The sequence below is a fragment of the Chromohalobacter canadensis genome (assembly GCF_029544075.1).
Taxonomy (GTDB): Bacteria; Pseudomonadota; Gammaproteobacteria; order Pseudomonadales; family Halomonadaceae; genus Chromohalobacter; species Chromohalobacter canadensis_A.
This window is the reverse complement of record NZ_JAJQJH010000008.1, coordinates 1-56989: the sequence shown is the minus strand read 5'-3', so window position 1 is coordinate 56989 and position 56989 is coordinate 1. Positions and strand designations below refer to the sequence as shown.

The 56989-nt window shown below is 61.5% G+C and carries 51 protein-coding genes; 36 read left to right on the top strand and 15 right to left on the bottom strand.

The genetic code is table 11. From position 1 onward, the window contains the following. Positions 1-16: 16 nt before the first annotated feature. Together LUN51_RS11250 and LUN51_RS11245 are read left to right on the top strand one after the other, a co-directional pair. Positions 17-787: a MipA/OmpV family protein gene (locus LUN51_RS11250; RefSeq protein ID WP_277811324.1), complete on the top strand. Its 771-nt coding sequence runs from the start codon at positions 17-19 to the stop codon at positions 785-787. Positions 788-879: 92 nt separating this feature from the next. Then, positions 880-1008 (top strand): hypothetical protein, encoded by a 129-nt coding sequence (locus LUN51_RS11245; RefSeq protein ID WP_277811323.1) that lies wholly within the window; start codon positions 880-882, stop codon positions 1006-1008. Positions 1009-1145: 137 nt separating this feature from the next. On the opposite strand, the gene LUN51_RS11240 is transcribed toward LUN51_RS11245, so the two are convergent. The 5 genes from LUN51_RS11240 to LUN51_RS11220 all read right to left on the bottom strand — a co-directional run bounded on the left by LUN51_RS11240 (position 1146) and on the right by LUN51_RS11220 (position 7492). Then, positions 1146-2525 carry an NAD-dependent succinate-semialdehyde dehydrogenase gene (locus LUN51_RS11240; protein ID WP_277811322.1) on the bottom strand — a complete coding sequence of 460 codons (1380 nt, stop codon included), beginning with the start codon at positions 2523-2525 and terminating at the stop codon, positions 1146-1148. A gap of 220 nt (positions 2526-2745) precedes the next feature. Then, positions 2746-4737 (bottom strand): transketolase, encoded by a 1992-nt coding sequence (tkt, locus tag LUN51_RS11235; RefSeq protein WP_277811321.1) that lies wholly within the window; start codon positions 4735-4737, stop codon positions 2746-2748. Between the two features lie 25 nt (positions 4738-4762). After that, on the bottom strand, positions 4763-5719 hold the full coding sequence (tal, locus tag LUN51_RS11230; RefSeq protein ID WP_277811320.1) for a transaldolase: 957 nt from the start codon (positions 5717-5719) through the stop codon (positions 4763-4765). A 99-nt stretch (positions 5720-5818) separates the two neighbouring features. Then, positions 5819-6472: a dihydroxyacetone kinase subunit DhaL gene (gene dhaL / locus LUN51_RS11225; protein ID WP_277811319.1), complete on the bottom strand. Its 654-nt coding sequence runs from the start codon at positions 6470-6472 to the stop codon at positions 5819-5821. A gap of 27 nt (positions 6473-6499) precedes the next feature. Further along, on the bottom strand, positions 6500-7492 hold the full coding sequence (locus tag LUN51_RS11220; protein WP_277811318.1) for a dihydroxyacetone kinase subunit DhaK: 993 nt from the start codon (positions 7490-7492) through the stop codon (positions 6500-6502). A 372-nt stretch (positions 7493-7864) separates the two neighbouring features. Between LUN51_RS11220 and LUN51_RS11215 the strand changes: the two genes are divergently transcribed. The 7 genes from LUN51_RS11215 to LUN51_RS11185 all read left to right on the top strand — a co-directional run bounded on the left by LUN51_RS11215 (position 7865) and on the right by LUN51_RS11185 (position 15276). Beyond that, the gene (locus LUN51_RS11215; protein ID WP_277811317.1) at positions 7865-8359 is read left to right on the top strand and encodes an RpiB/LacA/LacB family sugar-phosphate isomerase; all 495 of its coding nucleotides are present in this window, start codon (positions 7865-7867) and stop codon (positions 8357-8359) included. A gap of 91 nt (positions 8360-8450) precedes the next feature. Beyond that, positions 8451-9431 (top strand): sugar-binding transcriptional regulator, encoded by a 981-nt coding sequence (locus LUN51_RS11210; RefSeq protein WP_277811316.1) that lies wholly within the window; start codon positions 8451-8453, stop codon positions 9429-9431. 286 nt (positions 9432-9717) lie between these two features. After that, positions 9718-10818 (top strand): MDR/zinc-dependent alcohol dehydrogenase-like family protein, encoded by a 1101-nt coding sequence (locus LUN51_RS11205; protein WP_277811315.1) that lies wholly within the window; start codon positions 9718-9720, stop codon positions 10816-10818. Positions 10819-10825: 7 nt separating this feature from the next. Then, complete coding sequence (locus LUN51_RS11200) at positions 10826-11557, top strand: DUF2291 family protein (protein WP_277811314.1); 732 nt, start codon at positions 10826-10828, stop codon at positions 11555-11557. Between the two features lie 17 nt (positions 11558-11574). Beyond that, entirely contained in the window at positions 11575-13122 is a 1548-nt protein-coding gene (locus LUN51_RS11195; protein WP_277811313.1) for a sugar ABC transporter ATP-binding protein, read from the top strand. A 27-nt stretch (positions 13123-13149) separates the two neighbouring features. Beyond that, the gene (locus LUN51_RS11190) at positions 13150-14301 is read left to right on the top strand and encodes an ABC transporter permease (protein WP_277811312.1); all 1152 of its coding nucleotides are present in this window, start codon (positions 13150-13152) and stop codon (positions 14299-14301) included. Between the two features lie 24 nt (positions 14302-14325). Further along, positions 14326-15276 carry a D-ribose ABC transporter substrate-binding protein gene (locus tag LUN51_RS11185; protein ID WP_277811311.1) on the top strand — a complete coding sequence of 317 codons (951 nt, stop codon included), beginning with the start codon at positions 14326-14328 and terminating at the stop codon, positions 15274-15276. Positions 15277-15345: 69 nt separating this feature from the next. On the opposite strand, the gene fba is transcribed toward LUN51_RS11185, so the two are convergent. The 5 genes from fba to LUN51_RS11160 all read right to left on the bottom strand — a co-directional run bounded on the left by fba (position 15346) and on the right by LUN51_RS11160 (position 20039). Continuing rightward, positions 15346-16410 carry a class II fructose-bisphosphate aldolase gene (fba, locus tag LUN51_RS11180; RefSeq protein WP_277811310.1) on the bottom strand — a complete coding sequence of 355 codons (1065 nt, stop codon included), beginning with the start codon at positions 16408-16410 and terminating at the stop codon, positions 15346-15348. A 136-nt stretch (positions 16411-16546) separates the two neighbouring features. After that, entirely contained in the window at positions 16547-17710 is a 1164-nt protein-coding gene (locus LUN51_RS11175) for a phosphoglycerate kinase (protein ID WP_277811309.1), read from the bottom strand. Positions 17711-17721: 11 nt separating this feature from the next. Then, on the bottom strand, positions 17722-18813 hold the full coding sequence (locus tag LUN51_RS11170) for a type I glyceraldehyde-3-phosphate dehydrogenase (RefSeq protein WP_277811308.1): 1092 nt from the start codon (positions 18811-18813) through the stop codon (positions 17722-17724). A gap of 139 nt (positions 18814-18952) precedes the next feature. Then, the gene (locus LUN51_RS11165) at positions 18953-19681 is read right to left on the bottom strand and encodes an LrgB family protein (RefSeq protein WP_277811307.1); all 729 of its coding nucleotides are present in this window, start codon (positions 19679-19681) and stop codon (positions 18953-18955) included. After that, entirely contained in the window at positions 19674-20039 is a 366-nt protein-coding gene (locus LUN51_RS11160) for a CidA/LrgA family protein (RefSeq protein ID WP_277811306.1), read from the bottom strand. The genes LUN51_RS11165 and LUN51_RS11160 overlap by 8 nt, the downstream gene beginning before the upstream one ends. 196 nt (positions 20040-20235) lie before the next feature. Between LUN51_RS11160 and LUN51_RS11155 the strand changes: the two genes are divergently transcribed. The 8 genes from LUN51_RS11155 (at position 20236) to LUN51_RS11120 (ending at position 29140) form a co-directional block, all read left to right on the top strand. Further along, a complete protein-coding gene (locus LUN51_RS11155; RefSeq protein ID WP_246923675.1) occupies positions 20236-21288 on the top strand; it encodes a class I fructose-bisphosphate aldolase in 1053 nt (350 codons plus the stop codon). A gap of 171 nt (positions 21289-21459) precedes the next feature. After that, positions 21460-22692, top strand: a complete 1233-nt coding sequence (gene ubiM, locus LUN51_RS11150) for a 5-demethoxyubiquinol-8 5-hydroxylase UbiM (RefSeq protein WP_277811305.1) — start codon at positions 21460-21462, stop codon at positions 22690-22692. A gap of 219 nt (positions 22693-22911) precedes the next feature. Beyond that, a complete protein-coding gene (nrdH, locus tag LUN51_RS11145; RefSeq protein WP_040240876.1) occupies positions 22912-23136 on the top strand; it encodes a glutaredoxin-like protein NrdH in 225 nt (74 codons plus the stop codon). Between the two features lie 16 nt (positions 23137-23152). Then, positions 23153-23557 (top strand): class Ib ribonucleoside-diphosphate reductase assembly flavoprotein NrdI, encoded by a 405-nt coding sequence (nrdI, locus tag LUN51_RS11140; protein ID WP_097021768.1) that lies wholly within the window; start codon positions 23153-23155, stop codon positions 23555-23557. Continuing rightward, positions 23547-25736, top strand: coding sequence for a class 1b ribonucleoside-diphosphate reductase subunit alpha (gene nrdE, locus LUN51_RS11135; RefSeq protein ID WP_277811304.1), 2190 nt, complete (start codon positions 23547-23549; stop codon positions 25734-25736). Before nrdI ends, nrdE begins: the two co-directional genes overlap by 11 nt. A gap of 84 nt (positions 25737-25820) precedes the next feature. Continuing rightward, entirely contained in the window at positions 25821-26801 is a 981-nt protein-coding gene (nrdF, locus tag LUN51_RS11130; protein ID WP_277811303.1) for a class 1b ribonucleoside-diphosphate reductase subunit beta, read from the top strand. Between the two features lie 222 nt (positions 26802-27023). Then, complete coding sequence (locus tag LUN51_RS11125) at positions 27024-28022, top strand: aldo/keto reductase (RefSeq protein ID WP_277811302.1); 999 nt, start codon at positions 27024-27026, stop codon at positions 28020-28022. Positions 28023-28084: 62 nt separating this feature from the next. Beyond that, positions 28085-29140, top strand: coding sequence for an aldo/keto reductase (locus LUN51_RS11120; protein ID WP_277811301.1), 1056 nt, complete (start codon positions 28085-28087; stop codon positions 29138-29140). 139 nt (positions 29141-29279) lie between these two features. Here LUN51_RS11120 and tkt (LUN51_RS11115) read toward each other — a convergent pair whose 3' ends face one another. Continuing rightward, positions 29280-31271 carry a transketolase gene (gene tkt / locus LUN51_RS11115; protein ID WP_277811300.1) on the bottom strand — a complete coding sequence of 664 codons (1992 nt, stop codon included), beginning with the start codon at positions 31269-31271 and terminating at the stop codon, positions 29280-29282. 375 nt (positions 31272-31646) lie between these two features. Between tkt (LUN51_RS11115) and metK the strand changes: the two genes are divergently transcribed. The 9 genes from metK to LUN51_RS11070 all read left to right on the top strand — a co-directional run bounded on the left by metK (position 31647) and on the right by LUN51_RS11070 (position 40896). Beyond that, the gene (gene metK / locus LUN51_RS11110) at positions 31647-32867 is read left to right on the top strand and encodes a methionine adenosyltransferase (RefSeq protein ID WP_246894794.1); all 1221 of its coding nucleotides are present in this window, start codon (positions 31647-31649) and stop codon (positions 32865-32867) included. 223 nt (positions 32868-33090) lie between these two features. After that, positions 33091-34338, top strand: a complete 1248-nt coding sequence (locus LUN51_RS11105; RefSeq protein ID WP_277811299.1) for a cation:proton antiporter — start codon at positions 33091-33093, stop codon at positions 34336-34338. Positions 34339-34462: 124 nt separating this feature from the next. Beyond that, positions 34463-35713: a TAXI family TRAP transporter solute-binding subunit gene (locus tag LUN51_RS11100; RefSeq protein ID WP_277811298.1), complete on the top strand. Its 1251-nt coding sequence runs from the start codon at positions 34463-34465 to the stop codon at positions 35711-35713. A 44-nt stretch (positions 35714-35757) separates the two neighbouring features. Continuing rightward, the gene (locus tag LUN51_RS11095; RefSeq protein WP_277811297.1) at positions 35758-36249 is read left to right on the top strand and encodes a DUF1850 domain-containing protein; all 492 of its coding nucleotides are present in this window, start codon (positions 35758-35760) and stop codon (positions 36247-36249) included. 29 nt (positions 36250-36278) lie between these two features. Further along, positions 36279-38450 (top strand): TRAP transporter permease, encoded by a 2172-nt coding sequence (locus LUN51_RS11090; RefSeq protein ID WP_277811296.1) that lies wholly within the window; start codon positions 36279-36281, stop codon positions 38448-38450. Positions 38451-38574: 124 nt separating this feature from the next. Continuing rightward, complete coding sequence (locus LUN51_RS11085; protein ID WP_178998274.1) at positions 38575-39108, top strand: helix-turn-helix domain-containing protein; 534 nt, start codon at positions 38575-38577, stop codon at positions 39106-39108. Then, on the top strand, positions 39108-39836 hold the full coding sequence (locus LUN51_RS11080; RefSeq protein ID WP_277811295.1) for an AzlC family ABC transporter permease: 729 nt from the start codon (positions 39108-39110) through the stop codon (positions 39834-39836). The genes LUN51_RS11085 and LUN51_RS11080 overlap by 1 nt, the downstream gene beginning before the upstream one ends. Further along, complete coding sequence (locus tag LUN51_RS11075) at positions 39833-40159, top strand: AzlD domain-containing protein (RefSeq protein WP_277811294.1); 327 nt, start codon at positions 39833-39835, stop codon at positions 40157-40159. Before LUN51_RS11080 ends, LUN51_RS11075 begins: the two co-directional genes overlap by 4 nt. 14 nt (positions 40160-40173) lie before the next feature. Then, positions 40174-40896 (top strand): helix-turn-helix transcriptional regulator, encoded by a 723-nt coding sequence (locus LUN51_RS11070; protein ID WP_277811293.1) that lies wholly within the window; start codon positions 40174-40176, stop codon positions 40894-40896. Positions 40897-40910: 14 nt separating this feature from the next. Here the strand turns inward: LUN51_RS11070 and LUN51_RS11065 are convergent, their stop codons facing one another. Further along, complete coding sequence (locus LUN51_RS11065) at positions 40911-41840, bottom strand: AEC family transporter (RefSeq protein WP_277811292.1); 930 nt, start codon at positions 41838-41840, stop codon at positions 40911-40913. A 138-nt stretch (positions 41841-41978) separates the two neighbouring features. Here LUN51_RS11065 and yddG point away from each other — a divergent pair, with 138 nt between their 5' ends. The 4 genes from yddG (at position 41979) to sodC (ending at position 45554) form a co-directional block, all read left to right on the top strand. Then, entirely contained in the window at positions 41979-42875 is an 897-nt protein-coding gene (yddG, locus tag LUN51_RS11060; RefSeq protein ID WP_277811291.1) for an aromatic amino acid exporter YddG, read from the top strand. A gap of 57 nt (positions 42876-42932) precedes the next feature. After that, on the top strand, positions 42933-43949 hold the full coding sequence (locus LUN51_RS11055) for a cation diffusion facilitator family transporter (RefSeq protein ID WP_277811290.1): 1017 nt from the start codon (positions 42933-42935) through the stop codon (positions 43947-43949). Positions 43950-44102: 153 nt separating this feature from the next. Continuing rightward, a complete protein-coding gene (metF, locus tag LUN51_RS11050; RefSeq protein ID WP_277811289.1) occupies positions 44103-44951 on the top strand; it encodes a methylenetetrahydrofolate reductase [NAD(P)H] in 849 nt (282 codons plus the stop codon). Between the two features lie 72 nt (positions 44952-45023). Next, on the top strand, positions 45024-45554 hold the full coding sequence (gene sodC, locus LUN51_RS11045; RefSeq protein WP_277811288.1) for a superoxide dismutase [Cu-Zn] SodC: 531 nt from the start codon (positions 45024-45026) through the stop codon (positions 45552-45554). 103 nt (positions 45555-45657) lie between these two features. Here sodC and LUN51_RS11040 read toward each other — a convergent pair whose 3' ends face one another. Further along, the gene (locus tag LUN51_RS11040; protein WP_277811287.1) at positions 45658-45918 is read right to left on the bottom strand and encodes a YheV family putative zinc ribbon protein; all 261 of its coding nucleotides are present in this window, start codon (positions 45916-45918) and stop codon (positions 45658-45660) included. A gap of 81 nt (positions 45919-45999) precedes the next feature. After that, positions 46000-48051, bottom strand: coding sequence for an oligopeptidase A (prlC, locus tag LUN51_RS11035; protein WP_277811286.1), 2052 nt, complete (start codon positions 48049-48051; stop codon positions 46000-46002). 154 nt (positions 48052-48205) lie between these two features. Here prlC and LUN51_RS11030 point away from each other — a divergent pair, with 154 nt between their 5' ends. The 3 genes from LUN51_RS11030 to LUN51_RS11020 all read left to right on the top strand — a co-directional run bounded on the left by LUN51_RS11030 (position 48206) and on the right by LUN51_RS11020 (position 50939). Further along, positions 48206-49546: a sodium-dependent transporter gene (locus LUN51_RS11030; RefSeq protein ID WP_277811285.1), complete on the top strand. Its 1341-nt coding sequence runs from the start codon at positions 48206-48208 to the stop codon at positions 49544-49546. Positions 49547-49600: 54 nt separating this feature from the next. After that, positions 49601-50140, top strand: coding sequence for a gamma carbonic anhydrase family protein (locus LUN51_RS11025; protein WP_040240919.1), 540 nt, complete (start codon positions 49601-49603; stop codon positions 50138-50140). A gap of 127 nt (positions 50141-50267) precedes the next feature. Then, the gene (locus tag LUN51_RS11020; RefSeq protein WP_277811284.1) at positions 50268-50939 is read left to right on the top strand and encodes a metal-dependent hydrolase; all 672 of its coding nucleotides are present in this window, start codon (positions 50268-50270) and stop codon (positions 50937-50939) included. 33 nt (positions 50940-50972) lie between these two features. On the opposite strand, the gene LUN51_RS11015 is transcribed toward LUN51_RS11020, so the two are convergent. Beyond that, positions 50973-51749 carry a GntR family transcriptional regulator gene (locus tag LUN51_RS11015; protein ID WP_277811283.1) on the bottom strand — a complete coding sequence of 259 codons (777 nt, stop codon included), beginning with the start codon at positions 51747-51749 and terminating at the stop codon, positions 50973-50975. A 389-nt stretch (positions 51750-52138) separates the two neighbouring features. Between LUN51_RS11015 and lldD the strand changes: the two genes are divergently transcribed. The 3 genes from lldD to LUN51_RS11000 all read left to right on the top strand — a co-directional run bounded on the left by lldD (position 52139) and on the right by LUN51_RS11000 (position 56886). Next, positions 52139-53320, top strand: a complete 1182-nt coding sequence (lldD, locus tag LUN51_RS11010) for an FMN-dependent L-lactate dehydrogenase LldD (RefSeq protein WP_277811282.1) — start codon at positions 52139-52141, stop codon at positions 53318-53320. A 78-nt stretch (positions 53321-53398) separates the two neighbouring features. Continuing rightward, on the top strand, positions 53399-54034 hold the full coding sequence (locus LUN51_RS11005) for an HAD family hydrolase (protein WP_246941617.1): 636 nt from the start codon (positions 53399-53401) through the stop codon (positions 54032-54034). Continuing rightward, positions 54031-56886 (top strand): FAD-binding and (Fe-S)-binding domain-containing protein, encoded by a 2856-nt coding sequence (locus LUN51_RS11000; RefSeq protein ID WP_277811281.1) that lies wholly within the window; start codon positions 54031-54033, stop codon positions 56884-56886. Before LUN51_RS11005 ends, LUN51_RS11000 begins: the two co-directional genes overlap by 4 nt. The last annotated feature ends 103 nt before the right edge of the window (positions 56887-56989 follow it).

Below are 56989 nucleotides of genomic sequence, written 5' to 3'. Positions count from 1 at the left end.
CAGGGAGTCAGGCGACATGCAGGTAGGATATCGATACGTGGCGTTGGCCGTGACGCTACCGATGCTGGCGGTGGCAGTGCCCAGCCAGGCACAGGACAGCGGCTGGCAGGGGAGTCTGGGTGCGGGGGCGATTTACTCTCCCGATTACCTGGGGAGCGACGATTACGAAACCTCCGTGTGGCCGTCGGTCGACCTGACCTATGGCGATAGCGTGTATATCAACGCGCGCGATGGCGTGGGCTGGAACGTCATCAACCGGGATGGCTGGCGGGTGTCGCCGTTTCTTGGCTACACATTCGGACGCGACAACGACGATGACCTGCATCGTCTCGATGAAGTCGACGGCGGGGTCACGGCGGGCTTGCGGGCCGAATACACCGAGGGCCATTGGCAGTACAGCGCGGCCGTGGAAACGCCGCTGAGCGGTGACGTGGATGGCTACCATGTCAGCGCCAAGGCGCACTGGCGCTCGCGCTTGACCCAGCGGCTTTCCGTTTCGCTGGGCCCGAACGTCGCCTATGGAAGCGATGCCTGGACCGAGGACATGTTCGGCATCTCGGCGCGTGAAAGCCAGCGTTCGGGGTTGAACGCGTATTCACCGAACGAGGGCTATTTCAAAGTGGGTGTCGATGCCAGTGCCAGTTATTATCTCACGCGGACGTGGTCCGTCACGGGCCTGGTCGGTGTGTCGCGCCTGACCGGCGACGCCAAGGATAGTCCCATCGTCGACGAGGTCGGTGATGCGACCCAGGCCTACGTGGGCGGGTTCATCAACTACAACTTCTAACTTGGGCGTTGGTCGTGCGGACCGCTAATTAGACCAAAGTATAAAGACTAAGGTATAATGCTTGTGTATCCACCGACACAGGCACGTTATCCATGACGATTTCGACTGCGCGACCGACTCTGCTCAAGCGTTTTGGCAAGCATGCAGGCCGTGTGCTGGGAATGATGACCGAAAGCGCCTACCGCGGCTTTCAGGCACGCACGTCCAGCTCTTATATCTGAGGGATCCCGGCCAGGGGATTCCCCTGTCGCGCCATGGCCGGCCTTGCCCATGACGTGACATCGCGGACGCCGAACGAAAAAGCGCCCCGCCCAATTATTTGGGCGGGGCGCTTGCGTTGGGTGCGTTCAAGGCATGCTTACTCGGCGATGTAGACCGTGCGCACGTTGAGGAACGCGCCAAAGCCGTATTCGCTCTGCTCGCGACCGTAACCGCTTTCCTTGACGCCACCGAATGGCAGCTCGGCGAAGGGCGTGGTGGGCTGATTGACGAAGCTCATGCCGACCTCGAGACGACGTGCGACTTGTTCAGCACGTTTCACGTCCTGGCCGACCACGGTTCCGCCCAGGCCATAGCGGCAGTTGTTGGCCAGCTCGATGGCGTGCTCGGCGTCGTCGGCGACGATAACCGAGGCCACGGGGCCGAACAATTCCTCGTCGAAAGCCGGATTGCCAGGCGCGACATTGGTTAGCACGGTTGGGGCATACCAGGCGCCGGGACGGTCGAGGACTTCACCACCGGTCTCGAGTTGCGCCCCTTGCTGGATCGCCCGCTGAACTTGGTCATGGAGATCGTCACGCAGGTCCTTGCGCGACATGGGGGCGATCTCGGTATCGCCGTCCATGGGATCGCCGATGGTCAGCTTCTGCACACGATCGATGAGGCGCTCGGTAAAGCGCTCCAGCACTGGGCGTTCAACGATGAGGCGCTTGGACGCCGCGCAGCTTTGACCGGTGTTGTCGAAGCGACCGTTCACGGCCAGTTCTACCGCCTTGTCGACATCGGCGTCGTCGAGCACGACCAATGGGTCGATGCCGCCGAGCTCAAGCACGCTGGGTTTGATGGCATCGCCGGCGATCTTGGCAACGCTGCGCCCAGCTTCATAGCTACCGGTGAGCGTGACACCGCAGACGAGCGGATCGTGAATGATGCCTTCGACCTTGTCGGAACCGATCGGCAGCCAGGTGAAGGTACCTTCCTTGAAGCCGGCATCATGAAACAGCTTGGTGATGTATTTGGCACAGCCCGGCACGTTGGAGGCGTGCTTGAGTAGGCAGACGTTACCGCCTGCCAGGTTGGGTGCGGCGAAGCGCACTACCTGATAAAGCGGATAGTTCCATGGCATCACGCCGAGCACGGCGCCCATCGGGTCGTGGACGATTTCGGCCTTCTGTGCGCCTGCTACCTGACGCGGCTGAGGCTTGAGCAGAGTGTCCAAATTGTCGGCGTAGAAGCGAACGATGGCCGATGAAATCTGCGTTTCGTCGATTCCCTGGTGAAAGGGCTTGCCCATCTCATGGGCAATAATCTCGGCAATTTCACGTTGATGCTGGTCGATCAAGTCGGCCAGTGCGGTGAGCCGTTGGCGACGATCGGCTAACGGCAGGTGGCGGAATTCGGCATAGCCCTCGCGGGCTTGGTCGAGCTTTTCAGCCAACTGGTCATCGTCGAGCATCTCATGCTCGCCGAGTACTTGGTCGTTGGCGGGATTGACGGCGGTGAGGGTCTTGCGGCTCATATCATCCTCCTTAACGGGATCGTCGGCGACGAGTCTTCCCGAGGCAGCCTTCCTGCTTGCCTCACTACTCGTTCTGGCGATGCTGAAGGAGAGAATCAAGGGGTATTTCCATGGCGCCTTCATACTCATCGAGCCATGGTGTTTCGAAGCGGCCGCCGATCAGGACGATCGGATCCGGGCAAATGGCGACACGACCTTGGCGGCCATGTCGCCAGGCGGGTCAGTCGAGCAAGGCGCGGGCCTTGTCGATCACGTTTTCGACGGTGAAGCCGAAGTGCCGGAACAGGTCCTCGGCCTTGCCCGATTCGCCATAGCCGGTCATGCCGATCACGTTGCCGCGAGGGCCGACGTACTTACGCCAATAGTCGGGATGCGAAGCTTCGATGGCGAGCCGGCGTGTCACCGTGGGTGGTAGCACTGCCTCCTGGTAATCGGCGTCTTGGGCATCGAATTCGCTGGCGCAGGGCATCGAGACGACGCGGACCTGCCGTCCCTGATCGTTGAGCTGGGCAGCCGCTTCCATGGCCAGACCGACTTCCGAGCCGGTGGCGATGAGGATCAACTCGGGCGTGCCCTCGCAATCGTCGAGCACGTAACCGCCGCGTTCGATAGCGGCGAGCTGGGCGACATCGCGTGCTTGCCCGGGAAGCCCTTGGCGAGAGAACACCAAAGCCGTGGGGCCGTCCTGGCGCTTGAGCGCCGCCAGCCAGGCCACGCTGGTTTCGGTGGCGTCGCAGGGGCGCCACGTTGCCAAGTTGGGCGTGATGCGCAGCGCATTGAGCTGTTCGATGGGCTGGTGAGTCGGGCCGTCTTCGCCAAGGCCAATGGAGTCGTGGGTGTAAACGAAGATCACCTGGCGCCGCGCAATGGCGGCCATGCGCACGGCGTTGTGCATGTATTCCATGAACGTCAGGAAGGTGGCTCCATAGGGAATGAAGCCGCCGTGCATGCTGATGCCGTTCATGATGGCGCCCATGGCGAATTCACGGACACCGTAATGCAGGTAGTTGCCGTCGGGCGCCTGGGCCGAGATGGCGCGTGCGCCCTCCCAGATCGTCAGATTCGATGGCGCGAGGTCGGCGCTACCACCCAGCAGTTCCGGCAGGCGTGGTCCCAGGTGGTTGAGCACACCGAGTGAGGCCTTGCGCGAGGCCAGCGTATCGCAGGCTTGCTGGGCGTCTTCGATCAGGGCGCTGCCGCCCAGATCGCCCGGCAGCTCGCCACGCCAGCGGCGCTCGAGCTCTGCGGCAAGCTCGGGATACGCCTCGGCGTAGCGCGCGAAGCGTTGGCGCCACTCGTCCTCGGCTTGCTGGCCGGCCGCGTCGGCGTTCCAGCCCGCGTAAACCTCGTCGGGGACGTGGAACGGCGGGTGTGACCATTCGAGGCGCTGGCGCGCGGCGGCGACTTCATCCTCGCCCAGGGCGGCACCATGACAGGCGCCGGTGCCCTGTTTGTTGGGCGCGCCGAAGCCGATGACCGTCTTGCAGATGATCAAGGTCGGGCGCTGGTCGTCTTGCGTGGCGGCGTTGATGGCGTCTTCGATGGCGGCGGGGTCATGCCCATCGACGTCGGCGATGACCTGCCAGTTATAGGCCTCGAAGCGCTTGGCGGTGTCATCGGTGAACCAGCCCGCGACCTCGCCGTCGATGGAGATGCCGTTGTCGTCGTAAATGACGGTCAGCTTGCCGAGCCCCTGCGTTCCTGCCAGCGAGCAGGCTTCGTGGCTGATGCCCTCCATCAGGCAACCATCGCCGACGAAGCACCAGGTGCGGTGATCGACGATGTCATGCCCTGGGCGATTGTACTGCGCGGCCAGGGTACGTTCGGCCAGCGCCAAGCCCACGGCGTTGGCCAGCCCCTGACCCAGCGGGCCGGTGGTGGTCTCGACCCCAGGCGTGTAGCCGAGCTCGGGATGACCCGGCGTGCGTGAATGGAGCTGGCGAAACTGCTTGATGTCGTCGATGGCCAGGTCGTAGCCGCTGAGATGCAATAGCGAGTACAAGAGCATCGAACCATGCCCGTTGGAGAGCACGAAACGGTCGCGGTCGGGCCAGGTCGGGTTGCCGGGGTTGTGTTTTAGATGGTCGTTCCACAGCACTTCTGCGATATCGGCCATACCCATCGGCGCGCCGGGATGGCCGGAATTGGCTGCCTGCACGGCATCCATCGACAGGGCGCGAATGGCATTGGCTAGCGTGAAGCGAGAGGGCATCGGTATCTCCTCCGTGAGCGATGATTCAGTTAGCGAGCCGGTCGGCGATCAAGTCCTCGAGACAGGCCTGGTCGTCGGCGAAGCGACGAATGCCTTCGGCCAGCTTGTCGATGGCCATGGGGTCTTGGTTATGCTGCCAGCGAAAGGCGTTTTCCTCTAGGGGAGGGGCAGGCTGCGCCTCGGGATGCGTGAAGCGGACCTTGGCGTCGACATCACCTTCGCGTGCCTCGAGCGTTTCCAGCAAGGCGGGGGAGATCGTCAGTCGATGACAGCCGGCGAGGGCGAGGACTTGCTCCGGCGTGCGGAAGCTGGCCCCCATGACGACGGTGTCGTAGCCACCCTGGTCGGCGCGCTCGCAGACCTGGCGCACGAACCGTACGCCGGGATCGTCCTCCGGGGAGAACGTTTGACCGGTTTCCTTCTGATACCAGTCGGTGACGCGCCCCACGAAAGGCGAAATCAGGAACACGCCGGCATCGAAGCAGGCCTGCGCCTGAGCGTCGCTGAACAGGAGCGTGAGGTTGCACTGGATGCCCTCGCGCTCGAGCACCTCGGCGGCGCGGATGCCCTCCCAGGTCGAGGCGAGCTTGATCAAGATACGCTCGCGGCCGATACCCAGTGCCTCGTAACGCGCCACCAACTCATGGGCCTTGCGGATACTGGCCTGGGTATCGAACGAGAGCTTGGCGGCGACCTCGGTGGAGACGCGTCCCGGAATGAGTTGGGCGACCTCGCTGCCTATGCCTACCGAGAGTCGATCGACGATGCGCTCCAATTGGTCGGTGTCATGTGGCTTCTCGTCACGCGCCTCTTCCAGGATCCGCTCGATCAGTGGCTGATAGCCGGGCAGCTCGAATGCCTTGAGGATCAAGGAAGGGTTGGTGGTGGCATCGACGGGCCGATAACGTTCGATGGCGGCTGGGTCCCCGGTATCGGCGACCACTTGCGACAGTGCCTTGAGTGAGTCGAGCTGTGAAACCATGTTGTGCTCCGCCGCAGTATGCGGGCGTGAAGGCCCACGACGTGCCAGGTAGCGTCGGGGCGAGAAAATGGAAGGGACCGAGCGAGCGGCCGCCAGTACTCAGGCGGCGGCTTTTTCCAGGCGGCGTTCGGTGCTGTCGGCCAAGCGGGTCAGCAGCAGGCAGCATGACACTGCGCCGGCATCCAGATGGCCACACGAGCGTTCGCCGAGGCGTGCCGCGCGCCCGATCTTGGCTTCCAGGTCGAGCGTCGAATCGCGTCCCTGCTGGGCGCCGTTGCGCAATGCCTGCAGTGCGTGAGGAAAGTCGTCTCCGGCTTCGACGGCGTCGCGGTAACGTTTGATGGCCGGTATCAGAGTATCGAGCAGGCACTTGTCGCCGACTTTGGCATCGCTGATTTGCTCGAGCGCTTCGCGCCCGTCGGCCAGCATGTCGCCGAAATCCTTGGCGTCGAGGACGTTCTTGTCCTTGACCGATTTGGCCATGCCCATGAAGAGGCTGCCATAAAGCGGCCCCATCGAACCGCCGATCGAGCCCATCAAGGTCGTGGCGAGCGTGCCCAGCGCCTTGGAAAGCGACAGCGATTGGCCGGCGACCGATTCCCCGCAAAGCCGAAACCCCTTGGCCATGTTAATGCCGTGATCGCCGTCGCCGATCGCGCCGTCGACGTCGCTCAGGTATTGGCGGTTGTCGACGATGACCTCGACCAGCTCCTCGAGAATGTCCCTGCCTTGAGTCGCGTCCAGAACTTGCATGATGAGTCTCCGTGGTAGCGGTTCCGATCAGCGTTGCGTGATGGCCAGCGAGCGTGCCGGGGCGTCCAGTAGCGGTTTGAGCTCGTCGTCGAGCTTCATCAGCGTGAGCGTGGCGCCCATCATCTCCAGCGAGGTGAAGTAATTGCCGATGTCCGTACGATGCACGCGAATATCGGCGCCTTCGAGCCGTTCGGCGATGTGCGCGTAGAGGATATTGAGTTCCATCACCGGCGTGGCGCCAAGCCCGGAGATCAACACCGCCACCTCGCTGCCGGCGAAGTCTTGGTCGGCGAGAACGGGGTCGCACATGGCCGTGGCAATGGCCTCGGCACTGGTCAGCGGCGCGACTTCTATTCCCGGTTCGCCGTGGTGGCCGATGCCGAGCTCCATGTGGCCGGGCTCGATCGAAAAGTTGGGCTTGCCATTGGCGGGGATGGTGCAGCTACTCAGCCCGACGCCGATGCTCGAACACGCATCGACGGCTTTTTGCGCCAAGCGAATGACCTCGTCGAGACTGTCGCCACGGGCCGCTGCCGCGCCGCCGATTTTCCACATCATCACCTCGCCGGCCACGCCACGCCGCTTGTCGCGTTCCGCTGCCGGTGCCGAGGCCACATCGTCGCGTGCAATCACCGTCTTGACCTCGATGTCTTCCATCTCGGCCATCTGCTTGGCCATCTTCACGTTCATGTTATCGCCCGCGTAGTTGCCGTAGAGGCAGGCGACACCCTGCTCATGGGGGGCGGCACGAAAGGCTTCGAGGAATGCATCGGCGGTGGGCGACGAGAATATCTCGCCGATGGCTACCGCATCACACATTCCTTCACCGATATATCCCAGGAAGGCGGGTTCGTGGCCGGAACCGCCACCGGTGACGATGCCGACCTTGTCGCTGGGGCTGTCCGGGTACTTGAGAACGCGCGGGTGGTCGGTGGCGACAAACAAGCTCGGCGAGGCGCGCAAGTAACCTTTGATGGCATCGTCTACGACGTTGTCGGGGTCATTGATGATGCGTTGCATGGCGTATTCCTCTTGTTCGTTGTGGCCGACGGCGTGGCGATCCGACACCTGGGATGGTGGCTTATATAATGATCTTTCACTGAACAGATGTTTAGGCTTGGGGCCCAAGGCTGTCAAGGCATGGTCGGTGTCGACGTCTGAGACTTTGGTCGTGGGTAAGAGTGTCGAAGTGATGGTTTACGTATAAATATTTGAAATAAATGAGTTTTATTTATTTATCGGAAAATCGGTTAATAGGGTGACGCAAATCCGTGGCTGACTTTTCGTGATCGAGAATTTTACAAATGTTCGGTTAGTGATATTTTGAACATAGCCGCGAGTGGTAACAGTATGCCGGTCGCAAGCGGGAGGAATCATCACGGGAGGCTACACATGTCAGACTCAACAGGCCGCGCGGCGGCAATGCGCATCGCAGTGGGTGGCGACGAGGCCGCGTTCGAGCTCAAGGCTTTGCTGATCGAGCACATTCGTGCTCTGGGTTACGAGCCTGTCGATTACGGCACCTATAACGCTGAGCCGGTGCTTTATCCCGATGTGGCGGTCAAGGTGGCGCGTGCCATCGACGCGGGAGAAGTGGCGCGGGGAGTGCTGGTCTGTGGGACCGGCATCGGTGTGGCGATTTCGGCCAACAAAGTGCGCGGGATTCGCGCGGCGCAGGCGCATGACACCTATTCGGCCGCCAAGGCGCGTTCGAGCAACGATGCGCAAATCGTGACGCTCGGCGCCCGTGTGGTCGGCCCGGAGCTGGCCAAGGCCGTAGTGACAACCTTCCTGGAAACCGAGTTCGGCGGTGGCGGCTCGCGCGCCAAAATAGCGCGCATTGAGGAATATGAGAGAGAGGCTTTCCGCGACTCCCCGGGCGTCTGAACGTTAAGAGCACGTCTGTTCGCTGTGGTATCTTGTGCGCGTCGCCTGAAGTAGACCGGAACCGGGAAGCGGATCGTATGAGGCTAGTGCCATGAGTGAACGTGCCGAGAGCGCCGAGGTCGCGCTGATGACTGAAATCGCCTCTCTGTATTATGTGGAGGGCGAAACCCAGGAGGCGATCGCCAACCGGCTGGGAATTTCCCGGGTCAAGGCGGGACGGCTTTTAAAACGTGCGCATGCTGAAGGGATCGTCGATGTGCGGGTGCGCCAGCACCCGGCGGTGAGTGCCGAGATCGAACAGGCACTGATACGACGCTTCGGTATCAAGCGCGCCTTGATTGCGCTCGACCACACCGAACCCGACGTTCAACGTTCCGGTGTGGCCAGCCTAGTGGCCGATCATCTGTCGCGCGAGCTGCACGATGGTTCGATCGTGGCGGTGGGGATGGGGCGCAACGTGGGTTCGGTGGCCGATAATGTCTTTGAACAAGGCGAGCGCAAATGCTCGTTCGTGTGTGCCATTGGCGGTTCGCTGCGTGCCGGCGAGTACATGAACCCCGACCATATCTGTCGTCGCCTGGCGGTGAAGTATGGCGGTGAAAGCGAAACGCTTTATGCCCCGGCGCTGGTGCAGAATCCGGCATTGCGCGATTCGATGTATGAAAACCCCACCGTGCGCCAAACGTTGGACAGGGCGCGGCGTGCGGATATCGCGATGATCGGCGTCGGCGATCTCAGTGAGGACAGCAACATGGTACGCATGGGCTGGTTCACGCCGCAGGAAATCGCCGAGGCGCGCCTTTCGGGTACCGTTGGGGACATGATGGGGTACGACTTCATCGACATGCATGGTCGGCCATCGGAAACGCCCATGCAGGGTCGGGTCATTGGCTTGACCATCACGGATCTGGCGCGGATTCCCGATGTGGTGGCGATCGCCAGCGAAAACACCAAGGCGGCGGGGATCCTGGGGGCACTGCGTACAGGTGTCATCGATACCTTGGCTACCAGTGTGACCAACGCCCATACCATCTTGCGCTTGGATGAGGCGACCACCTCAACGGCGAGCTGAGTCAAAGTATCGCCGATTACCGTGCAGAGCCGTTCATATGAACACTAGAGTGTTTATGTGAACGGCTTTTTTGTGCAGGCTTTCTTTTTCTCCTTACACTCTGCGGGCATTAGCTTTCGCAGAGATCTCTAAAAAATTTATTCTTTTCAGAAACTTACAAAGCAATCCTAAAGTATAAGGCGAAAAGGTCGCCGACTGCATTGACCTGGCTATACTGAAAAGCGTTAATTCATTTGAGCAACAAAAGATCAAATGATAAATAAGCGCCAGCTCAATGGAGGCCGTCATGAACGATACGCTCACCCCATCCCCCGACATCCCCGACACGATGCGTGCCATCGTAGCCTACGCACCGGAAGACTATCGACTGGAAAACGTTGCGGTCCCTGATGTCGGTGAGAAGGAAATTCTGGTCAAGGTCGAGGCCTGTGGTATCTGTGCCGGTGACCTCAAGGCTTATGAAGGCGCGCCGAGTTTCTGGGGCGACGAGGATCAACCTGCCTATATCAAAGCACCGATGATTCCTGGGCACGAGTTCATCGGGCATGTCGTCAAGATGGGGCCCGGCGCGACAGGTTTCGAGATCGGCGATCGGGTCATTTCCGAGCAGATCGTACCGTGCTGGGACTGCCGCTTCTGTCATCGCGGCCAGTACTGGATGTGCGAGAAGCATGACGTGTATGGCTTCCAGAATAACGTCAACGGCGGCATGGCCGAGTACATGAAGTTCCCCAAGGAGGCCATCAACCACAAGCTGCCGGAGGGTGTGCCGGTGGAGAACATCGTGCTCACCGAGCCGTTTTCCTGCTCGATGCACGCGGTGGAGCGAGCGCAAATCCAGCTGGGAGATATAGTGGTGCTCTCCGGCGCAGGAACGCTGGGGTTGGGGATGATCGGCCCCGCCAAGAAATCCGGTCCCGCCAAGCTGGTAGTGCTCGACCTGCACGGCGAGCGCCTGGAGCTGGCCAAGAAATTCGGCGCCGACATGGTACTCAACCCGAGTGAGGAAGACGTCGTCCAGATCGTCAAGGACATGACCGACGGCTATGGCTGTGACATCTACATCGAGGCGACCGGTGCGCCCAAGTCGGTGGAGCAGGGATTGGCGATGTTGCGCAAGCTGGGACGCTTCGTGGAGTTCAGCGTGTTCAAGGATCCGGTGACGGTCGATTGGAGCATCATCAGTGACCGCAAGGAGCTTGACGTGCTGGGGTCGCATCTGGGGCCTTACTGCTACCCACACGTGATCGAGGGTATCGAGAGCGGTGACTTCCCCACCGAGGGTGTGGTGACCCACAAGCTACCACTGGCGGATTTCCACAAGGGTATCGAACTGATGAGACACGACAGCAGCGCACTCAAGATCATTCTCATGCCCGGGGCGTGATGTCGCGATGTCCTGCGTGACGACCACAATCGTCATCCGACGCGGGACTTTATCACCACTCATCAGCGATGCCAGGGGGCGCTTCATCATGACTTCAAATACGGCCGCCATGCCTACGAAACGATGGCGAAAAGGGCGCGGTAGGGCGGTGATGATCGGCGTTGCGGTCGTCCTGCTTGCCGTCATGGCCTGGGATACCACGGTGGTGCCGATCGGCGCGGAAGAGGAGCAGGAAGGCGCGAAAATGGCACGCTTCGCCGAAGAAGAATTTCCCAAGATTCGCGACGATGTCGAGGCGCGTGCCGTCGATATCGAGCAGCTTTCCAGTGCAATTGCCGACGACCAGAGCGCGGCGGGGGAAAAATACGGCGTGCCAGGCGGCGTCGGGCCGATCATGCCCGTCACCTTTACCGGTGTGGTGGGAGACGGCACGTCCGGGACATATGAGGTCAAGGCTGACGGGGCGCCCGATGACCTCGTGGTACGGGTTCAGACCGGTCCGGCCATCAATGGTACCGACCTGCGGGATGCCACTGGAGAAATCGAGTTCGGTCAATTCAAGAATCAGATCGAATATCAGAATGCGGGCGCCGCTCTGAACGATGCCATGAAGGCCCAGGTGCTATCGGATATCGATACACAAGGCCTGCAAGGCAAGACCGTGACGGTGACGGGTGTGTTCCAGTTGATCAATCCGAATAACTGGCTCGTGACGCCGGTCGACTTTAGCGTGGAATGAGCCGGAGGCTTGATGCGATGAACGAACATGCAACCAGTCAAGAAGGGACGCTAGGAAAGGTGATCCTGTCGGCGCGTAATATCGCCAAGTCATTCGGTAATGTTCATGCGTTGAAGGCCGTGAATTTCGATGTTCACTACGGGCAAGTGACGACGCTTTTCGGCGAGAATGGCGCGGGCAAATCGACGTTAATGAAAATTCTCTCGGGTGTCATGCAGCCATCATCGGGGGAAATTATTCTCGAGGGCGAGCCGGTTCGCTTCTCTTCGACCACGGAGGCGCAGCGTCAGGGGATATCGATCATCCACCAGGAGCTTAGCCTTGCGCCCAATTTGAGCGTCCGCGATAACGTCTTCATGGGCCGTGAAATCGTCGGCAAGGGCGGCGTCGATTATGCGGAGGAGTCGCGCCAGACGCGCCAACTCATGGAAGAGCTGGATGAACCCATCGATCCACTCACGCCTGTGGAAGATCTGCGTCTCGGGCAGCAGCAGATCGTCGAGATTGCCCGTGCGTTATCCGTCAATTCGCGCATTCTCATCATGGATGAGCCAACCTCGGCACTGAGTGCCTCGGAAGTCGAGGTGCTGTTTCGCGTGATTCGTGACCTGAAAAGCCGTGGCGTCTCACTCGTATATATTTCCCACCATCTCGAGGAAGCCCTGACCATTACCGACCATGCCGTGGTATTGCGCGATGGTCGGATGACGGCCTATGCCGCGCGTCAGGAGATCGATCTCGAGTGGATCGTACGCAACATGGTGGGGGAGAACTTCGACCTTGGTTCTCCGCCGGATGGATACGCGATGGGGGACGCCGTTCTGTCGATCGAGGGCATCACCATACCCGATGTTTCAGTGCCCGGGCGCGCCGTAGTCGATGACGTGTCGTTGAGCGTGCGTGCCGGCGAGATCGTCTGCATCTATGGGTTGATGGGAGCGGGCCGGACCGAACTGCTCGAAAGCGTGGCGGGGCGCGGGAATATGGCCGCAGGCCGAGTCTTGCTGCATGGCGAGGATATCTCGCGGCTGAGTATCGCGGAGCGTATCGAAAAAGGCCTAGTGCTGGTGCCGGAAGACCGTCAGCGCGATGGCCTGGTACAGACGATGTCGGTGGGCGAAAACCTTTCGCTTGCCAGTATCGGTGCCTTTACCAAAGGGCTACTGACATCGCGTGGGCGTGAGCGTCACGTGGTGCGGGAATCGATCAGCAATGTCCACATTAAGACTGACGGCTCTGCGGCCTCCATCGGGTCGTTATCCGGGGGCAACCAGCAGAAAGTCGTGATCGGCAAGATGATGGCGACGCATCCCCGGGTCGTGCTGCTTGATGAACCCAGCCGAGGTATCGATATCGGTGCCAAGGCCGAGGTCTTCAGACTGCTCAGTGAGGGGGCGGCGCAACAGGGCCTGGCCGTGGTGTTCTCGACCTCGGAAGTCGGCGAATGCCTGAGTATTGCCCATCGTATCGTCGTCATGAGCCGTGGCCGGATTGCGGCCGAATTCGGTGCCGATGCCAACAAAGAAGAGATTATGGCTGCCTCGGGCGAGGCCGTGGTCGCTTGATCCACTTGTAAAGCGGAGATAATCCCAATGTCTGATGTCAGCCAAGATAACGACAATGAGCGAGGCAAGCTATTCGGCGGCGATTTCGATATAAAGCGTGTGCTTCTGGAGGGGCGTGCGTTCTTCGCCCTGATCGCGATCATTGTCATTTTCTCGATTCTTTCCCCTGTCTATTTCTCGACCAGTAATTTCCTGACCATGTCGTCTCACGTCGCCATCTTTGGGTTGCTATCGCTCGGGATGCTGTTGGTCATCCTGACGGGCGGCATCGATCTTTCCGTCGGCTCGACGCTTGGCCTGGCAGGTGTCTTCGCAGGCTTTCTGATGCAAGGCGTGTCTTTCGAAATACTGGGTGTCGTGTTCTATCCCCCCGTGTGGGTCGTGGTCATTCTGACGTGTGGATTGGGCGCCCTGGTCGGGGCGATCAACGGTGTTCTCATCGCATATTTCAAGGTGCCCGCCTTCGTGGCGACCCTGGGGCTCTTGTACGTGGCCAGAGGCGTCGCCCTACTGATGACCGACGGCCTGACCTATAACAATCTGGGCGGTAGTCCGGAGCTGGGTAACACCGGATTCGACTGGTTGGGCTTCAATCGGTTGTTCGGGGTCCCGGTCGGTGTCCTGATTCTGGCGGTCGTGGCAATCGCCTGCATCCTGCTGCTGGCGCGCACGCCGTTTGGGCGTTGGGTGTATTCCACCGGCGGTAATGCCCGTGCCGCAGAGCTTTCGGGCGTACCGGTCAAACGCGTGCAGGTGCTGGTGTATGTGCTATCAGGTATTTGCGCGGCCATCGCCGGGCTGGTGCTGTCATCCCAGCTGACGTCGGCAGGACCGACCGCCGGGACGACCTATGAATTGACCGCGATTGCTGGTGTTGTCATCGGCGGTGCGGCACTCACCGGTGGCCGCGGCAATGTGCGTGGCACTTTGCTGGGGGCCTTCGTGATCGGGTTCCTCTCCGATGGCTTGGTCATCATCGGGGTGTCTTCCTACTGGCAGACCGTGTTTACCGGGGCCGTCATCATTCTCGCGGTCTTGCTCAACAGCATTCAATACAGCGGTCGGAAGAAGCAGCAAGCCTCTTCCGATGGCAAGACGACTTCGCCGCAACCGGAGAGCGCCGCTGAGCGTTCGCCGGCATCGGGAAGTACTGCCGGTAAAGCCGGTACACAATCATAAGAGTAAAGGTGGTCGATTATGTTCATGAAAGGAAAACGCCTGCTGATAGCTGCACTGGCCGTGAGCACGCCGCTCTTCGCGGGTGGGGTCGCGGCTCAGGACGAAGGACGTATCTCCATTATCGTCAACGACACCTCCAACCCCTACTGGTTCACGGAAGGCAAGATCGCCGAGGAAACCGCTGAAGAACTGGGCTATCGCGCCGAGGTGAGCTCTCACAAGGGGGACACCAACAAGGAAAGCAACCAGATCGATACGGCTATCACCAATGGTGTCGAGGCGATCATCCTCGATCCGGCCAACGCCGATGGTTCTATCGGTGCGGTGCGCAAGGCCGTTGAAGCGGATATCCCGGTGTTTATCATCAATGCCGAAATCAACGAGCAGGGGCTGGCCCAGGCACAGCTTGTCTCGAATAATGCTCAAGGGGCGGCGCTGGGCGCCCAGCAGTGGATCAAGAGCGTCGGCGATTCGGCAAGCTACGTGGAGCTCAAGGGCGCGCCTTCGGACAATAATGCCGCCACTCGTTCCAACGGTTACGAAACCGTGCTCAGCCAATATCCCGGTCTCGAGCGGGTAGGCGTCGATGTCGCCAACTGGGATAGAACTCAAGGCTTCAACAAGACGCAGAGCCTGTTGCAGGCCAACCCTGACATCGATGGCGTGATCAGCGGTAACGACGAGATGGCGCTGGGCGCGATCTCGGCCTTGAAAGAAGCCGGTAAGCTCGATGACGTGGTTGTGGGGGGCTTCGACGGCTCTCCCGACGCGGTCGAGGCGGTCAAAGCCGGTGAGATGGCGTATACCGTGCTGCAGCCGGTGGCCATCTTCTCTGAAATGGCGGTGCGCATGGCGGATAAATATATCAAGGATGGTGATACCGGCATCGACGGCGAGAAGAAGCTTTTCGATTGCTTCCTCATCACCGCGGACAACGCCGATCAATACACCGACCCGTTCGTGCTTAAGCAGTAATCCTCCCCTGAATCGCTTGAGAGCGCCGGGCGGCGCTCTCAAGCCTACTACCGTTACACCGATGAGGCCTTACGACACCTTTGGCTTTAGCTCACCGCTCGCGTAACGCTCGAACATGCGTTCGAGGTTGAGCGGGGCGATCTTGCTGGCTTGGCCGGCGGTGCCGAAAGCTTCGAAGCGCTGGATGCACACGTCGCGCATGGCGGTGACGCTTGCCTTGAGAAACTTGCGCGGGTCGAATTCGCTGGGGTTTTCGGCCAAAAAGCGACGCACTGCGCCGGTGGAGGCCAGGCGCAGGTCGGTGTCGATATTGACCTTGCGCACCCCGTGCTTGATGCCTTCGACGATTTCTTCCACCGGCACGCCGTAGGTCTCGGGAATCTCGCCACCATGGGCGTTGATGGTCTCCAGCCATTCCTGCGGCACCGAGCTGGAGCCGTGCATCACCAGATGGGTGTCGGGGATGCGCGCGTGAATTTCCTTGATGCGTTGGATGGAGAGAATATCGCCTGTTGGCGGCCGCGTGAACTTGTAGGCGCCGTGGCTGGTGCCGATGGCGATGGCCAGGGCGTCGACCTGGGTGGCGGCGACGAACTGGGCGGCTTCCTCGGGGTCGGTCAATAGCTGGCTGTGATCTAGCGTGCCTTCGGCGCCGACGCCGTCTTCCTCGCCGGCCTGGCCGGTTTCCAGCGAGCCCAGGCAACCCAGCTCGCCTTCCACCGAGACGCCACAGGCGTGCGCCATTTCCACCGCGCGACGGGTGACGTCGACGTTATAGGCGTAGTCGGCAGGGGTCTTGCCGTCTTCCTTGAGCGAGCCGTCCATCATCACCGACGAGAAGCCGAGCTGGATGGAGCGCTGGCACACGCCGGGGCTGGTGCCATGGTCTTGGTGCATGACCACCGGGATATGCGAAAATTCTTCCACGGCGGCTTGGATCAAGTGACGCAGGAAGGGCGCGCCGGCGTATTTGCGAGCGCCCGCGGAGGCCTGCACGATCACCGGTGAGTCGGTGCGGTCGGCGGCTTCCATGATGGCGCGCATCTGTTCCAGGTTGTTGACGTTGAACGCGGGAACGCCGTAAGCGTGTTCGGCGGCGTGGTCGAGCAGTTGACGCAGGCTGATCAGAGCCATGGGGAGTGTGATTCCTCTAGAAGTACAAGGCGGCCCGCAGGCCGCCGATCGTGACGTAGTGGTTTGAGTGGTCGTTTTAAGTAGTGGCTTGAGTAGTAGTTGTAAGTAGTTGTAAGTCGTGGCGTAGTGAGCCGGGTTACCGAGAGGCGGCTTCGAGAGCCGCTACGGCAGGCAGCTGCTTGCCTTCCACATATTCGAGGAAGGCGCCGCCGCCGGTGGAGATGTAGGAGACGTCGTCGGCGACGCCGTACTTGTCGATGGCCGCCAGGGTATCGCCACCACCGGCGATGGAGAACGCCGAGCTGGCGGCGATGGCGCGCGAGAGCGTCTCGGTGCCTTTACCGAACTGGTCGATCTCGAACACGCCGACGGGGCCATTCCACAGGATGGTGCCGGCGTTTTCGAGCAGTTCGGCGAAGTGCTGGGCGGTATCCGGGCCGATGTCGAGAATCATCTCGTCGTCACCGACCTGGTCGACCGGTTTCACCGTGGCTTCGGCCTGCTCTGAGAACTCGGTGGCGACCACCACGTCGGAAGGCAGCGGAATCTCGACCTTGGCCATGAAGGCCTTGGCCTGATCGATCAGGTCCGCTTCATGCAACGACTTGCCGACGTTGTAGCCCGCCGCGGCGATGAAGGTGTTGGCGATGCCGCCGCCGACGATGAGCTGATCGCACTTCTCGGAGAGTGCGGTGAGCACGTCGAGCTTGGTGGACACCTTGGAGCCGCCGACGATGGCCAGCATCGGGCGTGCCGGCGTGGCCAGGGCTTTTTCCAGCGCGTCGAGCTCACCCGCCAGCAAGGGACCCGCGCAGGCGGTGGGTGCGTACCGCGCCACGCCGTGGGTCGAGGCCTGGGCGCGATGGGCGGTGCCGAAGGCATCCATCACATAGACGTCGCAGAGTGCGGCGTAGGTCTTGGCCAACGCCTCGTCGTCCTTCTTCTCGCCCTTGTTGTAGCGCACGTTTTCGAGCAGCACGATCTCGCCGTCGGCGATCTCGACGCTGCCGTCGAGATAGTCCTTTTCCAGGCGGACCTCACGGTTCAGCAGCTTGCCGAGGTGTGTCGCCACCGGGCCGAGCGAGAACTCGTCGGCGGGCTCGCCTTCGGTGGGACGGCCCAGGTGGCTCATCAGCATCACCCGAGCGCCGGCGTCGAGCGCGGCCTGGATGGTTGGCAGGCAGGCGCGCAGGCGCGCGTCGCTGGTGACTTGGTCGCCCTTGATGGGGACGTTGAGGTCTTCACGAATCAGTACACGTTTTCCGGCGAGATCCAGATCGGTCATCTTGCGCACGTTCATGGGCGTGTTCCTCACTTGGGTGAAGGGATGTCAGACGACAACGACGATGTCGAGGGTGCGGCGCGCGTCGGTGTGGCGGGAGCGGGCTGGGCGGCAAGCGCCAGCCAGTGCGTTGCCACGTCGAGCATGCGGTTGGCGAAGCCCCACTCGTTGTCGAACCAGCACAGCATCTTGATCAGATGGCTGCCGGCCACGCGGGTCTGGGTGGCGTCCACGATACCCGAGCGCGGATCGTGGTTGAAGTCGACCGACGTCACCGGCTCTTGGGTATAGCCGAGCAAACCGTAGAGCCTTTCTTGGCAGGCGGCTTGCAACAGCGCGTTGACCTGCTCGGCCGTGGTGGCCTCGCGCACCGAAAGCGCCATGTCCATGGCCGAGACGTTGATGGTCGGCACCCGCACGTGCAGGCACTCGAAGCGCCCGGCCAGATGCGGCATGAGGCGCTCGATGCCGCGTGCCAGCCCGGTATCCACGGGGATGATCGAATGCATGGCCGAGCGCGTCAGGCGCAGGTCGGTCTTGTGATAGGCGTCGATCACCGGTTGGTCGTTCATCGCCGAATGAATGGTCGTGGTCACGCCATGCTCCAGCCCCAGCGCCTCGTCGATAACCGTCAACAGCGGCACCAGACAGTTGGTGGTGCAGGACGCGGCTGAGACGACGCGCATCTCGGGGCGCAGCTCGGCGTCGTTGATGCCATGCACGATGGTGGCGTCGACATCGGCTTCTGCGGGCTGCGAGAACAGTAGCCGTTGAGCGCCGGCGGCGATATGTCGCTCGGCGGTGGCGCGGTCCTTGAAGCTGCCCGAGCATTCGAGCACCAGGTCGATGCCCAGCTCATCCCAGGGCAGGCGCGAGGGGTCGGACTCGGAGAGCACGCGAATGGCATGACCGTCGATGACCAGCGCGCCGTCGCGGGTTTCCACCTGGCCGGGAAAGCGACCATGGGTGGTGTCGTAGCGCGTCAGGTAGGCGATGGTATCGAGATCGGAAAGCTCGTTGATGGCCACGACGACCAAGTCAGTAGCATGGCGCTCGATGAGGGCTCGCAGGACACATTGGCCGATACGGCCGTAACCATTGATGGCGATGCGATAGGACATGGACAGACGCTCGGGAGCCCCGCTTCGACAGTGAAGCGCCGATGTTAGCGCAGTTACGCCCCGCTTGCCCAAGACCGCGTGACGTCGGCATGACATGACACGATTCAGCGAGGTGATCCATGCCACCGCAGGCGAGAGCCTACCCCACGAAATGCCACATCAACGGCAGCCATAGCGCAGTGAATACGCCGGTCAGGCTCATGCCCAGCGAGGCGAAGGCGCCGGCGGTGGGGCCGATGTCGAAGGCACGCACGGTGCCGATGGCATGGCCGTTGACGCCCAACGCGAAGCCGATGACGCGCGGGTCATGGATGTTCCCCCAGCGCGCCAGCAGGGTGATGCTGAGCGTGGCCATCACCCCGGTGATCAGCAAGGCGCCCATTAACAGCGGGACCGAGCCTTGCAACTCCTCGACGATGCCCATGGCGATGGGAGCGGTCACCGACTTGGGCGCCAGCGAGGCCAGCACCGTCGGCGTTGCATCCAGTAGCCAAGCGATGCCCACCGCGTAACCGGCCGCGAGCATGGCGGCGGGTGGCAAGGTCAGCACGATGGGCTTCCACAGTGTTCGAATGTGATGCACCTGCTGGTAGAGCGGTACGCCCAGCGCCACGGTAGCGGGGCCAAGCAGCCAGGTCAGCCAGCCGACGCCACGGCGGTACTCGGTGTAGCCGAGCGGCAAAAGTGCCAGCAAGCCGGCCAGCAGGCAGGCGGCGAGCAGAATGGGGGGACACCAGGCGGGCGAGCGCAGCCAGCTAAAAAGTCTCAGGCCTGCGAAATAGGCCGCCAGGGTGAGCACGATGGCGGTTTCGGGGTGTTGCGGGAGCGTGTGGGCCAGGCTTTCCAGGCGGAGTAAAAGCTCACTCATGCGGTCGCTCCCGGGGCGAGGCAACCAGACGTTGCATCAGCCACAGCGTGGTTAACGAGCTGAGCAGCGTGCCCAGGATCAGAGCGATGAAGATGGTTAGCCATTGGCCGCTGAATTCGTCGGCTTGGAAGAAGATGCCGACGACACCCGGCATGATGAGCAGGGCCAGCATGCCGATCAACGGCTGGCTGGCGGCGGCCAGGTCGCGGCTCAAGCGACGGCGCAGCAGCAGCCAGAAGGTGAGCAATAACATACCGGCTACTCCGCTGGAGAGCGGAAGTGTGAACAGCTCGACGGTAATGTCGCCAAGCATCAAAAACGCCGTCAGGAGCAGAAAACCCCGTAGGATGGACAGCATGCGGATGGTCCTTGCATGAACGTGCCGGAGATTGACGCGTATCATACCAGAGCATGCGGCGGATGCCGGACGCGACATTGACGCTTACGTGGCGGGCGTGAATTGCTATGCTCCACAAGCATGTGCCAGCCTGACGTTCGACGTCGGCTGGCACGCCGTGCGTATAGCCAGGCTTGGATGACAGGGAGGAAGCTACATGACCGATATCGCAAGGCTCTTGGGGGCTGAGGCGGAAACACTGCTGGAGCACCAATGCCAGACGTTCCGCAAGGAAGATTTATACCTGCCGGGGCCGGATTTCATCGATCGGGTGATGTCGGAAAACGACCGCAGCCCGCATGTGCTGCGCAATATGCAGACGCTTTACAATCATGGCCGCTTGGCGGGGACCGGTTATTTGAGTTTCCTGCCGGTCGACCAGGGGATCGAGCACTCCGCCGGGGCGTCGTTCGCGCCCAATCCGCTTTACTTCGACCCCAAGAACATCGTCGAGTTGGCCATTGAAGGGGGCTGCAACGGTGTGGCCTCGACACTGGGCGTGCTGTCCTCGGTGGCGCGCCGTTATGCGCACAAGATCCCCTTCATGCTCAAGCTCAATCACAACGAGACGCTGACCTATCCGGCGATCTACGACCAGACGCTGTTCGCGCAGGTCGAGCAGGCGCATGACATGGGCTGCGTGGCGGTGGGGGCAACCATCTACTTCGGCTCGCCCGAGAGCCGGCGCCAGATTCAGGAAATCAGCGAGGCCTTCGAGCGCGCGCATGAACTGGGCATGGTCACCGTGTTGTGGTCCTATCTGCGCAATCCGGCGTTCAAGCACGAGGGTACGGACTACCACGTCGCCTCGGATTTGACCGGCCAGGCGATCCACATGGCGGCGACCCTCAAGGCAGATATCGTCAAACAGAAACTGCCGGAGAACAACGGCGGTTATCGTGCCGTCGGTTTCGGGCATACCCATGACAAGGTCTACGACGAGCTGACCAGCGACAATCCCGTGGACCTGGCCCGCTACCAGGTGGCGAACTGCTTCATGGGGCGCGCCGGGCTGATCAATTCCGGCGGCGGCTCCAAGGGCCATTCCGATCTCGGCGAGGCCGTGCGCACGGCGGTGATCAATAAGCGCGCCGGCGGCATGGGGCTGATTTCCGGACGTAAGGCGTTCCAGAAGCCGATGAACGAAGGCGTCGAACTGCTCAATGCCATTCAGGACGTCTACCTCTCCCCCGAGGTTACCCTCGCCTGACGCACGACCAACGACACGTGACGACGACCCGGTCTTGCCGGGTCGTCTTGCCGACTTTTCGTACATAGCCTAAGGTCGCGACCCATTGTCACGTTTGTGCCGCGCGAGCGTCGTGCCGATTATGATGGTGGCGTGCCTAGTCTGGGGACGCTCATTTGACGCGGAGGGCGCATGCCGCAACCTGCCAGAGATGTCGCTCTTAAGGATGTTGCTATCAAAGATGTCGCGATCGTCGGCGCGGGGCCGATCGGGCTGTGCTTGGCATTGGAGCTGGCGGCGCTGGACTTGTCGGTAACGTTGATCGATGCCGCGCCGTACACGGCGTTGGCCTCGCCCGATGACGACGGACGTGAGATCGCCCTGACCCATGCCTCGCGCGAGCAACTGGCGGCGGCGGGCATCGATATCCCCGCAAGACAGATGGCACCGATTCGCGAGGCGCGTCTCTACAACGGAGCCAGCCAGCGGGGCATGACCCTGGCCAGTGCACGAGGAGAGGGCCACGGGCGAGAGGGCCAAGACAGTATTGGCCAACTCGTCGCCAATCATGTCATCCGGCGTGCCGCGTTCGAGGCGGTGCAGGGCGTCGAGCATATCGAGCTCGTCACCGGACGCCGGGTAAGCGCATTGGGCGCTGGTCCTGGCTGGCGTAGTGTATTGCTCGACGATCAGGCGCAAATTCCCGCGCGTCTGGTGGTGGCCGCCGATGGTCGTATGTCGGCGACGCGCCGCCTGGCGGGGCTCTCCGCGCAGATTCACGACACCGGCCAGCGTTTACTGGTGCGGCGCATGGCGCATTCGCGCCCCCATCGGGAAGTGACCTGGTCGTGGTTCAGCGGTGAACGTGGCTTGGCATTGCTGCCGCTGGCGGGCGATACCGCGTCGCTGGTGATGACGCTCCCGCCACACGACGCCGAATGGCTCAAGGCGTTGTCGTCGGAAGCATTCGCGGCGGAGGTGACGCGTCTTTACCAGGGCAGCGTGGGCGAGATGAGCTGCCGTGGCACGTTGCACGATTATCCGCTCTCGGTCAGTCGTGCCGAGCATCTGGTCGCCGATCGCGTGGCGTTGGTGGGCGATGCAGCGGTGGGGTTGCACCCGGTCACGGCGCATGGTTTCAACGTCGGGTTGGCCAGTGTGCGTCGGTTGGTCGATGCGCTGAGACATCACGACAAGGCGGTGGAGGATGTCGGGGCGCCGGCGCAGTTAGCGGTGTATGCGCGGCACCATCAGCGTGCGATCTTGCCGCTGTGGCATGCCTCGCGAGCGCTGGTGGCGTTGTACGGCGATACGCGACCCCCGGCGCGTCTTGTGCGCCATTTGGCCTTGGGAGCCGCGCGCCGGGCCGGGCCGCTGCAATGGCTGATGGAAGGCTATCTAGCCAAGTCGTCCGCGCGTCGCTGAGTCGTTTCTCTCCCCGCCACAGACGGATTTTGCTCACCCTGGTCTGAGTCGCACTTAACGAATTTGTGTGACTCAGTCAATATCTATGCGTACTCCCCAGTTTGTACTACCATATATGGTGTATTGAGATGCGGTGCCTGATGCGGCATCGCGTCGTCCCTGATCGATTGTTTTTTGTCTTATCTCACTTCTTTGCGAAAACAAAGGCTTATCATTCTCATGAGTATCAAGATTTACAGCAAGCCGGATTGCATGCAGTGCCACGCCACCTATCGCGCCCTCGACAAGCAGGGAATCGACTACACGGTGGTGGATATCAGCACGGATCCCGAGGCGGTACGCACCGTCGAATCGCTGGGCTATCGCCAGTTACCGGTGGTCGTGGCGGCGGAATCGCAGCATTGGTCAGGTTTTCGTCCCGAGTTGATTCGCCAACTCGCGTGATAAGGAAGGGGGCAGCATGCGCGATGTAGTGTACTTTTCCACGCAATCGGGCAATACGCGGCGCTTCGTCGAAAAGCTCGACGTGTCGGCGCAGGCCATCCCGCGTAGCCGTAACGATGCCCCGTTGCGCGTGGAACGCCCCTATATCTTGATCTTGCCGACGTATGGCGATGGCGATCCACGTACGGCGGTACCGGGACCGGTGATCCGGTTCTTGAACGATCCCCACAACCGGGCTTTGATCGAGGGCGTGGTGGCCGGCGGCAATACCAACTTCGGTGCCGCCTTCGGCTTGGCCGGTCGCGTGGTCGCGCATAAGTGCCAGGTGCCGTTGCTGCACCGCTTCGAATTGATGGGAACGCCTGAAGATGTCGCCAAGGTGCATGGCTGCCTGGCGACGGAGATGACAGATGCTGGATGACACCGTGGAAACCACCGAGAATACATCGTCCTTGAACGCGTCGTCCGTCGAGCTGAGTCGCACGACGCAGACGCTGGACTATCACGCCCTCAACGCGATGCTCAACCTCTACGATAACGAGGGGCGCCTGCAACTGCAGGCGGACCGTGAGGCGTCGCGTCAGTACTTCCTGCAGCACGTCAACCAGAATACGGTTTTCTTCCATTCACTGGCGGAAAAGCTCGAGTATCTGGTCGCGGAGAACTATTACGAGAAGGAGGTGCTCGACCAGTACGACTTCGCCTTCATCAAGTCGCTGTTCGAGCGCGCCTATGCCGTGAAGTTCCGCTTTCAGAGCTTCCTCGGGGCCTTCAAGTACTACACTAGCTATACGCTCAAGACGTTCGATGGGCGCCGTTACCTTGAGCGTTTCGAGGACCGTGTGTGCATGGTCGCGCTGACGTTAGCGCAGGGTGACGAGACGGTGGCTCGGCAGTTGATGGATGAAATCATCCACGGACGCTTCCAGCCGGCCACGCCGACGTTTCTCAACTGCGGCAAGAAACAGCGCGGCGAGCTGGTCTCGTGCTTTCTGTTGCGTATCGAGGACAACATGGAGTCCATCGGACGCTCCATCAATTCGGCGCTGCAGCTCTCCAAGCGGGGTGGCGGCGTAGCGTTCCTGCTCAGCAACATCCGCGAGGCGGGCGCGCCGATCAAGCATATCGAGAACCAGTCCTCGGGCATCATTCCGATCATGAAGATGCTTGAAGACGCCTTCTCCTATGCCAACCAGCTAGGCGCGCGCCAGGGTGCCGGCGCGGTGTATCTCAACGCGCACCACCCGGACATCCTGCGTTTCCTCGACACCAAGCGCGAGAACGCCGACGAGAAGATCCGCATCAAGACGCTGTCGCTGGGCGTGGTGATTCCGGACATCACCTTCGAGCTGGCCAAGCGCAACGAGCCGATGTACCTGTTCTCGCCCTATGATGTCGAGAGCGTCTACGGCAAGCCGTTCGGCGATATCAGCGTCACCGAGAAGTATTACGAAATGGTCGACGACGCGCGTATCCGCAAGACCAAGATCAGCGCGCGCGAGCTGTTCCAGACGCTGGCGGAGGTCCAGTTCGAGTCGGGCTATCCGTACGTGATGTTCGAGGACACGGTGAATCGTGCCAACCCGATCGCCGGGCGCATCAACATGAGCAACCTGTGCTCGGAGATTCTGCAGGTCAACACGCCATCCGATTACGAGGCGGACCTGGGCTACGAGCGCATCGGCGAGGACATTTCTTGCAACCTCGGCTCGCTGAACATCGCCAAGACCATGGATTCCACCGATTTCGGCGCTACGGTCGAAACCGCGATTCGCGGGCTGACGGCAGTCTCCGAGATGAGCGATATCCGCTCGGTGCCGTCGATTTCCGAGGCCAATAAGCATTCGCATGCGATCGGCCTGGGGCAGATGAATTTGCATGGCTATCTGGCCCGCGAGCATATTCATTACGGTAGCGAAGAAGGGTTGGACTTCACCAACCTGTATTTCTACACCGTGACCTATCACGCGCTGCGCGCCTCCAATCAGTTGGCGATCGAGCGTGGCGTGGCGTTCGCCGGCTTCGCGGACTCGGACTATGCCAGCGGTGTATATTTCGATAAGTACACCGAGCAGGCGTGGGGGCCGCGTACCGCGCGTGTTCGCGAGCTGTTCGACAAGGCCGGCATCCATGTGCCGACCCAGGACGATTGGCGCGAGCTCAAGGCCTCGGTCATGGCGCACGGTCTCTTCAACCGTAACCTCCAGGCGGTGCCGCCGACCGGTTCGATTTCCTATATCAACCATTCGACGTCGAGCATTCACCCGGTGGTGTCGAAGATCGAGATCCGCAAGGAAGGCAAGTTGGGGCGCGTCTATTACCCGGCGCCGTATCTCAACGACGACAACCAGGAATACTACCAGGACGCCTACGAGATCGGTCCCGAGAAGATCATCGACACCTATGCCGAGGCCACGCAGCACGTCGATCAGGGCCTGTCGTTGACGCTGTTCTTCCGCGATACCGCGACCACGCGCGATATCAATCGGGCGCAGATTTACGCCTGGCGCCAGGGCATCAAGACGCTGTACTACGTGCGTCTGCGTCAGGCCGCGCTGGAAGGCACGGAAGTCGAAGGCTGCGTGTCTTGCACCCTGTAAGCTGTCGCCCACGCGACCACTCCATCGAGATTACCGGTGCGCGGGTGACCGTGCCCGCGCACCACTGGAATTGAGAGAATCGTCATGACCGCTACCGCCGCACCGCGTCATCTGACGCGTGTCGATGCCATCAACTGGAACCGCCTCCAGGACGACAAGGACCTCGAGGTCTGGAATCGACTCACTGCCAACTTCTGGCTGCCCGAGAAGGTGCCGCTGTCCAACGACGTGAGCGCGTGGAACACGTTGACCGAGCAGGAGCAGACGCTGACCATTCGCGTCTTCACGGGTCTCACGCTGCTCGACACCATTCAGGGCACCATCGGCGCGCCGGCGCTGATCGAGGATGCCGTGACGCCTCATGAGGAAGCGGTGTTCACCAACATCAGCTTCATGGAGTCGGTGCATGCGCGCTCCTACAGCTCGATCTTCTCGACGCTGTGCGCGACGCGTGATGTCGACGACGCCTACCGCTGGAGCGAAGAGAATCCGCACCTGCAGAACAAGGCCGAGCTGATCCTCAACCGTTACCGCATGGACGACCCGCTGATGCGCAAGGTCGCCAGCGTTTTCCTCGAGTCGTTCTTGTTCTACTCCGGTTTCTACCTGCCGATGTACTGGGCCAGTCGCGGCAAGCTGACCAACACCGCCGACCTGATTCGCCTGATCATTCGCGACGAGGCGGTCCACGGCTACTACATCGGCTACAAGTTCCAGCAGGCGCTGGCCAAGGAAAGCGCCGAGCGTCAGCAGGAGATCAAGGACGCCACCTTCGACCTGCTGCTCGAGCTCTATGACAACGAGGTGCATTACACCGAATCGCTCTACGACGACGTGGGGCTGACCGAAGAGGTCAAGGCGTTCTTGCATTACAACGCCAACAAGGCGTTGATGAACCTGGGCTACGAGCCGCTGTTCCCCGGCGCCACCGAAGCGGTCAATCCCGCAATCCTGGCCGCGCTCTCGCCAGGGGCCGAGGAAAACCACGACTTCTTCTCCGGCTCCGGCTCCTCCTACGTCATCGGACGTTCGGAGCGCACCGAGGACGAAGACTGGGCGTTTTGAGGTTCATCCCCTAATGGCGCGTCGATACCTGCCTCCGCATAAGATGTGCGGGGTCGGCGCGCCTTGCTCGACGCGACAGCTCTCCTTGATGAGGGGGATGTAAGTACTTGCCCACGTTGGCTCTCTCGCTTGTAGGCCTTGCCAAAGCCGCTGTCGGCGGCCACGCTTGATAGCGTTCCGGGGGAGCGGCACGTATGCCGCTGACAGGCAAAGGAGAGCAACATGGAAAGCATCACGATACCGGGGACCGACCTCACGCCGTCACGAGTGGGGCTCGGCACCTGGGCCATCGGTGGTTGGAAATGGGGCGGTGCCGATGACGCCAATGCGGTGCGTACCATTCATGCCGCACTGGATCGTGGCATTACGCTGATCGATACCGCACCGGCCTATGGGTTCGGGCACTCCGAGGAGGTCGTCGGCCGGGCGCTGGCTGAGTACGGGCAGCGTGACAAGGTGGTGCTCGCCACCAAGACGGCGCTCGAGTGGCAGGAAGGCAGCGACGGCGTGGTGCGTAATGCCTCGGCGGCGCGCATCGAGAAGGAGGTGGAAGACTCGCTGCGGCGCTTGCGCACCGAAGCGATCGATCTGTATCAGATCCATTGGCCGGACCCCCGTGTGCCGATGGAGGAAACCGCCAACGCCATGCAGCGCCTCTATCGTGCCGGCAAGATTCGCGCGATCGGTGTCAGCAACTTCAGTCCCGAGCAGTGCGATGCCTTTCGTAAGGTAGCGCCGCTGCACAGCGTGCAGCCGCCGCTCAACCTGTTCGAGCGCGACGCCGAGCGCGACATCATTCCCTATGCGCGGCGCGAGGGGCTGGTCTTTCTGGCCTATGGTGCGCTGTGTCGCGGTCTGTTGACGGGCAAGATGCACGCCGATTCGGCCTTCACCGGCGATGATCTGCGTCAATCCGATCCCAAGTTCCAGTCCCCCCGTTTCACGCAGTACCTGGCGGCGGTCGAGGCGCTGACGCAGCTCGCGCGCGAGCGTCACGACAAGCCGGTATTGGCCCTGGCGGTGCGCTGGGTGCTCGATTCCCATCCCAATGCCATCGCCTTGTGGGGCGCGCGGCGTCCGGATCAGGTGACGCCCTTGGACGCGCTTGGCGGCTGGTCGCTGACCGCCAGCGATCTACACGATATCGATGCCATCATCGACGAGCACGTCACGGATCCCGTAGGTCCCGAGTTCATGGCACCTCCCGCGCGGGAGGGCTGATAGCCGCTCAAGTGGCCGTCTAGCAGACGGCTGTCATGTCGTCATCAATCAGGAGAGCCAACATGGAATATCGCAATCTTGGCCATTCCGGCCTTCGCGTGTCTTCACTGACGCTGGGCACCATGACCTTCGGCGGCGTCGGCAAGATGGCCAGCGTCGGCGATACCGGCCTGGGCGATGCCCAACGCCAGATCGATATGGCCATCGAGCGTGGCGTCAACTTCTTCGATACCGCCAATATGTACTCCGAGGGTCGCTCAGAAGAGATTCTCGGCGAGGCGCTCAAGGCCAAGCGCGACGATGTGCTGATCGCCAGCAAGGTACGTTTCCCGATGGGAGAAGGCCCCAACGATGACGGCCTGTCGCGCTATCACATCCTGCGCCAGTGCGAGGCCAGCCTGAAACGGCTGCAGACCGACCACCTGGATCTCTACCTGATGCACCAGTGGGACGGCCTTACGCCCCTGGAAGAAACGCTGGAGACCATGGATCAACTGGTGCGCGCTGGCAAGATCCGCTACTACGGGATTTCCAACTGGTCCGCCTGGCATGTCATGAAGGCGCTCCAGGTCTGCGAACGGCACAACTTCATTAAGCCGATCTGCCAGCAGATCCACTACACCGCTCAGGCCCGCGACGCCGAATTCGAGCTAATGCCGGCGGCCGTCGATCAGGGGCTGGGCACCATGGTCTGGAGTCCGCTGGCGGGTGGCTTGCTCTCCGGCAAGTATCGCCGCGGTCAGCGCAATCCCGATGGCACGCGCTTCAGCCAAGGCTGGACCGAGCCACCGATCCATGACGAGGAAAAGCTCTTCGATCTGATCGACACCCTGGTCGAAGTCGCCGATGGGCACGGCGTGTCCGCCGCCCAGGTAGCGCTGGCCTGGACGCTGGCCCGACCCGGCGTCTCCACTGCGGTGATCGGCGCCCGCAAGGATGAGCAGCTCAAGGACAACCTGGCGAGCGCCGAGCTCACGCTCAAGCCCGACGAGATCGCCGCCATCGAGAAAGTCAGCCGCCCGGCGCTGCTGTATCCCTACTGGCATCAGCATAATACAGCGGCCAACCGCTTGGGCCATGCCGACCGTGTCTTGCATGCCCCGTATCTCGACGATTGAGCGTCAACTAATGCCCGCCGCACAGCGCGCGGCATGCATAAAAACGCCCGGCAAGCATGGCTTGCCGGGCGTTTTCACGAGAGGGTGCCGAGTCACTGCCCGGCCATCGGCCAGGCAGCGGAGGTCACGGCAGCAGCGCTTAGGAAAGCAGTGCCTTGGCTTCGGCGACGACGTTATCAACGGTGAAGCCGAAGTGCTTGAACAAATCGCCAGCCGGCGCGGATTCACCGAAGGTGGTCATGCCGACGATACGTCCGTCGAGTCCCACGTACTTGAACCAGAAGTCGCGATGCCCGGCTTCGATGGCCAGGCGTGCGGTGACGTTACGCGGCAGTACTGATTCGCGATAATCGGCGTCCTGAGTGTCGAAGGTGTCGGTGGATGGCATGGAGACCACACGCACGTGCTTGCCGGCGTTTTTCAGCTCGGCAGCGGCGTCCATTGCTAGGCCGACCTCGGAGCCGGTGGCGATGAGGATCAGCTCCGGCGTGCTGTCGCAGTCCTTGAGGACGTACCCACCGCGCTCGATGTTGGCCAGCTGCTGCTTGTCACGGGCTTGATGGGGCAAGCCCTGACGTGAGAGCACCAACGCCGAGGGGCCGGCCTGACGCTTGAGTGCGGTGTCCCAGGCGACAGCAGTTTCCACGGCGTCGCAAGGGCGCCAGGTGGACAGGTTAGGTGTTGAGCGTAACGTGGTGAGCTGCTCGATCGGCTGGTGCGTCGGCCCGTCTTCGCCCAGACCGATGGAGTCGTGGGTGAAGACATGGATGACACGCTGTCCCATCAGGGCGGCCATGCGCACGGCGTTGCGCATGTATTCCATGAAGATCAGGAAGGTGGCGCCGTAGGGCACGAAGCCGCCGTGCAGGGCGATGCCGTTCATGATGGCGGCCATGCCGAACTCGCGCACGCCGTAATGCAGGTAGTTGCCGCTGGGCTCGGACTGCGTGATGGCCTTGGCGCCTTTCCAGAAGGTCAGGTTGGAGGGCGCTAGGTCAGCGCTGCCGCCTAGAAGTTCGGGCAGTTGCGGGCCGAGCTCGTTGAGGCACGCCAGCGATGCCTTGCGCGAAGCGAGGCTTTCGCCTTTTTCCTGGGCGTCCTCGATCAGCTTTTCGCTGGTCAGTGCGGTCGGAAGTTCGCCCTTGAGGCGACGTTCGAGCTCGCGGGCCTCTTCCGGATAGGCCGCCTGATAGCGCGCGAAACGCGCGTCCCAGTCAGCTTCGGCCTCGCCACCGCGCTGAGTGGCGTCCCAGGATTGGTAGATGTCTTCCGGCACGTGGAACGGGGGATGCGGCCAGCCGAGCTGTTCACGTGCGGCGGCGACTTCGTCTTCGCCCAACGCGGCTCCGTGACTTTCTTCCTTGCCTTGCTTATTAGGCGCGCCGAAGCCAATGATCGTCTTGCAAATGATCATGCTGGGTCTGTCGCCGTTGGTGCGGGCCAGCTCGATAGCGGCCTTGACCGCCTCGGGATCGTGACCGTCGACGTTGGGCACTACGTGCCAGCCATAGGCTTCAAAGCGTTTGGCGGTATCGTCAGTGAACCAGCCTTCAACTTCACCGTCGATGGAAATGCCGTTGGCATCGTAAAAGGCGATCAGCTTGCCTAACCCCTGGGTGCCGGCCAGCGAGGAAACTTCGTGCGAGATGCCTTCCATCAGGCAGCCATCGCCGACAAAGACATAGGTGTAGTGGTCGACGATGTCATGGCCGGGGCGGTTGAACTGCGCGGCCAAGGTGCGCTCGGCGATGGCCATGCCCACGGCGTTGGCCAGTCCCTGGCCCAGCGGCCCGGTGGTGGTCTCGATGCCCGGCGCGTAGCCGAGTTCCGGGTGGCCGGCAGTTTTCGAGTGCAACTGGCGGAAATTCTGCAGGTCTTCCAGCGAGATGCCGTAGCCTGTTAGATGCAAAAGCGAGTAGAGCAGCATCGAGCCGTGACCGTTGGAGAGCACGAAACGGTCGCGGTTGGCCCAGTGCGGATTGGCCGGGTTGTGCGCGAGGTAGTCTTTCCACAGCACCTGCGCGATGTCGGCCATGCCCATGGGGGCGCCGGGGTGGCCGGAGTTGGCCTTTTGGACGGCATCCATGGATAGGGCACGAATGGCATTGGCCATTTCGAAACGGGACGGCATTGGCTAGCTCCTCGCCTGCGGCATCGGGTAAAGCGGCGTAGGAAAGAGCCCCGGCGCGTGAGCGCATCGTCGGTTTTACTTACTCTTTCCTACGCCGCCGGTATCGAGCGCGGGGCGCCGCTTGTGCGGGCCCCGGGATTCGGTTGGGTATTGTCGCCGAGAAGCCATGTGGCATCAAATGCCGCCGATGGCCAATCGCTAGGCAGCTAGTCATCCAGCGTGTAAACTTTGCACCCCCGAGCCGGCCTCGTCTCGCGCCGGACCTGTCATGCGTCGTGCCGACATCGCCATCGGCTGACGGCGTAATTTCATCTCCTTAATGATGGCGGTCGTGTTCCGGCTCGCCAGCATGTGATTGAGAGAGTCGAGGACGCCATGAGCGAATACTCCCTGTTTACTTCCGAGTCCGTCTCCGAGGGGCACCCGGACAAGATCGCCGATCAGATTTCCGACGCGGTACTGGATGCCATCATCGCCCGCGACAAGCAGGCGCGCGTGGCCTGTGAAACCATGGTCAAGACCGGTGTCGCCATCGTCGCCGGCGAGATTACCACGTCCGCCTGGGTGGATCTGGAAGACTTGGTGCGTAACGTCATCAATGACATCGGTTATACCTCCTCGGAAGTAGGCTTCGATGGAAACACCTGTGGCGTGCTCAATCTGATCGGTAAGCAGAGCGTGGATATCGCCCAAGGCGTCGATCGCAGCAAGCCCGAAGATCAGGGCGCGGGCGACCAGGGGTTGATGTTCGGCTACGCTACCGACGAGACCGAATCCTATATGCCGGCGCCGATTCACTATTCTCACCGTCTAGTGGAACGCCAGGCCGAGTTGCGCAAGCACGGCTTGTTGACGTGGCTGCGTCCAGACGCCAAGAGCCAGCTGACTTTCCGCTACGACGCTCAAGGCAAGCCGTGCAGCGTTGATGCCATCGTGCTTTCCACTCAGCATGATCCGGACATCGACCAGGATGAACTGCGCGATATGATCAAGCGCGAGATCATCGAAGAGGTGATTCCCGCCGAGTGGTTGACCGAGAACACCAAGTACCACATCAACCCGACCGGCAACTTCGTTATCGGTGGCCCGGTGGGCGACTGCGGCCTGACGGGGCGCAAGATCATCGTCGATACCTATGGCGGCATGGCACGCCATGGTGGCGGAGCGTTCTCGGGCAAGGATCCGTCCAAGGTCGACCGCAGTGCTGCCTATGCAGGACGTTACGTGGCCAAGAATATCGTCGCCGCCGGTCTCGCCGAGCGCTGCGAGATTCAGATCTCCTACGCCATCGGCGTGGCCGAGCCAACGTCCGTCTCGGTGGATACCTTCGGTACCGGCAAGATCAGCGATGCCAAGATCGTCGAGCTGGTCCGTGAGCACTTCGACCTGCGCCCGAACGCGATTACCAGCATGCTCAATCTGCTGCATCCCATGTATCAACTCACGGCGGCTTACGGACACTTCGGCCGCGAGCCGTTCGAGCATAGCTACACCTGGACCGATGCCAACGGCAAGCAGCAGACCGAGACCTTCACGGCCTTCCCCTGGGAGAAGACCGACCGCGCCGAAGCCCTGCGGAAGGCGGCTGGTCTGTGATGGGAAGCCTACTGGAATAAGAGCCGACATCTGAGGCTTGATCGACAAGCGACGGTATGACGGCATAGCGGATCCGGAGTCTCGGGTCCGCTTTTTTGTTCAATTACCGGCGCAATGAATCCGCGTCATGGTCGCCTCCCTCAAGAGCCTCTATCGTTAAAGGATAGAGGTGAGAGTTCCATCGACAATTCGCCATGGTCGTCGGCGACAGGGAAGTCCTTGCATGCTGGAAATCGCAGCAGTCTTCATTACGATCACCGCGCTTTTTGCGTGGTTCAACTACCGCTTCGTCAAGTTACCGGCAACAATCGGCGTGATGTTCATATCGCTGTTGGCGTCGGTGTTGCTGATTGTATTGAGCCACTTCGGTTTCGATGGCATTACCGATTGGGCCGAAGCCTGGCTGGGCCAGATAAACTTCAATGTCTTGCTGATGGACGGCATGCTGTCGTTTCTGCTGTTTGCCGGTGCGTTGCACGTCGATTTTCACAAGCTCAAACGCTATCGCTATTCGATAGGCTTTCTGGCCACCATTGGCGTGGTGATCTCGACCGTGGCGATTGGCAGTGCAGCGTGGTGGCTCTTTGGCACTTTCCATATGGCGGTGCCTTATCTCTACTGTCTGGTCTTCGGGGCGTTGATCTCGCCAACGGACCCGATTGCCGTGCTCGGCATCATGCGCAGTGCTGGTGCGCCCGAGGATATGGAGATCAAGATCGTCGGCGAATCCCTGTTCAATGATGGCGTCGCGGTAGTGGTGTTTACCATGATGCTGGGGGCGGCGACCGCGACCGAGGCGCTGACAGTCACACATTCCGCGATGCTGTTTCTGGAAGAGGCAGGCGGCGGCATTCTGCTCGGGCTGATCATGGGTTACATCGCCTACTGGATGATGAAGAGCATCGACCAGTATCAGATCGAGGTGCTGGTCAGCCTGGCGCTGGTACTGGGTGGCTATACGCTGGCGACGCACCTGCACGTTTCGGGACCGATCTCGATGGTCATTGCCGGCCTGTTCATCGGTAATCGCGGCCGCGAACATGCCATGTCGGACACGACCCGTCGCTATGTCGACGGCTTTTGGGAACTGATCGACGAGATTCTTAACGCGGTGTTGTTCGTGCTGATCGGACTCGAATTACTGCTGATTCCCTTTCAATGGTCATATTTGATCGTTGCGGGCCCGGTAATAGGCGTCATTCTGGTGACGCGCCTGCTCACTATTGGCCTCCCCATGATCGTATTGAGGCGTTGGGTGCCTTATCGTCGCGGGACCACAAGAGTGCTCACCTGGGGTGGGCTGCGCGGCGGCATCTCGGTGGCGCTGGCGCTGGGGCTGCCCGAGAGCGACTATCGCAACACCATCGTGATGGTGACCTACATCATTGTTCTCTTTTCGATTCTGGCTCAGGGCCTGACGATCGGCCGCCTAGTCCAGCACGTTTTATCTCAAAACTCCAAAAGAAGTTAGACTTTAGTAGTAGTCTTCGCTTCAGGCATGGTATCGGCGCCGGGCGTTCCTTACTCTATCCTTCATTGTATTAAGTTTTTCTTCGGCCGAATGAGTCGATGACGTTCAAATGACGGGGTGAATAATGATGTTACGCACAGGCGTGTTGGTCGCGGCGTTGGGCCTTTCCGGTGCCCTGTTGGCCGGCTGCGGTGACGACGGGAGTGACTCCGAGAGCGAGGAGGCAACGCAAAACGGTGGATCGAGCTCGCAGGCGTCCGAAGAGCAGACCTCGGGCAACGCCAGTGGCACCAATGGTGAAGGTGACACGCAAACCGCGAGTGCCGAACCAGTCAGCCTGATCTTCGGCACTGGTGGCACGGGCGGCACTTACTATCCCATCGGCGGCGCCTTGAAGGGTGTCTTCGAAGCCAGTGATCTCGTCGATGACGTTCAGGTTGTCTCTACCGGTGCGTCCGTGCAGAACATCAATAACATCACCGATGGTCTCAACCAGATTGCCATCGTGATGAGCGATGTCGCCTATGATGCCGTCAACGGCGAGAATCAGTTCGATGGTGAGCCCGCCGATATCCAGGCGCTCGCCGGGCTTTATCCCAACGTGGTGCAGGTCGTGGCCACCGAGGAGAGTGGCATCGACAGCATTGCTGATCTCGAAGGCAAGCGTGTTGGTGTCGGCAAGGTCGGTTCCGGCGTTGAACAGAGTGCGCAGAAAGTGCTCGAATCTGCCGATTTGAGCTATGACGACCTAGCCCAGGTCAGCCATACCGGGTATGCCGATAGCGTGACCAGCATGAGCAACGGCAATCTGGATGCGGCCTTCTTTACGTCCGGCGTGCCTAACTCAAGCATCACCGGATTGATGCAAAGCACCGACATCACCTTCGTGCCGGTGAGCGGTGACGTGGCGGACAAGTTGCTGGAAGCCTATCCATATTACGAGACGTATACGCTGCCAGCAGGCGCGCCCGAACGTTATGATCTCGGCGAAGAAGTCGACACCGTGGCGATCCGCAATATGTTGATCGTTAGTGGCGATATGCGTGATGACGTTGCCGAGGAGCTGACCCAGCGTTTCCATGACTATCTCAATTCCGAGAACGTCTCGGTCGGCGCTCTCAAGCAGTTCGACCCCGACACCATGAATCAGCGTCTGGTGGCGCCGGTACATCCGGGCGCTGAAGCCTTCTACGAAACCCTCACCTCCAACGGCGACAGTTCGAGCAGCGGTGACAGTGCGAGCGCAGATGCTGGGGATGGCGTGGACAAGTCCAAGCAGACCAGTGCCGAGACGCCAGAAGACAACGTCGAGGCCGCTGAGGGTAGCGAAGCCAGTGGTGGTGAGAATGCCCAGGACAAGGAACCGCAATCCTGAGCCGGAGTTCCTGCGTTCCTGATAAGTCATGACGCGTATTCGTAATGCGTAAAGTCTGGCTGAGTAGCGCAATGGTGGCGATCACGATCGCCACCATGTTGTATCCATGGCCTTGGTTGGCAGTACGCGAAGGGTCGCAATGGCGCTATGCCTTTCCGGGTTGGGAAGGGACATCGTTCACTTTGCGCTGGACGCACTCGGTCGAGAAGGAAGACTGGGAAGAGTGGTTCGAGGTGACCGAAGGTGGTGCGATCAAGATCACTGGCACTCGTTTCAAAACCTTTGGGGCAGGCGTGCCGGCATCGGCCGGCAAGGAAACACACCTCGAGGATGGCTGGGTGGTGATGACGGGCATCGACCGCATCGTGGACCCTCTCGCCGTTCAGGCAGCATCCGCTGAGCATTATCGCATGCGCTATGCCGGGTATATGTTCGCGTTATCGCATGCCTCTCCGCCGCCGATTTACACGTTTAGCGTCCGCAGGGCTCCACTCTGGCGAGTATTGCCGGCATTGGTGCGGCCCTGGTTGTCGTAATGACTCGCCTTGCGAGGGTAAAAATCTCTATGTCTCAAGATAAAAGTGCACCAGCCGCCGATGACGATAAGGCGGTCCAGGAAGCGCTGGAAAAGTTTGACCGTGAAAGTTTGGTACGTGATGCGTTGCCGGGGCTGGTGGTCAAGTTCGTCACTGGCCTGGCGATATTGCTAGCGCTATTTCACCTGTATACCTCGTTCTCGGGACCGCTGGTCGATGTAGCACAGCGCAGTATCCACCTGTATACCCTGTTGGGGTTGACGTTCATCCTCTATCCGTTGACCCGCAAGGGTACGCGTAACCGGGTGCCGTGGGGGGACGCCATTCTGGCGGTGCTGGCGTTTGGCGTCGGCGTTTACATGCTGGTGGTGTCAGATCGCGTCATTGCCTCGGCGGGACGCATCAACGATGTCGATATGCTGGTGGGCTTTCTGGCCATTCTGCTGGTGCTCGATGCCACCAGGCGCGCAACTGGGTGGGGATTGACGCTGCTGGCGACGATTTTCCTGGTTTACGGTTTTTACGCCAAGTTGTCGTTCTATCCGCAGTTGAACGAGTCGGTCATCTTGGCTACCTGCCGCCAGATCATGTCGCATCTGGTGTTCATCACCGAGGGCTTGCTGGGTACCGCCATCGGCGTATCGGCCAGCTATATCATTCTGTTCATTTTGTTCGGTGCCTTCCTGGGTAAATCCGGGCTGGGCCAGCTCTTCAACGACTTGGCGCTTGCCGTGGCAGGCCATACACGCGGTGGGCCGGCCAAGGTGGCGGTCATCGCCAGCGGTTTTCTAGGTTCGATCAACGGTTCGGCGATCGCCAATGTGGTGACTACCGGGGCCTTCACCATTCCATTGATGAAACGCACCGGTTACAAGCCGAATTTCGCGGGTGCCGTCGAGGCCTCGGCGAGTGTTGGCGGGCAGATTTTGCCGCCTATCATGGGTGCGGCTGCTTTCATCATGGCGGAAGTTCTGTCGGTACCTTACACCCAAGTGGTCTTGGCCGGGATCATCCCCGCCTTGCTGTTCTATCTGGGTGTGTTGTTCCAGGTGCACCTACGTGCTCTGCGCAATGGCCTCGAGGGGATTCCACGCTCCGAGCTGACGCCGCTCAAGGCCGTGATGCTCAAGCGAGGCCATCTGCTGGTGCCGATGGTGGTGCTGCTGTGGCTGCTGTTCGATGGCCGAGCGCCGTTCTTCGCAGCCTTCTGGTCGATTGCCGCCACCGTGCTGATCTGCGGCACGCGTCGGGTCACCATGGGTGTCAGCGCAATTCTGGCGCTTTTGATCTTCGAGCCGCAACTACGGGCATTGTTTGCCGATTATGCACAGCCCAACATGCCGGCGAGTCGCTGGGCTCTGTTCCTGATCATTGCGGTGCCGGTGGCAATCAATGCCGTGCGTGCCAAGCTTGGCCTGGTGGCGGAAAAAATGGATATCGCCGAGTGCCGTGATGCCATGCACGACGGCGTGCGCAATGCCATTCCGGTAGCGGTTGCCTGTGGTGCGGTGGGCATCATCGTGGGTATCGCCACGCTCACTGGCATCGCCTTGGACGCTGCCGATGCCGTGGTCACCCTGGGGCAGCAGATTCCGATTCCCATGATTCAGCTTCTGGTCACGCTGTTTCTGACCATGATCGCGTCCATCGTGTTGGGGATGGGGCTGCCGAGCATTCCCACCTACATCATCACCAGCACCATGGCGGCGCCGATTCTACTCAACCTGCCGCTGTTCCGTGAATTGGCGGGTAGTAACGAGACGGCGATCTTCGTGGCGCACATGTTCGTGTTCTATTTCGGGTTGTTCGCCAACCTGACCCCGCCGGTGGCTCTGGCAGCCTATGCGGGTGCCGGTATCAGCGGCGGCTCGCCCAATGCCACGGGGTTTCAGGCCATGAAACTGGCTGTCGCCGGGTTCGTTGTGCCCTATATGTTCGTGTTCGCGCACAGCATGCTGATGATCGATGCCACGCTTGGCAATATCCTGTGGGTAGTTGTCACTGGTGTGGTCGGCGTCTTGTTGCTGGCCGTGGCGGTGGAAGGTTATCTGCGTCGGCCGCTCAACCCGTTCTGGCGCCTGCTGGCAGCCGTCGGGGCGCTGACATTAATCTACCCTGGCTTGATCAGCGATATCGTCGGTGCGGCAATTACGGCCGTCTTGTTCCTGCTGGCCAAGAAGACTCAACCCGAGACGGTGTGACAAGCGAGTGCGACTGCGCATGTCGATAATGCGTATTGATAATCAGGGGCGCCGGCTGGCGCCCTTGTTTTTTAGCCTGTCGTTCGTTAAAAAGAACAGTATCGTTCTTTATGGTAAACACGACATGTCATCACCGAGTCCCGTCATTGTTGCCAACTTGCGCCGCCTCCGCGAGATGCGGGGTTATTCATTGAGCGCGTTGGCCGAACGGGCCGCACTCAGCAAATCGACGCTTTCGCAGCTCGAAGCCGGCAAAGGAAATCCCACCATCGAAACGCTCTGGACGCTGGCCAATACGTTGGGTGTGGCTTTTAGTGAGCTGCTCGCCGAGGGCGAAGATGGCATGACTGTCAGCGAACCCGGTGGCGGCGATGTGCAATTGATGATGCGAGGGCAGCAGTCGCCCCGGGTGGAGGTCTACTTCATGCGGCTAGCGCCGGGGGAAATGAAAATCTCGCGGGCGCATCCGCGAGGCGTGCGGGAGCATGTCATGGTGATCGAGGGCACGTTGCGCGTGGGGGCGCTCGATGCGCTGGCTGTGTGTCGGCCGGGCGAAGGGCATGAATTCGCGGCGGATGTCGAGCATCGCTATGAAGCCCTGCTGGACACTACACGGCTCGTGGTCAGCATCGTGTATCCGCATGACGAGGTGGCTTGATGAGTCTCGAAGGGGCAATCTCGACGCCCTGGCGCTCAGCCGGCCAAGGCTTGCGCGCGAGTCTATCGCTGGTCGTCGGCTATGCGCCGATCGCGTTCTCGTTCGGGGTCATCGCCGTGCAGTCCGGGCTGACGCCATGGCAGGCCGTGGGTATTTCGTTGCTGGTCTTTGCCGGCGCCAGCCAGTTCGTGATGGTGGCGATGATGGCTGCGGGTAGCAGCGGGCTCGTGGTGTTGTCGGCGGTATTGATGATGAATCTACGCCACTTGTTCTATGGTCCAGCCTTGGCAACACGACTCGTGGCATTACCGCGTCGCCTGGCGCCCTGGCTGGCGTTCGGGCTGACCGATGAAGTCTTCGCCACGGCGATGGCCAAGGGGACCTCGCGGCCTCTCGAGCCAGCCTGGTGTCTGGGCCTGGCGTCGGGCGCTTATCTAGCCTGGGTCGGCGGTACGGCGCTGGGCGCCAGCGTGGGGGCGGGATGGGCAAGCGAGGGCGGCTACGTGGCGCAGGCACTCGGCTTCGTGCTCCCCGCGCTGTTCCTGGCCTTGCTGGCGCAGGCGTGGCGTCGTGCGCGATGGCCGGTGGTGGCGGTGGCGGCCGGCGCCACGCTACTGGGAATGATGTGGTGGCCGGGGCATGTGGCCCTGCTGGTCGGCATGCTGGCGGGTGCCTTGGTGGGAAGCCGTCGATCCCGTACCGAATGCTCTCAGGAGGCGACGACATGACATGGTGGGGCATCGTGATCGCGGCGGGGGCGGGTACGTTTCTGATACGTTATCTGCCGCTGCTTTACGGGACGCGCCTGGCGCGTGGTGAGGGCAGGCTGAGCCGCTTTCTCGGGGCGCTGGGGCTTGCCGCCATTGCGGCGTTGATCGTTCTCTCGATGAGCGATCTATGGTGGCAGGCGCCGCACTGGCGCGGCGGGGTGCGCTTGGGGCTGGGCGCGATGGCAGTGTTGCTGGTGCAGCGTTTGACGCCTAACGTAGGGTTGGCCACGTTAGTCGGCGCCGGCGTCTATGGTGCGGCCGGCTGGGTCCTGGCCGATTGAGATGAGCCGTTGCCATGTCGAATGAATGCTTACTGCCCACCGCCGAGATACGCCGCTACCCGGACCGGGTGCTGACCGATCGCCATGGCTTTCATCAGTGGCTGATCGGGCTCGAGGGCGCTGTCGAGCTGGAAGCTGGCGGACGCGGCGCGCACGTGGATACTGGACGGCTCGTCACTATCGCCAGCGGTAACGAGCACCACTATTTAGCGCCGGGCCACAACCGTACGCTGGTGCTCGACCTGCCCATCGCATGGTGCGAGGAGGCGGGGCTTGGCGATGTCACATCGCGCCGCTTGCCGTCGACTGTGCGTGCGGATGTCTCTGCTCTCGTCGACGCGCGTCCTGACGTGCTGGCGAGGCGGCTCCATGCGCTGCTCAAAATGGGGCGCACGACGCGTACCGAACCGCGTTTGCGCTTATTGTGTTTGCTGCCGGAGGTCGAGGCGGATCTGGCGGCGCCCTGGCGTGTGCGTGACTGGGCGGCGCGCTGCCACATGGCGGAGGCGGCGTTCGCGCGGCGTTTTCGCACCCTCACCGGTTCCTCGCCGCATGCCTGGCTGATAGAGCGTCGCCTTCAACGCGCTTGCATGCTGATGCAGGATACTCACCGTCCCCTCACCGAGATCGCCCAGGCATGTGGATTTCACGACAGCGCACATTTTTCGCGTGCCTTCCGCGCCCGCCATGCGTTGTCACCGCGCGAGTGGCGGCAACGCCGACAGTCGGCAGATTAACGATAGCCGGTGCGCTAACCGAGTCCTGTGATTTGCCAGAGAAGGTCGAGATAGGGCGGAATAATCAACGGCGCTGCCATGGTCGTCAGCAGCACGGCGATGGCGCCTTTGGCGGGGCGTATGTTCAGCTCCATGGCGATGACCACGACATTGGCCGCCATGGGCACCACGCCCAGCAAAAGCAGTGCGCCGGCCAGCGTCGATGAGATACTCATTGTCGCTTGCAGGGCGAGCACCAGGCCTAGCATCACCAAAGGCCACATCACATAGCGCGCGGCGATGCAGACACCCAAAAAGCGCCCGTCGAACGCGCGTATCGAGACGCCGCCCAGCGTCATGCCGATGATCATCATGCCGAGTACGGTATAGCTGGCGCGGAAGTAGTCGAGCCCTTCGATCACGGCGCCGGGCACCGACCAGGGCAGATGATAGGCGAGCAGGGCGGCGATGAAGGCATAGAGCAATGGCAGGCGGGCGATCTTTCCAAGGCTCTCGCGGACTGAAAATTGCCCCCGGGCACTGATGTAAAAGCCCACGCTGAATTCGAAGAGCGTGACGCCTAGCAGACAGAACAGGTAGGCGGCGACGCCCTCAGGCGGGAGCAACGCCATGGCCAAGGGCAGCCCGAAGTAACCGGTGTTACCGGTGCCGGCGGAAAATGCCAGCAGTGCGGCTTCCTGCGGGGCGAAGTAACGTCGCACGACGGCGTGGGTTGCCAGGCACAGAACGCTGGCCAGAGCGAACATGCCCGCCGTAAGACCGAGCAAGGCCGGTGAAGGCTCGCCCAGATAAAGCCCGCGAAAGAACGTCAGCGGCGCGATGAGGTAGATCAGCAACGTCGCGATGGGGCGTGGATCGATGGCCAATCGGCGCGCGCATAGCCAGCCCAATGCCACGAAGATCAGCAGCATCCATAGCGGTTGGGAAAGATCGACTTGAGACATGCAGCATTCCTGATAATGAACGCCCATGATGCCCGTTATAGACGGCGCTTGGCAGTCCTTGGGTCAGGATTCGACAAGTTTGTGGCGTGTGGGCATGGCAGCCTGGGAGCTCGCGTTCATGTCACATGGGAGTTCATCATGTCGCTCGAGTCGTCCGCGTCTCGCCGGGCTACGCTGATCGGCGCCACTACCGTGCTCAACTGGGCCTTGTTGGCGGCGTTGACCCAATTGGCGGGCCCTGTGCCGCCGTTTTTGCTCACCGCGCTGGCGTTCAGCCTGGCATTCGTGTGCTTCATGGTCTGGTTGCGACTACGTGGCGAGTCGCTACGGGCGCCGCTGCGTCAGCCGCCGCGCGTCTGGGCGTTGGGTGTCGGTGGGCTGTTCGGCTATCACGCCCTGTACTTCGTCGCCCAGCAGAATGCACCGCCGGCCAATGCCGGGTTGATCAGCTACCTATGGCCGCTTTTGATCGTGTTGTTCGTGGCGCTGCTGCCTGGCGAGCGACTGCGTGCACGCCACGTCGTGGGCGCGCTGTTGGGATTCGTGGGCGCGGCCTTGCTGGTGGGAGGCGATGTCAGTGCCTCGGGTAGCGCCGTGGGCTACGTCGCCGCCTTTGCCTGTGCCTTTCTGTGGAGCGGTTACTCGGTGTTATCGCGCGCCAACCGCGCGGTGCCCACGGCGGCTGTGGGGGGCTTTTGCCTGGCGACCGCCGTGCTGGCGGCGTTGTGTCACTGGTTGTTCGAGCCCTCTCGGTGGCCGCAAGGTATCGGATGGCTGGGCGTGATTGGTCTGGGCCTCGGTCCGGTAGGAAGCGCCTTCTTCACCTGGGATGTAGGCGTCAAGCATGGCGATCTGCGCTTGCTAGGGCTGTTGGCCTACTTTACGCCCCTGCTATCCACACTGGTGTTGATCGCGACCGGCTATGCCTCGGCAACCGCCTGGTTAGTGCTGGCGGCAGGCCTGATCACGCTGGGCATGCTCATCGGCAGTGGCTGGTTACGCGTGCCTCGACGTGGTACAAGATCGACGGATTGACCCTGAAGTCCACTCCAGACATTACACTGGAGGAAAACCACCCAGAGGCAGGACGGCATGGGACATTCGACTTCCGGTCACGATCATGCGGCGCATGATCATCACGATCACGATCACGACCACGACCACGACCACGACCACGACCACGACCACGACCACGACCACGACCACGACCACGCGCCCACGGTCACCGCGGATAGCGCCAAGCGCGTCAAGTTTGCCATGTACTTGACCGCCGGTTTCATGTTGGCGGAGGCAATCGGCGGCTGGGTGTCGGGATCGCTGGCCCTGCTGGCCGATGCCGGGCACATGTTCAGCGACAGCTTTTCGCTGGGGCTGGCGTTGTTCGCCTTCTACATGGGAGGCAAGGCACCGGACAAGCGGCGTACTTTCGGCTACCAGCGCTTCCAAGTGTTGGCAGCTTTCATCAATGGGTTGACGTTATTGGGCATCGCGATATGGATCTTCATCGCCGCCATCGAGCGCTTCACGCAGCCGGTGGACGTGCTGGCCGGACCGATGATGGCCATCGCGATCCTCGGCTTGTTGGTGAACCTCATGGTGTTCAAGATCCTGCACGGCGGTGATCAGGAGAATCTCAACCTGCGCGGGGCGCTGTTGCACGTGATGGGCGACCTGCTGGGGTCAGTGGCGGCGATTGCGGCCTCGCTGGTGATCATGCTGACCGGATGGACGCCCATCGATCCCTTGCTCTCGGTGCTGGCTGCGGCCTTGATTCTGCGCGCAGCCTGGAAAATTCTGCGTCGCTCGACCCATACCCTGCTCGAAGGCACGCCGGAAGGCGTCGATGTCGACAAGATTCGGACGGCGCTGGAAGACATCGAGGGTGTGGTGAGTGTGCATGACCTGCATGTCTGGGGGCTGACGCCGCAGGACCCTCTGCTCAGCTTGCATCTGGTGGTACGCGATGACATGTCACACCAGGCGATGCTCCAGGCCGCCTATACGCGCTTGCAGGAACGCTTCGGGATCAATCATGCCACCCTGCAAGTCGAAGGTGAGGCCTGCCTGACAGGCGGCGACTGCCAGGTCACGTCGACCACGCACCCCTGAGCCAGGCGGTATGCGTGTGCGCTATGATCCGGATTAATGCCAAGCCGCGAAACTTTCATTGGTCAGTGCGGGCGGGGATCGGCAGAATGCGCGGCATCGAATACGAACGTGACCCGATGTCGGTCGCGCCATGTCATGAAGAGGGTTGCATCGATGAGTACTCGCGAACATCCGCTGGGCATCAGCTTTGAATTCTTTCCGCCCAATACCGACGCTGGGCGGGAAAAGCTGAAAGGCGTGCGCGACATGCTTGCCGAGCGGCGTCCGCGTTTCTTTTCGGTGACCTACGGCGCAGGGGGCTCGACTCAGGCGCGGACCTTCGAAACCGTTAAGTCAGTGCGCCAGTGCGGCATCGACACTGCGCCGCACCTGTCCTGCATCGGCAGCGACAAGGGCGAATTGCGCGAGCGCCTGGAGAGTTTCCGCGAGGCGGGAATTACCAACCTGGTTGCACTGCGCGGCGATTTGCCCTCTGGGATGGGTGGCATGGGCGAGTTGCGTTACGCCAATGAGTTGGTCGAGTTCATCCGCGAGGAAACCGGCGATCATTTCCAGATCGCGGTGGCAGCGTATCCCGAGATGCACCCCCAGGCGCCCAGTTACGAGCACGATCTGCAGAATTTCGTGCGTAAGATGCAAGCCGGTGCCGATATCGCCATCACGCAGTATTTCTTCAGCGCCGACGCCTACTTCCATTTTCTCGAGCGGGCCCGCGCGCTGGGGGTCGAGGCGCCGATCGTGCCGGGGATCATGCCGATCAGCAATTACACCAAGCTGGCGCGTTTCTCGGATGCCTGCGGGGCGGATATTCCGCGTTGGATCCGCAAGCAGCTCGAGGCCTACGGCGACGATAGTGAGAGCATCCAGGCGTTCGGCGAGGAAGTAGTGTCGAATCTTTGTCAGCGTCTACTCGACGGCGGCGCCCCGGGGCTACATTTTTACACGCTCAACCAGGCGACGCCGGCACTGCGAGTGCTCGACAACCTGCGCTGCGAGAGCTGATGCATGGCGTATAGCGTGCTCTTCATCTAGCCTGACAGGGGTAGACGTCTCACCCATGGATAGGAGAAAGGCATGCTACGTACCCCTCGTATTGCGCTCGGTATCGGCAGTGCCCTGCTGATGCTGGGAAGCGCCCAGGCAGCGGAACATGACATCGAGATGCACCAGGTCAATGCCCAGGGCACCGGCGACAGCGTCGGCAGCGTCACCCTTGAGGACACCGATTACGGCCTGCTGCTGACACCGGATCTTTCGGGCCTCGAACCGGGTATGCACGGCTTTCACGTGCACATGAACCCGAGTTGCCAGCCCTCGGAAAAAGACGGTGAAACGGTGCCGGGCGGCGCCGCTGGCGGTCACTACGACCCTGAAGACACGGGCACGCACCAGGGCCCATACGCGGAAGGACACCTCGGTGACTTGCCGGTGCTGATGGTCGACGAGGACGGCAACGCTACGACACCGGTGTTGGCGCCGCGTCTTGAAGCCTCCGACTTGGACGGTCGCGCCCTGATGATTCATGCCGGCGGCGACAATTATTCCGACGAGCCTAAGCTGGGTGGCGGCGGCAAGCGCGTCGCTTGCGGTACGTTGTCCGATTGATCGCTTTCTCGGCACAAAGTCGGTAGGTAACCAAAAGGCTCCCCAACGGGAGCCTTTTTCATACGTCTTGCTTTACACCGTGGTCAGGCGGCATTAGCCGGGATCAGTGCGTCTTGCCGTCACTCGGATCGATTAGGCGTACGGTTTGGATGTCGTCGGACGTGTCGTCCTCGCGGGGCTGGTTGACACGCGTGGCGAGGTTTTCGGCGAAGCCATTCTCATCGATGGCTAGCTGCTCCAGGTAATCGCAGGACACGCATTCCCGATAGCGGATGCCGTTCTGCTCCCAGGCACGAATGCGGTCCATGGCCGCACAGCGCGGGCAGATGGCGCCAGCGATGAAGCGCTTGGGGTTGGCCGTCATCTTGGAGTCCTCTCACGATGGCAACCGGGCACGCAGCCCGGTTGGAAAAGGATTGCAAAAGCGGAAGTGCATAAGACGCTATCAGGCCGCGTCGGCATTCTCGATGCCGGAGTGGCGAAGCAACGGTTCTATGCTGGGCTCGCGGCCGCGAAAGGCGCTGAATAGCGCGGCAGCGTCGCGCGAACCACCGCGTTCAAGGATTTCCTGACGGAAGCGCTTGCCCGTCGCGGCATCGAAGATGCCGGCGTCTTCGAAGGCGCTGTAGGCATCCGCCGAGAGCACCTCCGCCCACTTGTAGCTGTAATAGCCCGCCGCATAGCCACCGGCGAAGATATGTCCGAAGCCGTTCTGGAAGCGATTGAAGTCGACACGCGGCGTGACAGTGGTCTTGTCGCGTACGTCGTCGAGCAGGGCTTGTACCTCGCCGGCATCGGGCGCTTCGAGTTCATGGTGCAGGCGGAAGTCGAACAGTGACAACTCGAGTTGGCGCGTCATGCCCATGGCCGACTGGAAGTTACGAGCGGCCTGAAGTTTGTCGAGTAGAGCATCGGGCAGCTTCTCGCCGGTATCGACATGCGCGGCGATCATGTCTAGCCCCTCGCGCTCCCAGCAGAAGTTCTCCATGAACTGGCTGGGTAGCTCGACGGCATCCCAGGCGACGCCATTGATGCCGGAAACATCGGCGACGGTTTGGCGCGTCAGCATGTGATGCAGGCCGTGGCCGAACTCGTGAAACAGCGTCAGTACTTCATCATGGGTGAGCAGCGCCGGCTTGCCGCCCACTGGGCGCGTGAAGTTGCAGGTCAGGTAAGCGACCGGCAATTGCAGGCTGCCGTCTTCGCGGGTGCGGCGCACACGGCATTCGTCCATCCAGGCACCGCCACGCTTGCCCTCGCGGGCATAAAGATCGAGATAAAAGCCGGCGATGGGGGAGTCATGGTCGAGGATCTCGAAATAGCGTACGTCGGAATGATAACGCGGCACGTCGTCGCGCTCGGCGAAGCGAATGCCGTAGAGCGTGCCGGTGACCCGGAATAGCCCCTCAATGACCTTGGGGGCCGGGAAATAGGGGCGTAGCTGTTCTTGTGAGATGGCGTAGCGTGCCTCGCGAAGCTTCTCGCTGGCGTAGCCTACGTCCCAGGGCGCGAGCGATTCGAGCCCCAAGGACTCGCGGGCGAAGGCTTCCAGCTCATTGAACTCGCGCTGAGCTTGGGGGCGTGCGCGATCGGCCAGGTCGCCGAGGAAGCCCAGTACCTGTTCGGGAGAGTCGGCCATCTTGGTGGCCAGCGAATAGTCGGCGTAGGTGGCGAAGCCGAGCAGTTCGGCCAATTCGTGGCGCAGCCGCAAGCTCTCTTCGATGATCGGCGCGTTGTCGAAGCGGCCAGCCTGCGGGCCCTTGTCCGAGGCGCGGGTCACGAAGGCGGTATAAACTTCTTCGCGTAGCGCGCGGTCGTCGGCGAAGGAAAGCACTGGATAAAAGCTCGGGAAGTCGAGCGTGATGCGGTATCCCTCGACGTCCTTGGCTTTGGCGTTGGCCTTGAGCGTGGCCAGTGCGCTTTCCGGTAGACCGGCCAGGCGCGAGTCGTCGGGCAAGTTCTTGTGCCATGCCTGGGTGGCGTCGAGCACATGGTTGGAGAACGTGTTGGCGAGCTCCGACAGGCGCGCTTGAATCTCGCCGTAGCGGCGCTTCTTGTCTTCGGGTAGATCGACCCCGGCGAGGCGAAAGTCACGCAGGGTGTTGTCGATGGAGCGCTGCTGGCCTTCCTCGAGACGTGCGTATTCGCCGCTTTCCTTGAGGCGCATGAAGGCCTCGAACAGCCCCTGATGCTGGCCTAGCCAGGTACTGTAGTCGGAGAGCATGGCGAGACAGGCCTGATACGCCTCGCGCAGCGCCTCGTTGTTCATGGTGGAATTGAGGTGCGATACCGGCGACCAAGCCTGCGAGAGGCGGTCGTTGAGTGCCTCGAGCGGCGCTGCGAGGCTCTCCCAACTGATCTGCGACTGATTGGCGAGGGCCTCGATGTCACGGCGATTCTCTGCCAGAAGCTGCTCGATGGCCGGCACTACATGCTCGGGCTGGATGTCATCGAACGGTGGCAGAACATGCGATTCGAGCAAGGGGTTGCGTGACATGGGCACCTCGATATGAACGTGTGAATGAAGCATAGGTGGGGGTGGGCCCGGCTGCTTTCAATGTCGGTGTGATTGGCCGCCAACCGCGCGCCTGCTAGGCTTGGCGCTTTCGGCGCCGTGTGGGGCGCCAGGTCGTAATGAAGGGTACAACGCCATGAGTGAAACGCTGGAACGCTGGGGGTCGCGACGAGCCTTCATTCTCGCGGTGACCGGGGCGGCCGTGGGCCTGGGTAATATCTGGCGTTTTCCCTACATGACGGGCGAAAACGGCGGGGCGGTATTCCTGCTGCTGTATGTGGTGTTCGTGCTGATCCTGGGGCTACCGATCATGATGGCCGAGATCCTCGTGGGTCGTGCCGGACGCCGCGGGCCTATGCATGCCCTGGCACATCTGGCGCGCCAGGCGGGGGTATCGCCACATTGGCGCTGGCTGGGGCTATTCGGGGCGTTGACGGTGTTCTTCATCCTGTCGTTCTATTCGGTGGTCTCGGGATGGTCGATCGAATATTTGATCGAGTCGGTCAACGGTAATTTCAGCGGTCGTACGCCGGATGAGATCGGCGCCAGTTTCGATGCCTTCCTCGCCGATCCGTTACGCATGACGTTTAACCATACGTTGTTCATGTTGCTGACCATGTCGGTGGTCGCGGCGGGTATTTCAGGCGGCCTGGAACGGCTCAATAACCTGTTGATGCCGCTACTCTACATCCTGCTGGTGGTGCTGGTCGGTTACGCTGTGACCACCGACGGTTTCGGCACCGCGATGGCGTGGCTATTCACGCCCGATCTTGAGGCCATCACCTTGAGCGTGGTGCTCAATGCCATGGGACACGCCTTCTTTACCCTGGCGGTAGGCGCCTGCGCGCTGATGGCCTATGGTGCCTACATGCCCGATCATCAGAGTCTACCGCGTGCCGTGGCGGCGGTGGCGGTGCTGGATGTCGCTGTGGCGCTGCTGGCGGGCATCGCTATCTTCTCGGTGGTGTTCTCGCAGGGGATGGACCCCGCTGAGGGGCCCGGGCTGATGTTCGTGACCCTGCCCATAGCCTTTTCTGACCTACCGGGCGGGCCGTTATGGCTGGGTGTTTTCTTCCTGTTGCTGCTGCTGGCGACATGGACTTCGTCGATCAACTTGGCCGAGCCGTTAGTGGCGATCTTGACCGATGCCGGTCTCAAACGCGGCAAGGCGGCGGCGCTGATCGGCTCATCGGTGTGGTTGGTCGGCTTGCTGTCGGTGTTCTCGTTCTCGAGTCTGTCGGAGGTGAAATGGCTGGCAGGCATGAATTTCTTCGAGTTGGTGACCACCGTGCCGCTGGAGTTCTTTCTGCCCATCGGCGGATTGTTGATCGCCATCTTCGCCGCCTGGATCATGCCGGCGAACACGGCCATGCGGTCGCTGGACGCGGGCCCCGGTGGGTTCCGGCTATGGCGTGGGCTGGTACGCTATGTGTCGATCCCGCTGGTCGTCATCGTGCTGTTGTCGGCGCTATGGTGATGCCCGTCCATCGTGAACTGCCTCACCACCATGCATGGAATAAGGAGAGAGTGGATGACATTGCGGACGTTCAAAGGGACGACGCCGCGCCTGGGCGCGCGGGTCTATATCGATCCGGCATGTGTCGTGCTGGGTGATGTCACCTTGGGTGACGATTGCTCGGTATGGCCGATGACCGTGATTCGTGGCGATATGCATCGCATCCGTATCGGTGCGCGTTGCAGCATTCAGGATGGCAGTGTGTTGCACATTACCCATGCCAGCGATTACAACCCCGACGGCCATCCACTAACGCTCGGCGATGACGTGACGGTGGGTCACAAGGCACTGCTGCACGGATGTACCATTGGCAGCCGTGTGCTGGTGGGAATGGGCGCTACGGTCATGGATGGCGTGATCGTCGAGGACGAGGTGATCATCGCTGCCGGGGCGGTGGTAACGCCGGGCAAGCGCCTGGAAAGCGGGCAGGTCTATGCGGGCAATCCCGCGAAGCCGCTCAGGGCGCTCAAGGAGGCCGAGCGCGCGTTCTTCACCTATACGGCGGGGAATTACGTAAAACTCAAGGACGAGTACCTGGCCCAGCCACCCGTATAACGACGCGTCCGCATGTGCCAGGCCCCCCGAGGCGGTATTTTCTTGCTTAACGCATTGTTTTGTCTCGTCATGAAGCCCCATAATCTGGTTTTTCATCCAGTATTGTCGAGGGCGTCCCGGGCGGGCCATGGCCAACTTTCGCACACATTTCGGCGTTGCCTTGGGCGGTGGCGCGTTGGCCGCCTATGCTGGCTGGCAGGCAAGCCTATGGAGCTTCAACGAGGGCTGGCCTCTGGCGATATTGACGGCGTTTGGCGGCATCCTGCCCGATATCGACTCCGATCATTCGCACGCCATTCGTTTGATTTTCACCCTGCTGGCCGTCCTGGCAGTGATTGCCGGCGCGCTATGGCTGCAATCGCGCCTTGCGCCGGGTCCATTGGTCCTGGCATGTGGCGGTTTGTATCTCGGCGTGCGTTACCTGGCCGGCGCGATCTTCAAGCGCTTCACCGTGCATCGCGGTATCTGGCACTCGTTGCTTGCGAGTCTGTTGTGCGGCATGGGCACAGCTGCGATGAGCTTCCACTTACTGGCCCAGCCTGCACCGATGGCCTGGGCCCAAGGCCTGGCGCTAAGTGGGGGGGCGCTGGTCCATCTCTTGCTCGACGAGCTGTACAGCGTTGATCTGGTCGGCTCGCGGCTCAAGCGTTCCTTCGGTACCGCCTTCAAGCTCTTCGATTACCGAGAGCCTGGCAACGCCGTGCTGTGGCTGTTGTTGGGTATTGCCCTGGCGCCGTGGCTACCGCCCTGGCCCACGTTGCTGGCGCTGGTGAATCGGGGCGTGGCGTCATGGTTGTGACCTGGTGCGCCTGACGAGGCAGCGTCGAGTAGACTACTCGGGCAACCCTTGGGAACGGCGTTGCGCGCGCTGAGCGCGTGTCTCGGCGCGCTCTAGCTCAAGCAGCCCCTTCTCGACGAAGGCCAGGTGTTCGTGGGCACGTGCCCGTGCTTCGTCGGCGTTGCCGGCGACGATGCTCTCGAACAATGCACGGTGTTGATCCATGAGACGATCGCGAGAATCAGGTTTTTCGAACAGGTGGGCCAAGTTGGCGACGATGCTCTTTTCCAGCAGGTGGAACAACCCACGCATGGTGTGCAGCAGCAGGACGTTGTGTCCTGCCTCGGCGATGGCCAGATGAAAGGCCGCGTCGGCACGTGCCTCGCGCATGGGGTCGCTGCTTCGGTCGGGGTGTCGGTAACTGGCTTCGAGCGCCTCGAAGCGCGTTTGCAGCATGGCCTTATCGTCGGCTGTGGCACGCAGGGCGGCGTAATAGGCTGATATGCCTTCCATGGCGTCGCGGAATTCGAGCAGGTCGAGATTGAACTCACCGTGCCGCGTCAGCATTTCCAGGAGCGGATCGCTATAGCTATTGTTGAGTTGTTCGGAGACAAAGGTGCCGCCGCCCTGGCGGCTGGTGAGCAGGCCGCGTGCGGCTAACTTCTGGATGGCCTCGCGCAGAGAAGGGCGCGACACACCGAAATGCTCGGCCAGTTCCCGCTCGGGGGGTAGCTTCTCCCCCGGCTTGAGGCTGCCTTCGAGCAGCATGGCCTCGAGTCGCTCGGTGATTACGTCGGCAAGACGCGGTTGTCTGAGGTGTTGTGGGGCCATGAGTGTCGCTCGTTACTCGGTGGTTGATGACAGGTGTAAAACCAACCAGTAAATGGTATTACCAATTTTACGCAATCTTCCCGCGCTACTCCAGCCTTCGTATAGGGCCTGACACTACGGTCTTGACTAAAGTTTAAGCCCATTTTTGTGCCATAAATGGGTTCTTTATTGACACTCTTCAGTACACGCTCATAGAGTTATATCCATCTCTTTTTGTAAATTGGTAAAACCAATAAAGAAAGGTGGTGAGGTGCCGCTTCCATCTCTTCGTCCGCCTATGTCTTGACCACTTTATGTCTTAATCACTCTGTTACCACCACTCTCCAAGCGCTCGGCACGACTCTTCAAGGGCCATTCAACGATAGCGCATCACTTGCACAGGGTTCGTCATGATCATTTCAGCCTCTACGGACTACCGCCAAGCCGCCAAGCGACGTATTCCGCCCTTTCTATTTCACTATGCCGACGGGGGCGCCTACACCGAGCGTACGCTGCGACGCAATGTCGAGGATCTTGCCGGTATCGCGTTGCGTCAGCGCGTGCTGAAGGACATGTCCAGCTTGTCCCTGGAGACCGAACTGTTCGGCGAATCCCTCGCCATGCCAGTTGCCCTTGCCCCCGTGGGGCTGGCCGGGATGTACGCCCGACGCGGCGAGGTACAGGCAGCGCGCTCAGCAGCCGGGAAAGGCATCCCGTTCACGCTGTCGACGGTATCGGTCTGCCCCATCGACGAGGTGGCCTCGGCCATCGATCGCCCTCTCTGGTTCCAGCTCTATGTGTTGAAGGACAGGGGCTTCATGAAGCATGTGCTGGAGCGCGCCAAGGCCGCCGGTGTCAAGACGCTGGTCTTCACGGTCGACATGCCCGTGCCGGGGGCGCGCTATCGCGATGCGCATTCCGGCATGAGCGGTAAGCATGCGGCGGCTCGGCGCATGCTCCAGGCCGTGACGCATCCTTCCTGGGCCTGGGACGTGGGCCTTCATGGCCGCCCTCATGATTTGGGTAACGTCTCGGACTATCGCGGACAACCGACGGGGCTCGAGGACTATATCGCCTGGCTCGGTAACAATTTCGACCCCGCTATCTCCTGGAAGGACCTGGAGTGGATTCGCGAGTTCTGGGACGGGCCGATGATCATCAAGGGCATTCTCGATCCCGAGGATGCCCGTGATGCGGTGCGCTTCGGCGCGGATGGCATCGTCGTGTCCAATCACGGCGGTCGTCAGCTCGACGGTGTGCCCTCCACAGCGCGTGCCCTGCCGGCCATCGCCGATGCGGTCAAGGGCGACCTGGCCATCCTGGCCGATTCCGGCGTGCGCAATGGGCTCGATGTCGTGCGGATGATCGCCATGGGGGCTGATACTGTATTGTTGGGGCGTGCCTATATCTATGCGCTGGCCACCGCCGGCGAGGCGGGCGTTGCCCACCTGCTCGAGCTGTTCGAGAAGGAGATGCGTGTCGCGATGACGCTCACCGGTGCGCGCTCCATCGCCGAGCTCGGGCCGGACTCATTGGTGCCGGGCCAGGCGTCGGCGTCGATCGAGCGCACGCTTTCGCCGCTATTGGAATGATCGATGCGCCTTTCATGTTTGTCGTGAACGGGATGTGGGTCATGCTTAGGGTGTTGAGACATGAACGAGGGGAAGTCGATGGCTGACGAGACGGTATTGCTGTTCGACGCTGGCGGGGTGTTGGTCGACTGGCGTGGCACATCCGGGCTAGTCGAGCTGACTCAGGGGCGTTTCGATGCCGAGCAGGCGCGGCGCTTCTGGATGGGCTTCGAAGCGATCACGCCGTTCGAAACTGGTGGGGACGATGGCACACGCTTTGCCCGGGCGGCGCTTGAGGCACTCGAGTTGGACATGTCGCCAACGGCATTCCTGGCGGTGTTCGACGACTGGATGCGGGGACCCTATGCGGGCGCGATGGCATTGGTCGAGCGCATCCGTCCCGCCTATCGTCGCGCTATACTCAGCAACACCAACCCCGTTCACTGGCGGCGGCTAGTCGATGACTATCGTATTGATTTGCCCTTCGAGAAAGCTTTTGCCTCGCATGAGATCGGCGCGCGTAAGCCTGACCCCGAGGCCTTCGAGTTCGTCTGTCGCGCGCTCGACGTGGTGCCCGGCCAGGTACGTTTCTTCGACGACAACCCCGAGTGCGTCGATGCTGCCCGTGATTTGGGCATGACGGCGACCCAGGTGCGTGGCCTGGACGAACTTCGGAATGCCCTCGCCGAGTTCGAAGCACTGCGCCCGCCGGCTGATAATCGGAATCCACGATGAAAGCGCCCTATAGAGAGCTGCTTGAAGCGCTGCGTAAAAGGTTGCCCGCGCACAAGCTGATCGACGACCCGCTGCGATTGCTCGCCTATGGCACCGATGCCAGCTTCTATCGATTGATCCCGCAACTGGTCGTCCGTCCCGACAACGAAGAAGAGCTGATGGGCGTGCTCGCCGAGTGCCGGCGTCGACGCCTGCCGGTGACGTTTCGCACGGCAGGGACGTCGCTTTCCGGGCAGGCGGTGACCGACTCGGTGCTCATACAGTTGAACCAGGGGTGGCGCGATTACCGCATCCTCGACGCGGGACGGGCGATCCGCCTGCAACCCGGCATCATCGGGGCCCGCGCCAACCAGTTGCTGGCCCCTTACGGGCGCAAGATCGGCCCCGATCCTGCTTCGATCAATAGCTGCATGATCGGAGGGATCGCCGCCAACAATGCCTCGGGCATGTGCTGCGGCACGGCGCAGAACAGTTATCGCACGTTGCGTGACATTCGCGTCATTCTCGCCGACGGCACGCTGCTCGATACGGCGGACGCGGACAGTCGGGCGTCGTTCCGTGCCTCGCATGGCGAGCTGCTCGAGGCGCTGGAGACGCTGGGGCGCGAGACGCGGTCGAATGCGCCGCTGGCCAAGCGCATTCGTCACAAGTACCGGCTCAAGAACACCACCGGCTACGCGCTCAATAGCCTGGTCGATTTCGAGGATGGCTTCGACATTCTCGCCCACTTGATGATCGGCTCCGAGGGAACGCTGGGTTTCATCAGCGCCATCACCTACGACACCGTGCCGGACGCGCCCTTGAAAACGGCGGCGTTGGCCTTCTTCCCTGACATGGCGACGGCGTGTCGGGCCACGCTCGCGCTCAAGTCGGCGCCAGTGTCGGCGGTCGAATTGATGGATCGAGCGGCCTTGCGCTCGGTTGAGGGGAGTCCAGGCATGCTGGGGCGCCTCAAGACGTTGCCCGCCGCTGCCACGGCACTGCTCATCGATGTGCGTGCCGAGGATGAGGCGACGCTGGCTCAGCGTATGTCGGCGACGCACGCGGCGCTCGAGGGCATCAAGACATTGGAGCCGCTGGGCTTCACGCGGGATCCCGAGGAGTACGCGCGGTACTGGAAAGTGCGCAAGGGACTGTTTCCTGCCGTGGGCGCGGTGCGCGATGTGGGAACCACGGTCATCATCGAGGATGTCGCCTTCCCGATCGAATGTCTCGAGGCCGGGGTGGCGGCGTTGACCGAGGCATTCCGGCGCCATGGCTACGAGGGCGCCATCCTGTTCGGGCATGCGCTGGAAGGCAATTTGCACTTCGTCTTTCCCCAGGGCTTCGAGACGCCGGCCGAGATACAGCGATACGCCGCATTGATGGAGGACGTTGCGACCCTGGTGGCCGACGAGTATGGCGGCTCGCTCAAGGCGGAGCACGGGACGGGGCGCAACATGACGCCTTATGTCGAGCGTGAGTGGGGCGCCGAGGCGTATGCGTTGATGTGGCGTATCAAGGCGCTCTTCGACGTGGATAATGTACTCAACCCTGACGTCGTGTTGAGTCGCGATCCCGAGCAGCATATCCACAACCTCAAGCCACTGCCTGCCGCCGACCCCATTGTGGATAAGTGCATCGAATGCGGCTTCTGCGAGCCGGTATGTCCGTCGCGGGATCTGACCCTGACACCACGCCAGCGTATCGTGATTCAGCGCGAAATGGCGCGGCTCGAAGCCTCCGATGGGCAGGAGGACGCATCGCGCCTGTCGACACTGCGCGACGCCTATCAATATCAGGGCATCGATACGTGTGCGGCCGATGGCCTGTGCGCCACGCAGTGTCCGGTCGGGATCAATACCGGTGACCTCGTGCGTGGATGGCGGCACCGGCAGGTCGTCGAGCGAGGCGGCACGGCCCGCTTGGTTGGGCGTCACTTTTCCGGCACGACCCGCATCGGGCGAGGTGCGTTGCGCCTCGCGGATACCACGCACGGTGTGCTGGGTACGGGCATGATGAGCGCCTTGACGCAGAGCGTGCGTCGACTCAGCGGTGAGCGTCTGCCGCAGTGGATTCCCTCACTGCCAGCGCCCGCACCGGTACGCATTCTGGAACGTCGGGCAGGAAAGACAGTCGGTGGCAAGCGTGACAAGGTCGTCTACCTACCGGCATGCGCTACGCGAGTCTTCGGCGCCTCGCGTGGGGATGATGGGGTCGATGCCGTGACGCGCACGACCCTGGCGTTGCTCGAGAAGGCCGGTTACGAGGTCGTCATTCCCGCAATGATTGGGCATCTTTGCTGTGGCATGGCGTTTCAATCTCGGGGCTATTTCGACGAGGCAGATCACAAGGCGCGCGAGCTCAACCGCGAGTTGTTACTGGCCTCCCAGAATGGGCGTTATCCGGTACTATGCGATACTAGTCCTTGTGCGCAGCGTATGAGTGAGCGGCTCGATGCGCGCCTGACGGTAAAAGAACCCGTCGCGTTCGCACACGATCACTTGTTGCCGCGCCTGGAGATTACGCCGAAGCAGGCGCGCATCGCATTGCACATAACTTGCTCAAGTACGTGCATGGGGTTGGGCGATAAGTTCCTCGCCCTCGCCGCATACTGCGCCGACGAGGTCGTGGTGCCGCCGGAGATCACCTGTTGTGGGTTTGCCGGCGATAAAGGCTTCATGGTTCCTGAGCTGAATGCCGCTGCACTACAGGGGCTGGCTGACGCCGTGCGTGACTGTGAGGTAGGCTACTCCAACTCGCGCACCTGTGAGATGGGGCTGAGCCAGCATGCCGGTATTCCCTATCGCTCGATTCTCGATCTGCTCCATGAAGTCAGCCGCCCCTGTGTGGTCGAAGACGTTGCCACATAAGTGGCAAGCGACTATTTTTAAATCATCCCCTTGCGTTCAGCCCCTGTGGGCCGTAAAGTACGCATCCGCTGCCGGCGACGGACTTCGTGGCCAGCGGTGGAAG

What these genes read in the sequence shown, in the direction of transcription:
- LUN51_RS11250 (WP_277811324.1), top strand. Translation starts at nt 17, where the DNA reads ATGCAGGTAGGATATCGATACGTGGCGTTGGCCGTGACGCTACCGATG.
- LUN51_RS11245 (WP_277811323.1), top strand. Translation starts at nt 880, where the DNA reads ATGACGATTTCGACTGCGCGACCGACTCTGCTCAAGCGTTTTGGCAAG.
- LUN51_RS11240 (WP_277811322.1), bottom strand. Translation starts at nt 2,525, where the DNA reads ATGAGCCGCAAGACCCTCACCGCCGTCAATCCCGCCAACGACCAAGTA.
- tkt (WP_277811321.1), bottom strand. Translation starts at nt 4,737, where the DNA reads ATGCCCTCTCGCTTCACGCTAGCCAATGCCATTCGCGCCCTGTCGATG.
- tal (WP_277811320.1), bottom strand. Translation starts at nt 5,719, where the DNA reads ATGGTTTCACAGCTCGACTCACTCAAGGCACTGTCGCAAGTGGTCGCC.
- dhaL (WP_277811319.1), bottom strand. Translation starts at nt 6,472, where the DNA reads ATGCAAGTTCTGGACGCGACTCAAGGCAGGGACATTCTCGAGGAGCTG.
- LUN51_RS11220 (WP_277811318.1), bottom strand. Translation starts at nt 7,492, where the DNA reads ATGCAACGCATCATCAATGACCCCGACAACGTCGTAGACGATGCCATC.
- LUN51_RS11215 (WP_277811317.1), top strand. Translation starts at nt 7,865, where the DNA reads ATGTCAGACTCAACAGGCCGCGCGGCGGCAATGCGCATCGCAGTGGGT.
- LUN51_RS11210 (WP_277811316.1), top strand. Translation starts at nt 8,451, where the DNA reads ATGAGTGAACGTGCCGAGAGCGCCGAGGTCGCGCTGATGACTGAAATC.
- LUN51_RS11205 (WP_277811315.1), top strand. Translation starts at nt 9,718, where the DNA reads ATGAACGATACGCTCACCCCATCCCCCGACATCCCCGACACGATGCGT.
- LUN51_RS11200 (WP_277811314.1), top strand. Translation starts at nt 10,826, where the DNA reads ATGTCCTGCGTGACGACCACAATCGTCATCCGACGCGGGACTTTATCA.
- LUN51_RS11195 (WP_277811313.1), top strand. Translation starts at nt 11,575, where the DNA reads ATGAACGAACATGCAACCAGTCAAGAAGGGACGCTAGGAAAGGTGATC.
- LUN51_RS11190 (WP_277811312.1), top strand. Translation starts at nt 13,150, where the DNA reads ATGTCTGATGTCAGCCAAGATAACGACAATGAGCGAGGCAAGCTATTC.
- LUN51_RS11185 (WP_277811311.1), top strand. Translation starts at nt 14,326, where the DNA reads ATGAAAGGAAAACGCCTGCTGATAGCTGCACTGGCCGTGAGCACGCCG.
- fba (WP_277811310.1), bottom strand. Translation starts at nt 16,410, where the DNA reads ATGGCTCTGATCAGCCTGCGTCAACTGCTCGACCACGCCGCCGAACAC.
- LUN51_RS11175 (WP_277811309.1), bottom strand. Translation starts at nt 17,710, where the DNA reads ATGAACGTGCGCAAGATGACCGATCTGGATCTCGCCGGAAAACGTGTA.
- LUN51_RS11170 (WP_277811308.1), bottom strand. Translation starts at nt 18,813, where the DNA reads ATGTCCTATCGCATCGCCATCAATGGTTACGGCCGTATCGGCCAATGT.
- LUN51_RS11165 (WP_277811307.1), bottom strand. Translation starts at nt 19,681, where the DNA reads ATGAGTGAGCTTTTACTCCGCCTGGAAAGCCTGGCCCACACGCTCCCG.
- LUN51_RS11160 (WP_277811306.1), bottom strand. Translation starts at nt 20,039, where the DNA reads ATGCTGTCCATCCTACGGGGTTTTCTGCTCCTGACGGCGTTTTTGATG.
- LUN51_RS11155 (WP_246923675.1), top strand. Translation starts at nt 20,236, where the DNA reads ATGACCGATATCGCAAGGCTCTTGGGGGCTGAGGCGGAAACACTGCTG.
- ubiM (WP_277811305.1), top strand. Translation starts at nt 21,460, where the DNA reads ATGCCGCAACCTGCCAGAGATGTCGCTCTTAAGGATGTTGCTATCAAA.
- nrdH (WP_040240876.1), top strand. Translation starts at nt 22,912, where the DNA reads ATGAGTATCAAGATTTACAGCAAGCCGGATTGCATGCAGTGCCACGCC.
- nrdI (WP_097021768.1), top strand. Translation starts at nt 23,153, where the DNA reads ATGCGCGATGTAGTGTACTTTTCCACGCAATCGGGCAATACGCGGCGC.
- nrdE (WP_277811304.1), top strand. Translation starts at nt 23,547, where the DNA reads ATGCTGGATGACACCGTGGAAACCACCGAGAATACATCGTCCTTGAAC.
- nrdF (WP_277811303.1), top strand. Translation starts at nt 25,821, where the DNA reads ATGACCGCTACCGCCGCACCGCGTCATCTGACGCGTGTCGATGCCATC.
- LUN51_RS11125 (WP_277811302.1), top strand. Translation starts at nt 27,024, where the DNA reads ATGGAAAGCATCACGATACCGGGGACCGACCTCACGCCGTCACGAGTG.
- LUN51_RS11120 (WP_277811301.1), top strand. Translation starts at nt 28,085, where the DNA reads ATGGAATATCGCAATCTTGGCCATTCCGGCCTTCGCGTGTCTTCACTG.
- tkt (WP_277811300.1), bottom strand. Translation starts at nt 31,271, where the DNA reads ATGCCGTCCCGTTTCGAAATGGCCAATGCCATTCGTGCCCTATCCATG.
- metK (WP_246894794.1), top strand. Translation starts at nt 31,647, where the DNA reads ATGAGCGAATACTCCCTGTTTACTTCCGAGTCCGTCTCCGAGGGGCAC.
- LUN51_RS11105 (WP_277811299.1), top strand. Translation starts at nt 33,091, where the DNA reads ATGCTGGAAATCGCAGCAGTCTTCATTACGATCACCGCGCTTTTTGCG.
- LUN51_RS11100 (WP_277811298.1), top strand. Translation starts at nt 34,463, where the DNA reads ATGATGTTACGCACAGGCGTGTTGGTCGCGGCGTTGGGCCTTTCCGGT.
- LUN51_RS11095 (WP_277811297.1), top strand. Translation starts at nt 35,758, where the DNA reads ATGCGTAAAGTCTGGCTGAGTAGCGCAATGGTGGCGATCACGATCGCC.
- LUN51_RS11090 (WP_277811296.1), top strand. Translation starts at nt 36,279, where the DNA reads ATGTCTCAAGATAAAAGTGCACCAGCCGCCGATGACGATAAGGCGGTC.
- LUN51_RS11085 (WP_178998274.1), top strand. Translation starts at nt 38,575, where the DNA reads ATGTCATCACCGAGTCCCGTCATTGTTGCCAACTTGCGCCGCCTCCGC.
- LUN51_RS11080 (WP_277811295.1), top strand. Translation starts at nt 39,108, where the DNA reads ATGAGTCTCGAAGGGGCAATCTCGACGCCCTGGCGCTCAGCCGGCCAA.
- LUN51_RS11075 (WP_277811294.1), top strand. Translation starts at nt 39,833, where the DNA reads ATGACATGGTGGGGCATCGTGATCGCGGCGGGGGCGGGTACGTTTCTG.
- LUN51_RS11070 (WP_277811293.1), top strand. Translation starts at nt 40,174, where the DNA reads ATGTCGAATGAATGCTTACTGCCCACCGCCGAGATACGCCGCTACCCG.
- LUN51_RS11065 (WP_277811292.1), bottom strand. Translation starts at nt 41,840, where the DNA reads ATGTCTCAAGTCGATCTTTCCCAACCGCTATGGATGCTGCTGATCTTC.
- yddG (WP_277811291.1), top strand. Translation starts at nt 41,979, where the DNA reads ATGTCGCTCGAGTCGTCCGCGTCTCGCCGGGCTACGCTGATCGGCGCC.
- LUN51_RS11055 (WP_277811290.1), top strand. Translation starts at nt 42,933, where the DNA reads ATGGGACATTCGACTTCCGGTCACGATCATGCGGCGCATGATCATCAC.
- metF (WP_277811289.1), top strand. Translation starts at nt 44,103, where the DNA reads ATGAGTACTCGCGAACATCCGCTGGGCATCAGCTTTGAATTCTTTCCG.
- sodC (WP_277811288.1), top strand. Translation starts at nt 45,024, where the DNA reads ATGCTACGTACCCCTCGTATTGCGCTCGGTATCGGCAGTGCCCTGCTG.
- LUN51_RS11040 (WP_277811287.1), bottom strand. Translation starts at nt 45,918, where the DNA reads ATGACGGCCAACCCCAAGCGCTTCATCGCTGGCGCCATCTGCCCGCGC.
- prlC (WP_277811286.1), bottom strand. Translation starts at nt 48,051, where the DNA reads ATGTCACGCAACCCCTTGCTCGAATCGCATGTTCTGCCACCGTTCGAT.
- LUN51_RS11030 (WP_277811285.1), top strand. Translation starts at nt 48,206, where the DNA reads ATGAGTGAAACGCTGGAACGCTGGGGGTCGCGACGAGCCTTCATTCTC.
- LUN51_RS11025 (WP_040240919.1), top strand. Translation starts at nt 49,601, where the DNA reads ATGACATTGCGGACGTTCAAAGGGACGACGCCGCGCCTGGGCGCGCGG.
- LUN51_RS11020 (WP_277811284.1), top strand. Translation starts at nt 50,268, where the DNA reads ATGGCCAACTTTCGCACACATTTCGGCGTTGCCTTGGGCGGTGGCGCG.
- LUN51_RS11015 (WP_277811283.1), bottom strand. Translation starts at nt 51,749, where the DNA reads ATGGCCCCACAACACCTCAGACAACCGCGTCTTGCCGACGTAATCACC.
- lldD (WP_277811282.1), top strand. Translation starts at nt 52,139, where the DNA reads ATGATCATTTCAGCCTCTACGGACTACCGCCAAGCCGCCAAGCGACGT.
- LUN51_RS11005 (WP_246941617.1), top strand. Translation starts at nt 53,399, where the DNA reads ATGGCTGACGAGACGGTATTGCTGTTCGACGCTGGCGGGGTGTTGGTC.
- LUN51_RS11000 (WP_277811281.1), top strand. Translation starts at nt 54,031, where the DNA reads ATGAAAGCGCCCTATAGAGAGCTGCTTGAAGCGCTGCGTAAAAGGTTG.